General features: G+C 68.3%; 57 protein-coding genes and 1 pseudogene (1 of these 58 running past the window's edge). 25 read left to right on the forward strand and 33 right to left on the reverse strand.

Going from position 1 to position 55,583, the window contains the following annotated elements:
- Positions 1-126 precede the first annotated feature (126 nt).
- Complete coding sequence (locus AB0B91_RS49220) at positions 127-528, forward strand: Imm7 family immunity protein (RefSeq protein ID WP_358336633.1); 402 nt, start codon at positions 127-129, stop codon at positions 526-528.
- 11 nt (positions 529-539) lie between these two features.
- On the opposite strand, the gene AB0B91_RS49225 is transcribed toward AB0B91_RS49220, so the two are convergent.
- A complete protein-coding gene (locus AB0B91_RS49225; RefSeq protein WP_358336636.1) occupies positions 540-1,217 on the reverse strand; it encodes an Lrp/AsnC family transcriptional regulator in 678 nt (225 codons plus the stop codon).
- Between the two features lie 183 nt (positions 1,218-1,400).
- Between AB0B91_RS49225 and AB0B91_RS49230 the strand changes: the two genes are divergently transcribed.
- Positions 1,401-2,393, forward strand: coding sequence for a serine hydrolase (locus AB0B91_RS49230; RefSeq protein ID WP_358336639.1), 993 nt, complete (start codon positions 1,401-1,403; stop codon positions 2,391-2,393).
- Positions 2,394-2,402: 9 nt separating this feature from the next.
- Here the strand turns inward: AB0B91_RS49230 and AB0B91_RS49235 are convergent, their stop codons facing one another.
- From AB0B91_RS49235 to pstS, 5 genes are read right to left on the reverse strand one after another with little or no spacing between them, the layout of a single operon-like run.
- Positions 2,403-3,125, reverse strand: coding sequence for a response regulator transcription factor (locus AB0B91_RS49235; protein ID WP_358336642.1), 723 nt, complete (start codon positions 3,123-3,125; stop codon positions 2,403-2,405).
- The gene (pstB, locus tag AB0B91_RS49240; protein WP_358336645.1) at positions 3,125-3,901 is read right to left on the reverse strand and encodes a phosphate ABC transporter ATP-binding protein PstB; all 777 of its coding nucleotides are present in this window, start codon (positions 3,899-3,901) and stop codon (positions 3,125-3,127) included. Before pstB ends, AB0B91_RS49235 begins: the two co-directional genes overlap by 1 nt.
- Before the next feature lie 14 nt (positions 3,902-3,915).
- A complete protein-coding gene (gene pstA / locus AB0B91_RS49245; RefSeq protein WP_358336648.1) occupies positions 3,916-4,791 on the reverse strand; it encodes a phosphate ABC transporter permease PstA in 876 nt (291 codons plus the stop codon).
- Positions 4,788-5,768: a phosphate ABC transporter permease subunit PstC gene (pstC, locus tag AB0B91_RS49250; protein ID WP_358336651.1), complete on the reverse strand. Its 981-nt coding sequence runs from the start codon at positions 5,766-5,768 to the stop codon at positions 4,788-4,790. Before pstC ends, pstA begins: the two co-directional genes overlap by 4 nt.
- A gap of 6 nt (positions 5,769-5,774) precedes the next feature.
- Positions 5,775-6,890, reverse strand: a complete 1,116-nt coding sequence (gene pstS / locus AB0B91_RS49255; protein ID WP_358336654.1) for a phosphate ABC transporter substrate-binding protein PstS — start codon at positions 6,888-6,890, stop codon at positions 5,775-5,777.
- Positions 6,891-7,010: 120 nt separating this feature from the next.
- Between pstS and AB0B91_RS49260 the strand changes: the two genes are divergently transcribed.
- On the forward strand, positions 7,011-7,484 hold the full coding sequence (locus tag AB0B91_RS49260) for a low molecular weight protein-tyrosine-phosphatase (RefSeq protein ID WP_358336657.1): 474 nt from the start codon (positions 7,011-7,013) through the stop codon (positions 7,482-7,484).
- A complete protein-coding gene (locus AB0B91_RS49265) occupies positions 7,471-8,256 on the forward strand; it encodes a fructosamine kinase family protein (RefSeq protein ID WP_358336660.1) in 786 nt (261 codons plus the stop codon). Before AB0B91_RS49260 ends, AB0B91_RS49265 begins: the two co-directional genes overlap by 14 nt.
- Positions 8,257-8,272: 16 nt before the next feature.
- Here AB0B91_RS49265 and hisN read toward each other — a convergent pair whose 3' ends face one another.
- The 3 genes from hisN to aroA form a co-directional block, all read right to left on the reverse strand.
- Positions 8,273-9,058, reverse strand: a complete 786-nt coding sequence (hisN, locus tag AB0B91_RS49270; RefSeq protein WP_358336662.1) for a histidinol-phosphatase — start codon at positions 9,056-9,058, stop codon at positions 8,273-8,275.
- Between the two features lie 249 nt (positions 9,059-9,307).
- Positions 9,308-10,306 (reverse strand): ribosome small subunit-dependent GTPase A, encoded by a 999-nt coding sequence (gene rsgA, locus AB0B91_RS49275; RefSeq protein WP_358337179.1) that lies wholly within the window; start codon positions 10,304-10,306, stop codon positions 9,308-9,310.
- A 262-nt stretch (positions 10,307-10,568) separates the two neighbouring features.
- Positions 10,569-11,870 (reverse strand): 3-phosphoshikimate 1-carboxyvinyltransferase, encoded by a 1,302-nt coding sequence (gene aroA / locus AB0B91_RS49280; RefSeq protein ID WP_358336664.1) that lies wholly within the window; start codon positions 11,868-11,870, stop codon positions 10,569-10,571.
- Between the two features lie 82 nt (positions 11,871-11,952).
- Here aroA and AB0B91_RS49285 point away from each other — a divergent pair, with 82 nt between their 5' ends.
- Entirely contained in the window at positions 11,953-12,699 is a 747-nt protein-coding gene (locus AB0B91_RS49285; protein WP_358337182.1) for an SOS response-associated peptidase, read from the forward strand.
- A gap of 153 nt (positions 12,700-12,852) precedes the next feature.
- The gene (locus tag AB0B91_RS49290; protein WP_358336666.1) at positions 12,853-13,185 is read left to right on the forward strand and encodes a TraR/DksA C4-type zinc finger protein; all 333 of its coding nucleotides are present in this window, start codon (positions 12,853-12,855) and stop codon (positions 13,183-13,185) included.
- 11 nt (positions 13,186-13,196) lie between these two features.
- On the opposite strand, the gene AB0B91_RS49295 is transcribed toward AB0B91_RS49290, so the two are convergent.
- Complete coding sequence (locus AB0B91_RS49295) at positions 13,197-13,973, reverse strand: methyltransferase domain-containing protein (protein WP_358336669.1); 777 nt, start codon at positions 13,971-13,973, stop codon at positions 13,197-13,199.
- 243 nt (positions 13,974-14,216) lie between these two features.
- On the opposite strand from AB0B91_RS49295, the gene AB0B91_RS49300 reads away from it, so the two are divergent.
- The 7 genes from AB0B91_RS49300 (at position 14,217) to AB0B91_RS49330 (ending at position 20,765) form a co-directional block, all read left to right on the forward strand.
- The gene (locus AB0B91_RS49300) at positions 14,217-14,813 is read left to right on the forward strand and encodes a sigma-70 family RNA polymerase sigma factor (protein ID WP_225301832.1); all 597 of its coding nucleotides are present in this window, start codon (positions 14,217-14,219) and stop codon (positions 14,811-14,813) included.
- The gene (gene rsrA, locus AB0B91_RS49305) at positions 14,810-15,076 is read left to right on the forward strand and encodes a mycothiol system anti-sigma-R factor (protein WP_214640169.1); all 267 of its coding nucleotides are present in this window, start codon (positions 14,810-14,812) and stop codon (positions 15,074-15,076) included. Before AB0B91_RS49300 ends, rsrA begins: the two co-directional genes overlap by 4 nt.
- A 9-nt stretch (positions 15,077-15,085) precedes the next feature.
- Positions 15,086-16,024, forward strand: coding sequence for an NAD-dependent epimerase/dehydratase family protein (locus tag AB0B91_RS49310; RefSeq protein WP_358336672.1), 939 nt, complete (start codon positions 15,086-15,088; stop codon positions 16,022-16,024).
- A gap of 243 nt (positions 16,025-16,267) precedes the next feature.
- Entirely contained in the window at positions 16,268-17,623 is a 1,356-nt protein-coding gene (locus tag AB0B91_RS49315) for an HD-GYP domain-containing protein (RefSeq protein ID WP_358336675.1), read from the forward strand.
- Positions 17,620-18,882 (forward strand): HD domain-containing phosphohydrolase, encoded by a 1,263-nt coding sequence (locus AB0B91_RS49320; RefSeq protein ID WP_214640166.1) that lies wholly within the window; start codon positions 17,620-17,622, stop codon positions 18,880-18,882. The genes AB0B91_RS49315 and AB0B91_RS49320 overlap by 4 nt, the downstream gene beginning before the upstream one ends.
- 269 nt (positions 18,883-19,151) lie before the next feature.
- On the forward strand, positions 19,152-20,510 hold the full coding sequence (locus AB0B91_RS49325) for a biotin carboxylase N-terminal domain-containing protein (RefSeq protein WP_358336678.1): 1,359 nt from the start codon (positions 19,152-19,154) through the stop codon (positions 20,508-20,510).
- A 42-nt stretch (positions 20,511-20,552) separates the two neighbouring features.
- On the forward strand, positions 20,553-20,765 hold the full coding sequence (locus AB0B91_RS49330) for a biotin/lipoyl-binding carrier protein (RefSeq protein WP_214640164.1): 213 nt from the start codon (positions 20,553-20,555) through the stop codon (positions 20,763-20,765).
- Between the two features lie 8 nt (positions 20,766-20,773).
- On the opposite strand, the gene AB0B91_RS49335 is transcribed toward AB0B91_RS49330, so the two are convergent.
- Complete coding sequence (locus tag AB0B91_RS49335) at positions 20,774-21,154, reverse strand: thioesterase family protein (RefSeq protein ID WP_358336681.1); 381 nt, start codon at positions 21,152-21,154, stop codon at positions 20,774-20,776.
- 254 nt (positions 21,155-21,408) lie between these two features.
- Between AB0B91_RS49335 and AB0B91_RS49340 the strand changes: the two genes are divergently transcribed.
- A complete protein-coding gene (locus tag AB0B91_RS49340) occupies positions 21,409-23,121 on the forward strand; it encodes a protein kinase (RefSeq protein ID WP_358336684.1) in 1,713 nt (570 codons plus the stop codon).
- Here AB0B91_RS49340 and AB0B91_RS49345 read toward each other — a convergent pair whose 3' ends face one another.
- From AB0B91_RS49345 to AB0B91_RS49365, 5 genes are all read right to left on the reverse strand, one after another.
- Complete coding sequence (locus tag AB0B91_RS49345) at positions 23,122-24,768, reverse strand: acetolactate synthase (protein WP_358336687.1); 1,647 nt, start codon at positions 24,766-24,768, stop codon at positions 23,122-23,124. It lies immediately after the preceding gene.
- A gap of 63 nt (positions 24,769-24,831) precedes the next feature.
- Positions 24,832-25,605, reverse strand: coding sequence for a hypothetical protein (locus AB0B91_RS49350; protein WP_358336690.1), 774 nt, complete (start codon positions 25,603-25,605; stop codon positions 24,832-24,834).
- On the reverse strand, positions 25,602-26,255 hold the full coding sequence (locus AB0B91_RS49355) for a response regulator transcription factor (RefSeq protein WP_358336693.1): 654 nt from the start codon (positions 26,253-26,255) through the stop codon (positions 25,602-25,604). Before AB0B91_RS49355 ends, AB0B91_RS49350 begins: the two co-directional genes overlap by 4 nt.
- Positions 26,246-27,406 (reverse strand): sensor histidine kinase, encoded by a 1,161-nt coding sequence (locus AB0B91_RS49360; RefSeq protein WP_358336696.1) that lies wholly within the window; start codon positions 27,404-27,406, stop codon positions 26,246-26,248. Before AB0B91_RS49360 ends, AB0B91_RS49355 begins: the two co-directional genes overlap by 10 nt.
- 79 nt (positions 27,407-27,485) lie before the next feature.
- Positions 27,486-28,454: a hypothetical protein gene (locus AB0B91_RS49365; RefSeq protein WP_358336699.1), complete on the reverse strand. Its 969-nt coding sequence runs from the start codon at positions 28,452-28,454 to the stop codon at positions 27,486-27,488.
- Positions 28,455-28,553: 99 nt separating this feature from the next.
- Here AB0B91_RS49365 and AB0B91_RS49370 point away from each other — a divergent pair, with 99 nt between their 5' ends.
- Positions 28,554-29,135, forward strand: a complete 582-nt coding sequence (locus AB0B91_RS49370; protein ID WP_358336702.1) for a hypothetical protein — start codon at positions 28,554-28,556, stop codon at positions 29,133-29,135.
- Here the strand turns inward: AB0B91_RS49370 and AB0B91_RS49375 are convergent.
- Together AB0B91_RS49375 and AB0B91_RS49380 are read right to left on the reverse strand one after the other, a co-directional pair.
- Positions 29,132-29,851 (reverse strand): GntR family transcriptional regulator, encoded by a 720-nt coding sequence (locus tag AB0B91_RS49375; protein WP_219533873.1) that lies wholly within the window; start codon positions 29,849-29,851, stop codon positions 29,132-29,134. The genes AB0B91_RS49370 and AB0B91_RS49375 overlap by 4 nt on opposite strands.
- Positions 29,848-30,117, reverse strand: a complete 270-nt coding sequence (locus tag AB0B91_RS49380) for a hypothetical protein (protein WP_358336708.1) — start codon at positions 30,115-30,117, stop codon at positions 29,848-29,850. Before AB0B91_RS49380 ends, AB0B91_RS49375 begins: the two co-directional genes overlap by 4 nt.
- Positions 30,118-30,299: 182 nt before the next feature.
- Between AB0B91_RS49380 and AB0B91_RS49385 the strand changes: the two genes are divergently transcribed.
- On the forward strand, positions 30,300-31,772 hold the full coding sequence (locus tag AB0B91_RS49385) for a histidine kinase N-terminal domain-containing protein (RefSeq protein ID WP_358336711.1): 1,473 nt from the start codon (positions 30,300-30,302) through the stop codon (positions 31,770-31,772).
- Positions 31,773-31,915: 143 nt separating this feature from the next.
- Here AB0B91_RS49385 and AB0B91_RS49390 read toward each other — a convergent pair whose 3' ends face one another.
- Positions 31,916-32,170, reverse strand: a complete 255-nt coding sequence (locus tag AB0B91_RS49390) for a WhiB family transcriptional regulator (RefSeq protein ID WP_214640152.1) — start codon at positions 32,168-32,170, stop codon at positions 31,916-31,918.
- Between the two features lie 277 nt (positions 32,171-32,447).
- Complete coding sequence (locus AB0B91_RS49395; protein ID WP_358336714.1) at positions 32,448-33,413, reverse strand: diacylglycerol kinase family protein; 966 nt, start codon at positions 33,411-33,413, stop codon at positions 32,448-32,450.
- 90 nt (positions 33,414-33,503) lie between these two features.
- Between AB0B91_RS49395 and AB0B91_RS49400 the strand changes: the two genes are divergently transcribed.
- A complete protein-coding gene (locus tag AB0B91_RS49400) occupies positions 33,504-33,896 on the forward strand; it encodes a hypothetical protein (protein ID WP_358336717.1) in 393 nt (130 codons plus the stop codon).
- On the opposite strand, the gene AB0B91_RS49405 is transcribed toward AB0B91_RS49400, so the two are convergent.
- From AB0B91_RS49405 to sodN, 3 genes are all read right to left on the reverse strand, one after another.
- Positions 33,893-34,672, reverse strand: coding sequence for an RNA polymerase sigma factor SigF (locus tag AB0B91_RS49405; protein WP_214640149.1), 780 nt, complete (start codon positions 34,670-34,672; stop codon positions 33,893-33,895). The genes AB0B91_RS49400 and AB0B91_RS49405 overlap by 4 nt on opposite strands.
- Positions 34,673-34,689: 17 nt before the next feature.
- Positions 34,690-35,115: an anti-sigma factor gene (locus tag AB0B91_RS49410; RefSeq protein ID WP_214640148.1), complete on the reverse strand. Its 426-nt coding sequence runs from the start codon at positions 35,113-35,115 to the stop codon at positions 34,690-34,692.
- Between the two features lie 126 nt (positions 35,116-35,241).
- Positions 35,242-35,643 carry a superoxide dismutase, Ni gene (gene sodN, locus AB0B91_RS49415; RefSeq protein ID WP_219533868.1) on the reverse strand — a complete coding sequence of 134 codons (402 nt, stop codon included), beginning with the start codon at positions 35,641-35,643 and terminating at the stop codon, positions 35,242-35,244.
- 30 nt (positions 35,644-35,673) lie between these two features.
- Between sodN and AB0B91_RS49420 the strand changes: the two genes are divergently transcribed.
- On the forward strand, positions 35,674-36,030 hold the full coding sequence (locus AB0B91_RS49420; RefSeq protein ID WP_358336721.1) for a S24 family peptidase: 357 nt from the start codon (positions 35,674-35,676) through the stop codon (positions 36,028-36,030).
- On the opposite strand, the gene AB0B91_RS49425 is transcribed toward AB0B91_RS49420, so the two are convergent.
- The 4 genes from AB0B91_RS49425 to AB0B91_RS49440 form a co-directional block, all read right to left on the reverse strand.
- On the reverse strand, positions 36,000-36,443 hold the full coding sequence (locus tag AB0B91_RS49425; protein WP_358336724.1) for a CGNR zinc finger domain-containing protein: 444 nt from the start codon (positions 36,441-36,443) through the stop codon (positions 36,000-36,002). The genes AB0B91_RS49420 and AB0B91_RS49425 overlap by 31 nt on opposite strands.
- 147 nt (positions 36,444-36,590) lie before the next feature.
- Positions 36,591-37,334, reverse strand: a complete 744-nt coding sequence (locus AB0B91_RS49430; RefSeq protein ID WP_358336727.1) for an amino acid ABC transporter ATP-binding protein — start codon at positions 37,332-37,334, stop codon at positions 36,591-36,593.
- Entirely contained in the window at positions 37,331-38,209 is an 879-nt protein-coding gene (locus tag AB0B91_RS49435; protein WP_358336730.1) for an amino acid ABC transporter permease, read from the reverse strand. Before AB0B91_RS49435 ends, AB0B91_RS49430 begins: the two co-directional genes overlap by 4 nt.
- Positions 38,164-39,033, reverse strand: a complete 870-nt coding sequence (locus AB0B91_RS49440; protein ID WP_358336733.1) for an ABC transporter substrate-binding protein — start codon at positions 39,031-39,033, stop codon at positions 38,164-38,166. Before AB0B91_RS49440 ends, AB0B91_RS49435 begins: the two co-directional genes overlap by 46 nt.
- A gap of 261 nt (positions 39,034-39,294) precedes the next feature.
- Here AB0B91_RS49440 and AB0B91_RS49445 point away from each other — a divergent pair, with 261 nt between their 5' ends.
- Positions 39,295-40,497: an NADP-dependent malic enzyme gene (locus tag AB0B91_RS49445; RefSeq protein WP_358336735.1), complete on the forward strand. Its 1,203-nt coding sequence runs from the start codon at positions 39,295-39,297 to the stop codon at positions 40,495-40,497.
- A gap of 102 nt (positions 40,498-40,599) precedes the next feature.
- On the forward strand, positions 40,600-41,946 hold the full coding sequence (locus tag AB0B91_RS49450) for a hypothetical protein (protein WP_358336738.1): 1,347 nt from the start codon (positions 40,600-40,602) through the stop codon (positions 41,944-41,946).
- A gap of 64 nt (positions 41,947-42,010) precedes the next feature.
- Here the strand turns inward: AB0B91_RS49450 and AB0B91_RS49455 are convergent, their stop codons facing one another.
- The 5 genes from AB0B91_RS49455 to AB0B91_RS49475 all read right to left on the reverse strand — a co-directional run bounded on the left by AB0B91_RS49455 (position 42,011) and on the right by AB0B91_RS49475 (position 50,002).
- A complete protein-coding gene (locus tag AB0B91_RS49455) occupies positions 42,011-43,498 on the reverse strand; it encodes a hypothetical protein (protein WP_358336741.1) in 1,488 nt (495 codons plus the stop codon).
- Between the two features lie 214 nt (positions 43,499-43,712).
- Complete coding sequence (locus tag AB0B91_RS49460) at positions 43,713-45,218, reverse strand: hypothetical protein (protein ID WP_358336744.1); 1,506 nt, start codon at positions 45,216-45,218, stop codon at positions 43,713-43,715.
- 449 nt (positions 45,219-45,667) lie between these two features.
- Positions 45,668-47,176, reverse strand: coding sequence for a hypothetical protein (locus AB0B91_RS49465; RefSeq protein ID WP_358336747.1), 1,509 nt, complete (start codon positions 47,174-47,176; stop codon positions 45,668-45,670).
- 393 nt (positions 47,177-47,569) lie between these two features.
- The gene (locus AB0B91_RS49470; RefSeq protein WP_358336750.1) at positions 47,570-48,736 is read right to left on the reverse strand and encodes a hypothetical protein; all 1,167 of its coding nucleotides are present in this window, start codon (positions 48,734-48,736) and stop codon (positions 47,570-47,572) included.
- A gap of 189 nt (positions 48,737-48,925) precedes the next feature.
- Complete coding sequence (locus AB0B91_RS49475; protein WP_358336753.1) at positions 48,926-50,002, reverse strand: trypsin-like serine protease; 1,077 nt, start codon at positions 50,000-50,002, stop codon at positions 48,926-48,928.
- A gap of 914 nt (positions 50,003-50,916) precedes the next feature.
- On the opposite strand from AB0B91_RS49475, the gene AB0B91_RS49480 reads away from it, so the two are divergent.
- From AB0B91_RS49480 to AB0B91_RS49495, 4 genes are all read left to right on the forward strand, one after another.
- Positions 50,917-52,365 (forward strand): acetyl-CoA synthetase, encoded by a 1,449-nt coding sequence (locus tag AB0B91_RS49480; RefSeq protein WP_358336756.1) that lies wholly within the window; start codon positions 50,917-50,919, stop codon positions 52,363-52,365.
- A 97-nt stretch (positions 52,366-52,462) separates the two neighbouring features.
- Positions 52,463-52,732 (forward strand): hypothetical protein, encoded by a 270-nt coding sequence (locus AB0B91_RS49485; RefSeq protein ID WP_358336758.1) that lies wholly within the window; start codon positions 52,463-52,465, stop codon positions 52,730-52,732.
- Positions 52,719-53,147 (forward strand): type II toxin-antitoxin system VapC family toxin, encoded by a 429-nt coding sequence (locus AB0B91_RS49490; RefSeq protein ID WP_358336761.1) that lies wholly within the window; start codon positions 52,719-52,721, stop codon positions 53,145-53,147. The genes AB0B91_RS49485 and AB0B91_RS49490 overlap by 14 nt, the downstream gene beginning before the upstream one ends.
- A gap of 45 nt (positions 53,148-53,192) precedes the next feature.
- The gene (locus AB0B91_RS49495) at positions 53,193-54,086 is read left to right on the forward strand and encodes a hypothetical protein (protein WP_358336764.1); all 894 of its coding nucleotides are present in this window, start codon (positions 53,193-53,195) and stop codon (positions 54,084-54,086) included.
- Positions 54,087-54,152: 66 nt separating this feature from the next.
- Here the strand turns inward: AB0B91_RS49495 and AB0B91_RS49500 are convergent, their stop codons facing one another.
- A complete protein-coding gene (locus AB0B91_RS49500; protein WP_358336767.1) occupies positions 54,153-55,394 on the reverse strand; it encodes an RNA-guided endonuclease TnpB family protein in 1,242 nt (413 codons plus the stop codon).
- Between the two features lie 109 nt (positions 55,395-55,503).
- Here AB0B91_RS49500 and AB0B91_RS49505 point away from each other — a divergent pair.
- Positions 55,504-55,583: pseudogene (locus AB0B91_RS49505) on the forward strand (transposase); its annotated part runs 67 nt beyond the window's last position; the annotation flags it as partial.

The following is a 55,583-nucleotide window of genomic DNA, read 5'->3' on the forward strand; positions in this document are numbered from 1 at the left end:
TACTGCACTCGGGAGGGTGTGGGAGAGTAGGTCACCGCCGGACAATTTTTGTTCGGGAAGGGCTCCATGCTTATGCGTGGGGCCCTTTCTGCGTTTCAGGACCTCTGGACGAGAGGGACGGCGACGATGGAGTACCACGGGTGGGTGACCATCCGCGAGACGGCCGGCGTCGAGGACGACTACGACAGCCTGCTGGAACGGCAAGTGGAGGAGATCCGCGCTTACCTGGCCCAGATCCCCGACTACGGCCTGATCGATCTGCGCTGGCTGAACGGCATCCCATCCCTGCACGTCGCCGGCCATCCCAACCACGACAGCGGCTGGGCCGACACCCTCCTCGACCTGTTCCAGCGGATCGGCCGGCTCGCGCCCGGCTCCTACGGACTGCTGCACCTCTGGGACGACGAAGGCACCCACCCGAACGAGTTCCGCGTCTACCGGCTTGTACGCGGCCAACTGAGCGAGCACACCGATTCACTGCTCTCCCCGGCGATCCCGACCCTCGAAGACCCCGATCCGGATTCCTGACCCCCAGCCAGTCACAGCGGCTTGGTCACGCTGACTCGAAGGGCTGCTATCCGTCCGTCAACAGCGGTTCGATGCGTTACGGGATCTGCGCCGACACCGAGATCGTGGCGTCCGTACGTTGGACCGTCGAAGAGGCCAGGATGCGCGCGATGATCTCCTGCGAATGGTTCGGTGCCCTTGCCGACGACTTGGCGCAGGAGGTTGTGCTGGCCGCCCGGATCCTGCACCGCCCGCCGCGGGCAGTCGCGTGCTGCAGCGGTGGACGGCAACCTGGGCAATGCGCTGCCGCATGCCCTGCGGTCGGCGGTAGGCCGGTACAGGGTGGTCGACGGCGCCTGGGCGGTGAGCTGCCGCACGCTCCGCAGCAGGCCGGTCCAGGGCGGTAGGCAGCACCTGGACGGCTTGCTTCCACATGTCCCGCAGCCAGCAGTGAGCCGGGCCAGGGCTGCCACGGCCTCCATCAGGCGACCTTGGGCGATCCGCAGCCAGGCGAAGGCCGGGATCACGTAGCCAGCGCGATTCGGTGAGATCGTCGGCCCGAAGTCCTCGATCACGCCGCGGGCGGTCAGTTTCTCCGCTCGTGCCTGTACTGTCCCCTGGCTACGCCCAGCAGAAGGGGCGAGCTCGGTCAGGCCGATCCGTGCGTGTGCGTGCATCGTGAGCAGCGGTCTGGCGTCCAGGTCGGCCACGAGAGTCCCTCCGGCGGAAGCCGTTTGAGGGGCGTGCGCCGAGGCTGAGCCCACCTCTGGCTGGGGCACTCTCTATGTCGCCCTGGGTGTGGCTACTGGGACACCTGTGACGACGGCGCGATCGCCGAACTGGTCACCACTGGCCACTAGCGTCATATCACCATCATTCGTGATAATTCACGGATGGTCGCGGGGCGAGGCGTCGGGGGATACTCCCGCGTGGTTCTGGCGGGTCTCCTCCTGGTGCCTTTGGCGCTCTGGCCGCTTCCCGAGCGAGAGCCGGCCCCGCGCCCCGTCGCGCTCCACCAGCGAGCTGCGATCCTGCCCCAGCAGCAGGCTTTGGTCGAAGTTCCGGCGCTGGCGAAGCCTCCGAAGAAGTCCAAGGTCGAAGTCCAGGCATCGAGGGAGCCTCCGAAGAAGTCGAAGCCGGACCCGCCGATCGAGGCCAAGAAGATCACCAAGCGGCTCGATCGCTACCTGGCCGGTCGTCCGGGTCCCGTTACGGCCATGGTCAAAGATCTCACCACCGGCCGCCTCTACCGCTATCACCGCAACGAACGCCTGATCACCGCGAGCACCGCCAAAGTGCAGATCCTCATGGCGCTCCTCCTCAAGACCCCCTGGCACAAGCTCTCGAAGGCCACCAAGCGCGACGCCGACCTCATGATCCGCTACAGCGACAACCACGCCGCCGACCGGCTCTGGCTGCGCATCGGCGGGGCCGCCGGGTTCACGAAGGCGGGTAGGAAGTACGGCCTCCGGCACACTCAGGGCGTTCCGGGTAACTGCGTCGATCTCTACTGCTGGGGCATCACCAGGACCTCGGCCGAGGATCAGGTACGCCTGATGAAGGCGCTCGTGTCGGCCAAGAGCCCGCTCCGGGCCAAAGACCGTGCGCAGGTGCTCAGGCTGATGGGCAAGGTGATCGACGGCCAGGACTGGGGAGTGGGCGCCGCCAGGTGCAAGGGTGACCGGGTAGCGCTGAAGAACGGCTGGCTGAAGCACGTGTCCAACAAGCGCTGGGCCATCATCAGTGTCGGCCTCATCCGCGGCCACGGCCACGACTACGCGGTGGCCGTACTGACCGAGAACAACGCCGACACCGGCCAGGGCATCGCGACCGTCGAGGGCGTGACCGAGCGGATCATGAAGTCGTTCCGCTCGTGCCGTACTTGAACGAACGGATCACGCCGGGCCGGAGGTGCCGGGTGTGACCAGTCGGTAGCCCACGCCGCGCACCGTCTGGATCAGCGTGTCCTCGTCGTCGCCCAGCCGGGCGCGCAGCCGTTTGACGTGCACCGCGATCGTGTTCGTCGAGGTGCTGGACCCCGTGTGCCACACGTGCCGCATGATCTGCTCGCGTGTGACCGTACGGTTCGCGTTGTTCATCAGGTACTGCAGCAGCTCGAACTCGCGCAGCGGCAGGTGCACGATCCGCCCGTCCACCCGTACCTGGTAGGCCTGCGCGTCGAGTTCGACGCCGCCCACGACCAGCACTTTGTGCCCGTCCGGAGAGGCCGCGTGGATGAACGGCAATAACTCCGGCACCCGGTACGGCCTGGCCACGCAGGCCACGGCGCCGGCGGCGAGTGCCTGTACGGCTTGCTCGGCGTGCCCCTCGCCGACGCCGAGCAAGACGGGCACGGTCCGCGAGAGCCGTACCGCGCGGACGAAGTCGACGGCGCCGATGACCGGCAGCGTGGCGGACACGAGGACCACGTCAGGCTGCAGCGCCCCGGCCTGGATCAGGCCCTGGGCCCCGTCGGGGACGCCGGTGACCGACACGCCCTCGCGTTCGAGGGCGGTGGCCACGTCCTCCACGACTCCGTCGTCGGGATCGGCGATGAGCAGGATGGGCTTCGTCCTGGTGTCCCCGTTCACAGTGGATGCCGCCTGCTGGTGGATCATCAGCCGAAGCGCCCGGTGATGTAGTCCTCGGTCGCCTTCTCGGTGGGATTGGTGAACATGCGGGAGGTCTCGTCCATCTCGACAACCTTGCCGGGCTTACCTTGCGCGGTGAGGTTGAAGAAGGCGGTCCGGTCGCTGACCCGGGCGGCCTGCTGCATGTTGTGGGTGACGATCACGATGGTGTAGTCGTCCTTGAGCTTGGCCATCAGGTCCTCGATGGCCAGCGTGGAGATCGGGTCGAGCGCGGAGCAGGGCTCGTCCATCAGCAGCACCTGCGGCTGGACCGCGATGGCCCTGGCTATGCAGAGCCGCTGCTGCTGGCCGCCCGACAGGCCAGCGCCGGGCTTGTTGAGGCGGTCCTTGACCTCGTTCCAGAGGTTGGCGCCCTTCAGCGACGTCTCGACGACGCCGTCCATCTCCGACTTGGCCACGCGGCCGTTGAGGCGGAGCCCGGCGGCCACGTTCTCGTAGATCGACATCGTGGGGAACGGGTTGGGGCGCTGGAAGACCATGCCGATCATCCGGCGCACGGAGACCGGCTCGACGGTGGAGGCGTACAGGTCCTCGCCGTCGAGCAGGACCTTGCCCTCCACGCGTGCGCCGGGGATGACCTCGTGCATGCGGTTGAGGGTGCGCAGGAACGTCGACTTGCCGCACCCCGAGGGGCCGATGAACGCCGTGATCGAACGCGGCTCGATGGTCATCGAGACGTCCTCGATGGCCTTGTGCCCGCCGTAGTAGGCGTCGAGGCCGGAGACCTGGATCTGCTTGGACATAGTGGCTTTACCCCTTATCGGCCTTTGGCGGGTGAGCGCCACCGGGCGATCAGGCGCGCCACCAGGTTGAGCAGCATGACGATCAGGATGAGCGTGAGGGCTCCGGTCCAGGCCCGATCCACGGCGGTGACGTTGGGGCGGCCCGCCTGGTCGAAGACGAAGAGGGGGAGCCCCATCTGCGGCCCGCTGAACGGGTCGTTGTTGATGGAGTCGGTGAAGAACACGGTGAGCAGCAACGGCGCGGTCTCGCCGGCGACTCTGGCCACGGCCAGCATGACGCCGGTGATGATGCCGGTCAGCGCGGTCGGCAGGACGACCTTCATGATCGTGCGCCACTTGGCCACGCCCAGCGCGTACGAGGCCTCGCGCAGGTCGTTCGGGACCAGGCGGAGCATCTCCTCGGCCGATCTGACCACGGTCGGCATCATCAGGATCGACAGTGACAATGCCCCGGCGAACCCGGAGAACGGCTGGCCCAGGAACAGGACCCAGAACGCCAGGATGAACAGGCCCGCGACAACAGAGGGGACGCCGGTCATGACGTCCACGAAGAAGCTGATGGCCCGGCTCAACCGGCCGCCGTTGCCGTACTCGACCAGGTAGATCGCGGTCAGCAGACCGATGGGGACGGAGATGAGAGAGGCGATCAGGACCTGTTCCAGCGTGCCGATGATCGCGTGGTAAGCGCCGCCGCCCACGTCGCGGGCGCCGATGTTGCGCATCGAGTGGGTGAGGAAGTCCAGGTCGAAGCGCGCCAGGCCGTTCTTGACCACCAGCCAGAGCACGGACACGAGCGGTACCACGGCAAGCGCGAACGCCAGGTAGACCAGCCCCTGGACCACACGGTCCTTGATGCGGCGGCTGGTCGAGATGTGTTGGATCGTGGTCATGCGCCGGCCCTCGCGTACTCCTTGCGGCGGTTGATGATCATGCGGGCGGCTATGTTGACGAGCAGGGTGATGACGAACAGCACCAGTCCGGACGCGATCAGCGCGCCCCTGCCGATCGGGGTGGCCTCACCGAAGCCGTTGGCGATGTTCGCCGCGATGCTGTTGGCGTGCGGGGTGAGGATCTCGAAGGTGATGTCGAAGGTGGCGGGGAAGATCAGCGCGACCGCGATGGTCTCGCCCATCGCCCGGCCGAGGCCGAGCATCGCGGCGCTGATGACGCCGGGGCGACCGAACGGCAGCACGGCCATCCTGATCATCTCCCAGCGGGTGGCGCCGAGCGCGAGCGCCGCCTCCTCATTCATCTTCGGAGCCTGGAGGAACACCTCGCGGGAGATGGCCGCGATGATCGGCAGGATCATGATCGCCAGGACGATGGACCCGGCGATCATGGTCTTGCCGCCGATCGCGCCCTCGCCGGCGAACAGCGGGAACCAGCCCAGGTTCTCGTTCAGCCACTGCGATGGCGTCTTGAGCAGCGGCACCAGGAAGGCCACGCCCCACAGGCCGTACACCACGCTGGGTACGGCGGCGAGCAGGTCGATCAGGTAGCCGAGCGGCCCGGCCAGACGGCGGGGCGCGTAGTGGGAGATGAAGAGCGCCACGCCGACCGCGATGGGAGTCGCGATGACGAGCGCGAGGGCCGAGCTGAGCACGGTGCCGAAGGCCAGAGCGGCGATGCCGAAGACCTGGCTGCCGTTCGGGTCCCAGGTCAGCTCGGAGAAGAAGTGACCCTTGTTCGCCTGCAGGGCGGGGATCGCCTCGCTGATGAGAAAGACGGCGATGGCCGCCATGATCCCCAGCAAGATGATGCCCGCGCCGGTGGCGGCGTATCGGAAGGGCCCTTCACCATGGCTGCGCCGCGAGGCGGGCCGGCCAGTGGCCGGTCCGCCATCACGGGTACGAACGTTGGTCGTCATCGGCAGTTAGGAGATCGCCTCGACGGCGGTGCGGACCTTGGTGAGCAGATCGCCCGAGAGCGGGGCGTAGCCCAGGTCCTTCAGCGCGGCCTGGCCCTCGTCGCTGGCGGTGTAGGTGAGGAAGGCCTTGACCAGCTTCGACTGGTCGGCGGGCAGGCCCTTCTCGCACGTGATCTCGTACGTCACCAGGACGATCGGGTAGGCGCCCGCGGTCTTGGTGGCGTAGTCGATGCCGAGCTTGAGGTCGTTGCCGGTGCCCTTGACCTCGGCGGTCTCGATCGTCTTGGCCGCGCTGTCGCTGTTCAGCTCGACGAACTCGCCCGCGCCGTTGGCGACCTTGGCCTTCTGGAGCTGGGAGTTGTCGGCGAACGACATCTCGACGTAGCTGATTGAGCCCTCGGCGCCCTTCACCGAGGAGGCGATGCCGTCGGAGCCCTTCGCGCCCTGGCCCTTGGCCTCGGCGGGCCACGCCTTGGCCGGCTCGTACGGCCATTCGGCCGTCGCCTTGAGGAACTTGGTGAAGTTGTCGCTGGTGCCGGACTCGTCAGCCCGGTGGAACGCCTGGATCGGCGTCGAAGGCAGCTTGGCCTGCGGGTTGTCGGCCTTGATGGCCGCGTCGTCCCACTTGGTGATCTTGCTGCTGAAGATGCCGCCGAGCGTCTTGGGCGAGAGCTGCAGACCGTCCACGCCGGGCAGGTTGTAGACGACCGCGATCGGGCCGGTCACCATCGGGATGTTGATGGCCTTGCCGGTCTTGCACCGGGCGTCGGCCTGGGCGGGCTCGCCCTTGTCGTCCTTGAGAGCCGAGTCGGAACCCGCGAAGGCGACCGTGCCCTGGATGAACGCCTGGACACCGGCGCCGGAACCGCTGGGCTGGTAGTTCAGGCTTGCCCCGGGGTTCTTGCTCTGGAAGTCCTTCTTCCACTGGTCGATCGCGTTGGCCTGGGCCGAGGATCCGGCGGCGTTGATCGTGCCGCTCAGACCATTGTCGTTACCCGCAGCGCTGCTGGCACCGGCGGACGCTGTGGCGTCACCACCGGCACTGTTGTTGTCTGTGCCGCACGCAGCGAGCGAGAGCGCGCCGACTACGGCGACGGCGGCGAGCCGGCCTGCATACTTCACGGTTGGGTTCCTCCCACTTGGTCCTTAGTCGCCACGAAGGTATGCAGCCAAAGTGACTCAATCCCCCTACCAAGGGTGAACGGACGGTGAACGGGCCTGGTCACCCTCATGATGGGAGCTATGACCTATCGCGTATGCCTGGTGTGCATGGGGAACATCTGCCGCTCGCCGATGGCCGAGACGGTGCTCAGACGGACCCTGGCCGAGCACGGACTCGGTGAACGAGTGGCCGTCGACAGCGCGGGCACCGGCGGCTGGCACGTCGGGGATCCCATGGACGAACGGGCTCTGCGGACGCTGGCCGAGCACGGTTACGACGGCTCCGCCCACCGGGCCAGACAGTTCACCTCCGGCTGGTTCGACCGCTACGACCTGGTGCTGGCCATGGACCGGGACAACCTGTCGTTCCTGCGGCGGATCGCGCCCGACGGTGTGGAGGTGCGGCTGTTCCGCTCGTTCGACCCCGCCGCGCGGGCCGGGGCCGAGGTGCCCGATCCCTACTACGGCGGGCCCGAGGGCTTCGAAGAGGTGCTGCGCCTGGTCGAGGCCGCTTCCGAAGGCGTCGCGAAGCACATCGCCGATGAGATCGACTGAGGACCTCGGGGCGTCCCACGGCTGGCGGCTGCAGCGGGGCGTGCTCGACGACGGGCGGGTGGTGTTCGCGAAGACCGGAACCGTTTCTCCGGTGTTCACTTCCGAGGCGGAAGGCCTGCGCTGGCTGGGCGAGGTCATCGCGGTGCCGGAGGTGATCGAGGTCTCGCGGGATCGGCTCGTACTGTCGTGGGTGGACACCTCGTCGCCGACCGCGGCGGCGGCCGAGCGGTTCGGGCGCGACCTCGCCCGGCTGCACCGCGCCGGCGCGCCCGCTTTCGGCGCCCCCTGGCCGGGCTTCATCGCCGATCTGCCGATGGACAACTCGCCTGCCGACGACTGGCCGGCCTTCTACGCGGCCCGCCGAGTGCTCCCCTTCGTACGGCAGGCGCGGCTGCCCGCGCGGGACGTGGCTCTCATCGAGCGGGCAGTGGCGCGGTTCGGCGAGGTGGCGGGGCCGCCGGAGCCGCCGGCGCGCATTCACGGCGATCTGTGGAACGGGAACGTGCTCTGGTCGGATGGTCGCGGAGTGCTCATCGACCCGGCCGCGCACGGCGGGCATCGGGAGACGGACCTGGCGATGCTGGCGTTGTTCGGGGCGCCCTATCTGGATCGGATCCTGGGGGCCTATCAGGAGGAGACGCCGCTCGCGGACGGGTGGCGGGGCCGGGTGCCGCTGCACCAACTGCACCCGCTGCTCGTCCATGTGGTGCTCTTCGGGGGGACATATCGCGACAGCTTGCTGGACGCCGTCGCCCGGGTATTGGCTCTGTAAGCCGTTCAGGCGCTCTCTACGAGGCGTTCAGGCGTCTGAGGACCTCGTCATGCAGGATGCCGTTGGTGCAGACCAGGCTGCCACCCTCAAGGCCGGGCACGCCCGCGAGGTCCGTCCACTTGCCGCCCGCCTCCTCGACGATCACGGTGAGCGCCGCCATGTCCCACGGCGACAACTCCGGCTCGGCCGACACCTCCACCGAACCCTCCGCGACCATCATGTGCGACCAGAAATCGCCATAGGCCCTGGTGCGCCAGCAGGCCCGCCCCAGATCGAGGAAGTTGTCGAGCCGGCCCAGCTTCTCCCAGCCGCCGAAGCTGGAGTAGGAGAACGACGCGTCCTCCAGATCGGCCACCGACGAGACGCGCATCCGGGTCGCCTTGGTCAGGCTCTTGCCGGTCCAGGCGCCGCCCTCGGTGGCCGCCCACCAGCGCTTGCCCAGGGCCGGGGCGGACACCAGGCCCACCTTGACCTGGCCGTACTCCATCAGCGCGATCAGCGTCGCCCATACGGGGACGCCGCGTACGTAGTTCTTGGTGCCGTCGATCGGGTCGATGATCCACGACCTGGCACCCCAGCCCGTCTTGCCGAACTCCTCGCCCACGACCGCGTCCCGCGGCCGGGCTCGCCGGAGGGTGCCGCGAATGGCCTCCTCGACGGCACGGTCGGCATCGCTGACCGGCGTGAGGTCCGGCTTGGTGTCGACCTTGAGATCGACCGCCTTGAACCTCCGCATGGTCAGATCGTCGGCGTGGTCCGCCATGACGTGCGCCAGACGTAGATCATCGTTATAACCCTGCACGAAGAGCCACGCTACCGTGACTTACCTCCCGAACATCAGTCAAGCGGGCTCGCATTTCTGGTAAGTCCTGTCCAGTGCTGGATGGCTGTTTTTTCTGATAAGTCCTGCCGGCCGCAGGGTTGACCACGGAGATGGTCAAGAGGACGCACGTCACGGTGCCCAGCCCCGCATCACCGGAGGAGCGTGCCCCTGGACAGGGCCCAGCCACGTACGGCGGGTGGGGCCCACCGGGCCGGCCGTAACAGAAAATTAAAGGTCTGGCGGAGACTCGCGGCTGGAGAGCAGGCGGCGGAGGGATTCCAGGCGGGCGGGCTCGGCGTGGCCGGCCGCCACCCACGCGTCCAGCGCGCAGTCGGCGTCCAGGTGTGTGCACCCCTTCGGGCAGGTGACCGTGCCTTCGATGAGGTCGGGGAAGGAGGCCAGGACCGTCTCGACCGACACGTGGGCCAGTCCGAAGCTGCGTACGCCGGGCGTGTCGATGATCCAGCCGCCCTCCGGGAGTTCGAGGGCCACGGCTGAGGTCGAGGTGTGGCGGCCGCGGCCGGTGACGGCGTTGACCTGGGAGACCGCGCGGTTGGCGGCCGGCACGAGGGCGTTGACCAGAGTTGACTTGCCGACGCCCGAGTGGCCGACCATGACGCTGAGGCGGCCGGTGAGGTGGTCGCGGAGTTCGTCCAGCGAGCCGCCCTTGTGCACGACGACGTGCGACACCCCGAGCGGTTCGTACATCGCCACCAGGTCGTCGGGCGGCCCGAGGTCCGACTTGGTGAGGCAGAGGAGCGTGTCGATCTCGGCGTCGAAGGCGGCCACCAGGATCCGGTCGATCATGCGCGGCCGGGGTGGCGGGTCGGCGAGCGCGGTCACGATGACCAGTTGGTCGGCGTTGGCCACCACGGGGCGTTCGATGCCGTCGGTGTCCTCGACGTCGTCGGCCGAACGGCGCAGCATCGACGTCCGCGGCTCGACGCGTACGACCCTGGCCAGGGCGTCGGGGCGGCCCGAGACGTCGCCCACCAGGGCCACTCGGTCGCCGACGACGATGCCCTTGCGGCCGAGCTCGCGCGCCTTCATCGCGGTGACCATGCGGCGCTCGGGCTGCTTGCGCTTCTGGGCCGATCCCTTGGCGCGCTCCGGCTCGACCAGCGCGGTGTAGCGGCCCCGGTCCACGGCGACCACGAACCCCTCTACGGCGTCCTCATGCGCAGGCCGAATACGGGTCCGCGGCCGTGAGCCCTTGCTCGGCCTGATCCGTACGTCGTCCTCGTCGTACTCCCGCTTTCTCAGCGGTCTACCCCCAAGCGATCGTTCCTGCTGGGCGCGGCCCACCCACCATGGCGGTCGGTGGCGCCGTCCTGTCCGTACGCTGCCCCACCGCGCGGGCCGCCAAGCGGATCGCGCCTGCCCGCCGCTCCACCGCGTCGGCCTACGGGGCGGTTGTGCCCGCACAACCGCCCCACCATGCCGACCGCCGGGCCACCTGCTTGTGCACCCGGCAGGATCGCGGGGGTGGTCATTGCTCGCCCAGCATGTTCGTCCACATCTGGACGAACTCCGGGAGCGTCTTGGCCGTCGTCGCGATGTTCTCCACCTCGACGTCCGGGACCGCCAGCCCGATGACGGCCCCGGCCGTGGCCATGCGGTGGTCGTCGTAGCTGTGGAAGACGCCGCCGTGCAGGGGGCGGGGGCGGATGATCAGGCCGTCGTCGGTCTCCTCCGCGTCGCCGCCCAGCCGGGTGATCTCGGTGACCAGGGCGGCCAGGCGATCGGTCTCGTGGCCGCGCAGGTGCGCGACGCCCCGGATCCGGGACGGCGAGCTCGCCAGCACGGCCAGCGCGGCGATCGTCGGCGTCAGCTCGCCCACCTCGCGCAGGTCGGCGTCGATGCCCTCGATCCGGTCGGTGCCCGTCACGGTCAGGGAACCGGCGGCACCGGTCGCCTCGTGCGGCGCGGGGGTCAGCCGGACCGTGGCGCCCATCGAGGTGAGCAGGTCGCGGAGGGCGTCGCCCGGTTGCGTGGTCTCGTACGGCCAGCCGGGGATGGTGACCGTGCCACCCGTGACCAGAGCCGCGCCCAGGAACGGCGCCGCGTTGGACAGGTCGGGCTCGACGGCCAGGTCCCTGGCCGCGATCGGTCCCGGCTCGACCCGCCAGATGTCGCGCTCGCCGGCGTCGACCGTGACCCCGGCCGCCCTGAGCATCTGGATCGTCATCTCGATGTGCGGCTGCGACGGCACGGGCGGGCCGACGTGGCGGATCGTGACGCCCTTCTCGAAGCGCGCCGCCGTGAGCAGCAGCCCCGAGACGAACTGCGACGACCCCGACGCGTCGAGCGTGACCTCGCCGCCCGCGAGGGGACCGTGGACGGTGAACGGCAGGGCGTCGTTGTCCACGCGGGCGCCCAGGGCGCGCAGGGCGTCGAGGATGGGACCCATGGGACGCTTGCGGGCGTGCGGGTCGCCGTCGAAGGAGACCGGGCCGTCGGCCAGGGCGGCCATCGGCGGCACGAAGCGCATGACGGTGCCCGCCAGGCCCGCGTCGATGCTCGCGCCGCCACGGATCGGGCCGGGGGTCACCTGCCAGTCGACGGCGGCCGTGGTCTCGTTCGCCGGCGTCAGGGTGGCGCCCAGCACGCGCAGCGCCGCCACCATCAGGTCGGCGTCGCGGCTGCGGAGTGCCTGGCGCACCACGCCGGGACCGTCGGCCAGAGCGGCGAGGAGCAGCGCGCGGTTGGTCACGGACTTGGAGCCGGGCAGGCGGATCGACGCGACCACGGGTGCGGTCGCGGTGGGTGCGGGCCAGTGCGGTGCGGGCATGGGTCAAAGCCTACTGGCGGTGGTGAACTTTACGGAGAAGGGCGTGCATGCGGTCGTAGGCCGTACGTGGCAGTGTGGGGACATGTGCGGGAGATACGCGTCGGCGCGCAAGAAGCACGAGCTGCTGGAGGAGTTCCAGGTCGAGCTCGACGGTGACCCCGACAAGGAGCTCGGGCCCGACTACAACGTCGCGCCCACCAAGAACGTCTACGCCGTCCTCAGCCGGGTGCCCAAGGAGGCCGAGCGGGCCGTGCGGCAGCTGCGGATCGTCAAGTGGGGGCTGGTGCCGGCCTGGGCGAAGGACCCGTCGGTCGGGTCGCGGATGATCAACGCCAGGGTCGAGACGGTGGCCGAGAAGCCGTCCTTCCGCCAGGCGTTCGCCAAGCGCAGGTGCCTGCTGCCCGCCGACGGCTACTTCGAGTGGATGCCGGTCGAGGGCGACAAGAAGAAGAAACAGCCGTACTTCATCCACCCGGAGGACGGTGGTGTGCTGGCGATGGCGGGTCTGTACGAGTTCTGGAAGGACAAGTCGCGCGACGACGACGATCCGCTCAAGTGGCTGGTGACCTGCACGGTCATCACCACCGACGCTGAGGACGAGCTGGGCCGCATCCACGACCGGATGCCGATGATGATCGAGCGGGAGCGCTGGGCGGAGTGGCTCGACCCCAAGCTCACCGACCCCGAGCAGGCCTCGGGGCTGCTGGTGCCCGCCGACACCGGGCAGCTGACGGCGGTGGCCGTTTCCACCGATGTCAACAATGTCCGGAACAACGGTCCGGATCTCATCAAACCCCTACCACCAGGGGAGGAAACCGCTCTCCGCTAAAGGTGTAAGAGTCACGCTAAGTGGGCATCTGGTGAGGAAAGCGATGCATCCGTTTACCCGGAGTCACCGCCACACATGCCCTCTTCGCGCCGGGTTGGACTTCCGGGGAGTCCCGCTGCGGCTTGCCCCCCTGTCACCCGGAGGTGCGGATTCGTGGACGACACGACCGCTCGTGAGCGGCTGGAGAAGATTCTCGCGGACCTGGACCGATCGATCGGGGTGCTGCAGGGCGACCCCGTCGGGATCCGCGAGTATTCCGCGGCCGACGCGGGGTCCGACCTGACCGACGCCGACCGCGCCCAGGCCATGCTGACCGTGGCCACGACGCAGCGCAGGGCGGTGATCGACGCGCTCAAACGCCTGGACGAAGGCACGTACGGGAGGTGCGTCGACTGCGAGAAGCCGGTGCCCGACGGCCGGCTGGAGGCCCGCCCGGAGGCCGCGCGGTGCGTGGAGTGCCAGGGCAAGCGGGAGCGCCGCCGATAGCTGCCCCCGGGTCACACCTTGCGGACGCTGGCCACGAGGTGGATGCCGACCGTGTCGTCGTCGTCGGGGTGCGCGTCGAGCTCGGTGCGCACCAGCCAGGCCAGTGCCCTGGCGTCGGAGCCCAGTACGTGGTCGACGGTGGAGGGCGACAGCACGGTCCGCGGTCGTACCCACTCCACCTCCAGCCCGGCGCCGGTCAGCAGCTCGCGTAGCTGCCCACTGCTGAAGCAGCGGGTGATGCTGCCGTCGGGCCACGGCACCAGCATGACCTCGCCCGTCTGCCGCAGGTGCTGCCACTGCTCCTGCTCGGCCAGGATCGCCATGCCCAGCACCAGGGAGTCGACGCAGACCAGCGCCCGGCCGCCGGGCCGCAGCACCCGGGCCACGTCGTCCATCGCCGATTCGGCCATGAGCTCGATCGACATGGCGCGTTCCTCGGCGACCACCGCGTCCACGCTCTCGTCGGGCAGGAACGTCAGGTCGTCGGCGCGTACGTGGCGCACGCGCCCGGCGTCGCGCAGCCGCGCCTGCGGGTCGGTCGTCAGCGGAGCGGCCAGGGAAGAGGCCAGTGAGGCGGTGCGGCGGAAGTCGACCAGCTCGATCACCCGATGCCCGGCTCTGGCGGCCTGGCCGGACCAGCGCCCCCGGCCGCCGGACAGGTCGAGTACGACGGAGGGTTGGTCGGGGAGCCACCGGGTCAGCTGCTCGGCGACGACGGCGCGGTAGAAGGTCCAGTACGGCCCGAGCGTCCCTGAGCCGTTCAGTTCCTCGGCCGGAATGGGCAGCACACGCGACTCCTGGGTTCCGGGAAAATGGCTACCAGCCGGTACGTATCGTTATCCCCGCACCGGGTTGTTCGTCACCTTCTATCTTGCGGGAACAGACGCGGGCGCGGGCGTGTTGCGACGTGCATGCTCACATTGCTCGAACCCCTCCCCAGTGACGGACCAGTCCGTGACGAGCGGGTATTCTCCCCTGAATACGGTGTACCGCCACAGTCGGCCACCGGTGATCTTAGGGGGGTGGGTCCGGTGCCCGCGACAGGCGCGGAGACTCTGGAACAGCGAAGTGAGCGGTTCGAGCGCGAAGCGATGCCTTACCTCGAGCAGCTCTACTCCGCGGCGCTCCGGATGACCCGGAACCCCGCGGACGCGGAGGACCTGCTACAGGAGACCTTCGCGAAGGCGTTCGCGTCGTTCCACCAGTTCCAGGAAGGTACGAACCTCAAGGCGTGGCTCTACCGGATCCTGACGAACACCTTCATCAACAGCTACCGCAAGAAGCAGCGCGAGCCCAAGCAGTCGGGCACCGAGGAGATCGAGGACTGGCAGCTCGCCCGCGCTGAGTCGCACACGTCGAGCGGCCTGAAGTCGGCCGAGGTCGAGGCGCTCGAACACCTCCCCGACGGTGATATCAAGCAGGCCCTCGCGGTGCTGCCCGAGGAGTTCAGGATCGCGGTCTACCTGGCCGACGTCGAGGGCTTCCCGTATAAAGAGATCGCCGACATCATGGGGACCCCGATCGGCACCGTGATGTCCAGGCTGCACCGCGGTCGCAGGCAGCTCCGTGGACTTCTCGAAGACTATGCTCGCGAGCGTGGCCTGGTCCCGGCGGAGGGATCGAAATGAGCTGTGGCAACCCGCACGACACTGACTGTCGCGAAGTGCTGGACAAGGTCTACTCCTACCTCGACGGGGAGCTGACCGAGGGCGACGTGGTGGAGATCCGCGTGCACCTCGAGGAGTGCAGCCCCTGTCTGAAGGAATATGACCTCGACAAGGCGATCAAGGCGCTCGTGGCCAAGCACTGCGGCTGTGACCCGGTCCCCGGCGACCTGCGCTCCAAGGTGCTGGCCCGCATCGCGCAGGTGAGGTCGGAGCTGTCCGACTAGGATTCCCCCATGCGCGTGCTTGTCACCGGGGGTGCCGGATTCATCGGGTCGAATCTCGTCGACCGTCTGCTGGCGGAGGGGCACGACGTCGCGGTCGTGGACGACTTCTCGTCCGGCCGCAGGGACAACCTGGCCGAGGCGGCCACACACGACCGCTTCCGCCTGCATGAGCTCGACGTCCGCGATCCGGCCGTGATCGCGCTGGCCGCCGAGCTGCGGCCCGAGGTCATCTGCCATCTCGCCGCGCAGATCAGCGTGCGCGGGAGCGTCGCCGACCCGGTCCACGACGCCAGTGTGAACGTCCAGGGCACCGCGTCGATCCTGACCGCCGCCCGTGAGGGCAACACCCGCAAGGTGGTGTTCGCCTCCTCCGTCGCGGTCTACGGCCGGCCCGCCACGATCCCGGTGCCCGGCGACGCCGCCACCGACCCGCGCTCGCCGTACGCGGCCTCCAAGCTGAGCGGTGAGACCTATCTCGCCACGTTCCGCGCGCTCTACGGCATCGAATACACCACCCTCGTGCTGTCCAACGTCTACGGCCCGCGCCAGTCGCCGGAAGGCGAGGCCGGAGTGGTGGCCATCTTCACCGACGGCCTGCTCAGCGGCACGCCCACGGTGCTCTACGGCGACGGCACGCAGACCCGCGACTACGTCTACGTCGATGACGTGGTCGACGGCTTCGTCAGGGCCTGCGGGGCCGACGGCAACGGGCGCAGGTTCAACCTCGGCACCGGCATCCAGACCACCGACCGCAAGCTGCACTCGCTGATCGCCGACGCGGCCGACGCGCAGGACAAGCCCGGGTTCGCGCCACCGCGCGTGGGTGACCTGCCGGCCATGGCGGTCGACCCGGTGCCGGCCTGCGAGGGGCTCGGCTGGCAGCCGCGCACCGACCTGGCGACCGGGTTGAAGAGCACCGTCGAATGGGCCGTTAGTCGCCCCAGGTAGTGGATTGATTACGCTTTGCTTGCGATTCTCAACTCCGGCCCTGCGCTGACCGCGCCTTCTGTAGCGTGACCCACAGGAGTCGACGTAGAGAGTCGGCGTGGAGGCGAGTAGATGCTGAAGGCTATGATCGCCCGGCTGATCGCGGCCGCGGTGCTGATCACTCCCGTGATGACACTGTTGATGAGCGGGGGCGGGGCCCTGCCAACCGGGGTGTCCTGGACCTGAGCACCCTAGGGGGCCGCAATGCGTGATCTGCCGTGGCCTGCGAAGGTCTACCTCATCGCCGTCATCGGCGCGGCGACCGTCCTCATCGGACGTAGCGTGATCACTTCCGGGCGGCTGGTGGCGCCCGGCGATCTGGGCATCCTGCTGGTGCTCGCGCTGCTGTTCCTGGTCTGCGAGTCGATGCCGACGTTGCTGAACGTGGAGCAGTTCGCGGTGTCCGTGAGCTTCTCTGCAGCTCTGGCCGCTGTCGTCCTGATCGGTCCAGAAGGGGCCGCTCTGGTGGGGTTCACGGCGGTCTTCAGCGTGCGTCCTGGCCTGCCGTTGATCAAGCGGCTGTTCAACGGGGCGCAGTTCGCGATCTGCGGCTACGCGGCCGGCTGGGTCTACCAGGGGCTGGGCGGTGTCTCGGGGGTGCCGGGGGTCAACGTCTTCGACGACCTCATCGGCCCCTACGCGGCGGCCACGGGCGTGTTCGTGCCGCTCAACATCATGCTCACGCTGACCATGATCCGGCTGGCGACCCGGGTGCGGGCCATGGAGGTGCCGCTGCGGGGCATGGTCCAGTTCCTGCTGTCCTACCTGGGTTACGGCACGTTCGGGCTGCTGGTGGCGGGGCTCTGGGCGACCGTGCAGTCGATCTCGGCGGTGCTGGTGCTGCTGCCGCTGTTCGTCGCCCGCTGGGCGTTCGGCCAGTATCACGCGCAGCAGCGCTCCTACGACGCCACGATCGCCGCGCTCTGCCAGGCGGTCGAGACGAAGGACTACTACACCCGGGGCCACTGCACCCGCGTCTCGCTCGCCTCCTCCATGATCGCCCAGGAGATCGGCATGGGCTTGGAGCGGCTGCGCGCCATCCGCTACGCGGGCATGCTGCACGACGTGGGCAAGCTCGGCGTGCCGACCAAGGTGCTGCAGAAGGAGGGACCGCTGACCGAGGAGGAGTTCGCCGCCATCCAGCTCCATCCGATGCGCGGGCTGGAGATCGTCCGCGGCATCGACTTCCTCGACGAGGCGTACGCCGGGATCATGCACCACCACGAGCGCCACGACGGCAAGGGCTACCCGATGGGGCTCGCGGCCGACGAGATCCCGGAGTTCGCCCGGATCATCGCGGTGGCCGACGCGTTCGACTCGATGACGTCCGACCGCTCCTACCGCCACGCCCGCTCGGTCGAGGTGGCCGTCGAAGAGCTGCGCAAGAACGCCGGCCGCCAGTTCGACCCGGTCATGGTGGCGGCCTTCGCCAGGGCGCTCGAACGCGACCCGTGGCAGCCGCCGCGCCGCGTCGAGCCGCCGCCACCCGAGGCGACCGAGAACCCGATCAAGGACCATGACGACCCGACCAGGCCGATCGAAGTGGTGAGCGGGCCTTGACGCGTGCCTTGCAGAGCCTCGACTCCGGGCAGTTGCTGCTCATCTGCGGGGCGGGACTCGTGGCCGTGGCCGGCGTCGCGCACACCTCGGCCGTGGGGCTCGACCGGCCCGAGATCGCGATCGGGTTCGGCGCGCTGATCGCGGTCGGCGAGCTGGCCCGGCTCACCATGCCGGGCAACAGGGAGGTCGCGCCCATCGGCGCCGCCGCCGCGCTCGGCTACACGCTGCTGCTCGACCTCAGCGACAACCCGCTGCGCCACACCGCGCTCCAGGTGGTGGCCGTGATCGCGGTCGGCATGATCGCGGGCGCGCTGCCGCACCTGGCGGTCGGCCGTCCGCCGCGCCTCGACGCCATGGCACGCCGCCTGCTGACCGGGGCGCTGCTCGCCTTCGCCTTCCGGCCGCTCGCCGACCCTCTTTACCAGCTCACCCGGCAGGACCCGCCCACGTGGTGGCCCGCGCTCGGCGTCATGGTCACGCTCATCACGCTCACCCTGCTGATCGACGTGCTGATCGCGGCCCTGCTCAGGGCCGAGCAGGTGCGCACCGCCTTCAGGGTGGCCGTGCGCGACGAGATCAACATGGCCTTCCCGCTCGGCGCGGCCGTGGCCGCCTCCGGGGTGCTGCTCGCGCTGGCCACCCACAGCATGGACCTGGTGGCGCTGCTGGTCTTCGCCGCGCCGCTGCTGGTCACGCAGGTGGCCTTCCGCAAGTACGCCGGGATCCGCGCCACCTACCTGCAGACCGTACGGGCCCTGTCACGGGTCACGGAGGTCGGCGGCTACGTCGAGCCGGGCCACTCGCGCCGGGTGAGCCGGCTGGCCGTGGCGGTCGGCAGGGAGCTGGGCATGGCGGAGCCGGAGCTGCTGGAGCTCGAATACGCCGCGCTCATGCACGACATCGGTCAGCTGTCCCTGAGCGATCCCATTCCGGGTGGCGCGACCGTGCTCGCCGATCCCGCCCAAGCGCGCCGCATCGCCGAGCTGGGGGCCGAGGTGATCAAGCAGACGGGCGTGCTCGACCGGGTGGCCGAGCTGGTGCGCCGTCAGTGCGACCAGATCGCCGAGGACCCGCCGCTGTCCAGCCGGATCATCAAGGCGGCCAACGCCTACGACGACCTGGTCGGCGGCTCCGCCGATCGCGATCGTGGGGGCGCGGCACTGGAGCGGCTGCGGCTGGCCGCCGGCACCGCGTACGATCCCGACGCGATCGAGGCGATGACGCGCGTCGTCGATCGGCTCGGCGTCCACAAACTCTGAAAGGCCGCCCAGCTGGTACGGCAAGCCCGGCAAGACCCACCCGCCGACCATGGCCGGGCGCCTCCAGGAATACGCCCGCTGACCCCGCACGTGGCCGGCCGCCGTGACGAGACGGTGAGACCGGTGCCGTGGGCAATCGCCCCTGTAGGTCCTACGCAGCTGGAGCCGGGCCTGGCGCGTTGCGATTGTAGGGTTCCTACAGAAGCGGCTCGCCGGATCCGTTGTTTAGCGGGAAAAGGCGCAGAGCCTCGCGGTCGTAGGGTGGGCGGGTGCTTATCGACACACTGGGTCCTGTCCTGGTCGCCAATCGAGGGGAGATCGCCCGGCGGATCATCCGGACGGTCAAGCGGCTGGGGCTGCGGGCCATCGCCGTCCACTCCGAGGCCGATGCGGATCTCCCGTTCGTGCGCGAGGCCGACGAGGCCGTGTTGATCGGGCCGGCCAACCCCCAGTTGAGCTACCTGGACGCCGGGAAGGTGCTGGAGGCGGCTCGGGCCACCGGCGCGCGGGCGATTCATCCGGGTTATGGGTTTCTCGCGGAGAATGCGGCGTTCGCCAGAGCGGTGATCGACGCCGGGATGGTGTGGATCGGCCCGGCTCCCGAGGCCATCGATCAGATGGGCGACAAGATCAACGCCCGGAATCTGATGGAGGACGCGGGTGTGCCCGTGGCGACCGGCACCCGGGAGCCCGTCACCGATCTGGAGCTGGCGCTGCGGGCGGCGGCCCGGATCGGCTATCCGGTCATGGTCAAGACCGCCGGCGGTGGCGGTGGCATCGGGATGAGCGTCGCCCACGACGACGAGGGACTGGCGAAGGCGTTCGAGCAGGCAGCCAGGGCGGCGGCGAGGTTCGCCACGGGCGACATTCTCGCCGGGCCCGCCATCCTGCTGGAGCGCTACATCGAGCGGGCCCGCCACGTCGAGGTGCAGATCCTCGGCCGGCCCGACGGCACCGTCGTGGCCCTGGGCGAGCGCGACTGCTCTGTGCAGCGCCGCCACCAGAAGGTCGTCGAGGAGTCGCCGTCGCCCGGCATCACGTCCGAGCTGCGCGAGCGCATGCTGGCCGCGGCCGTGCGGGCCGGCGAGGCCGTCGGCTACCTGGGCGCGGGCACCGTGGAGTGCCTGGTCGACGCCGACAAGCAGGACTTCGTGTTCCTGGAGATGAACACCAGGCTCCAGGTGGAGCACCCGGTCACCGAGCTGGTCACCGGGCTGGACCTGGTCGAGCTGCAGCTGCGGGTGGCGGCGGGCGAGAATCCCGAGGTGAAGCCGGAGACCAGCGGCCACGCCATCGAGTTCCGTGTCTACGCCGAGGACCCGAAGAGGTTCTTCCCGGGGCCCGGCAAGATCTCCGCATGGCGAGAGCCGGTTGGCGAGGGCGTCCGGGTGGACTCAGGTTATGAGGAGGGCAACACGGTCACGCCGTTCTACGATCCCCTCATGGCCAAGCTCTGCGTCTTCGGCGCGAGCCGGGCCGAGGCGCTGCGGGCCGGTCGTGAGGCCGTGGCGGGCTTCGTCGTCGAAGGACCCAAGAACAACCTGCCGTTCTGTGCCGAGCTGCTGGACGACGCGGAGTTCGTCAGCGGCGACTATGACACGGGCTTGGTCGGGCGGATGCGCGCCTAGGCGCACATGGCATTGTTAGCTCATTGGAAGAGGGGAGTCGCGGTGGCCGAGGTACGCGCGGAGATGGTGGCGAACGTCTGGAAGGTCGTCGCCTCGGAGGGTCAGACGGTCGCCGAGGGCGACACGCTGGTCATCCTCGAGTCGATGAAGATGGAGATCCCGGTCCTGGCCGAGGACGACGGCGTGCTCGTGCAGCTCAAGGTCAGCGAGGGTGACGTGATCCAGGAAGGCGACCTGATCGCCGTCATCGAGTAGCCGCTGGTTCAGCGGGTGGCGCGGTCGATGAACTTGGCGCGATCGACCAGCACCCGCTCGATCGTGCCCCGGCCGATGACCGTCCGCTTGTCGCGGGCCTCGAAGTCGAAGACCAGCCGCCTGCCGTCGACCTCGGTGAGCTCGGTGGTGATCTCCACATGCGTGCCCACCGGGCTGGCGGCCAGATGCGCCAGCTCGGCGCGGGTGCCGACGGTCGTCTCGCCGGGAGCGAGATGCGGACGCACCGCCTTGAGCGTCGCCATCTCGGCGATCGCGAGGAGCCGTGGAGTGGCGAGCACCGGGACGTCACCACTGCCGATCTTCTGCGCTGTGTCCGACTCCTCGACCACGATGAGCAGCTGGGCGCGGAGCCCTGGAGCGAGCGTCATGCCGCCAGCCTACTGCGATCATCACAATGGGCCCCTGTCAAGAGCCCAGATCTCCCGGAAACGCGGACAAGTGAGGTCAGAAGGCCGCAGGATAGAGTTTGTAGGGCTTACAGCATTCAAGTGGCACGTGGGACTCGTGAGTCGTACACTCTCGAAGTTCCGTGACCTCTGTGTTACCTCACCGCGACACAACTTCGCTTTGTTGAACCTTGGGGTGGGAGAGGTTATAGAGGTAGGGGGGTAACGGGGGAGTCATGGTAGCCCAAGGGACGACGCTGGCGGGGCGGTATCGCCTGGACACCCGCATTGGCGCCGGTGGCATGGGCGAAGTGTGGCGGGGCGAGGACATCGTGCTGGCGCGCACTGTCGCCGTCAAGGTGCTGCTGCCCGGCCGCATGGACGATCCCGGTTTCGTCGCGCGCTTCCAGGCCGAGGCCAGGGCGATGGCGACGATCAACCATTCGGGTGTCGTCGATGTCTACGACTACGGTGTGAGCGGCGACACCGTCTATCTGGTGATGAAGTTCGTCGACGGCGAGCCGCTCGACAGGCTGCTGATGCGGCTGGGCCGGATCCCGCCGCAGCCGGCGATGGAGCTGATCGCGCAGGCGGCCTCGGCGCTGCAGGCGGTGCACGAACAGGGGATCGTGCACCGTGATGTGAAGCCGGGCAACCTGCTGGTCCAGCGTGACGGCACGCTCGTGCTGACCGACTTCGGCATCGCCCGCTCGGACGTGGCCAACCGGCTCACCGACGCGGGCATGGTGCTCGGCACCGCCGCCTACTGCGCGCCGGAGCAGGCCGAGGGCGCGCCGGTGACGCCCGCGGTCGACATCTACGCGCTGGGCGTGGTGGCGTACGAGTGCCTGGTGGGGCAGCGGCCGTTCGACGGCGAGAGCGCGGTCACGATCGCGCTCAAGCACATCCGTGAGGCGCCCCCGCCGCTGCCCACCGACATCCCCCGGTCCGTGCGCGCGCTTGTCGAGCGGGCCCTGTCGAAGGATCCGCTCGCCCGTTACCCGACGGCCAGAGCGATGAGCGAGACGGCACGCAAGATCGCGGCCGGCGAGACGCCCGCTCCCGAGCCGGCGCCGCTGGCGACGGGTGCCACCATGGCCGCGCCGATGGAGGCGTACCAGACGGGATCTCGCCAGTCCGGGCCCCATCAGACGGGATCCCACCAGGCGGGTCCCCAGACGGGGTCCTACCAGGCCGGTCCCCAGACGGGGTCCTACCAGGCCGGTCCGCACCAGACAGGAGCCCGTCAGGCGGGTCCGCATCAGACGGGGTCCTACCAGGCTGCGCGGCAGGAGGCGCAGACGATGGCCGGGCCGCGGCAGGGCGGCCGTCGCAGCGCCGCCAAGGCGCCCCGCAGGGGCGGTCTGATCGCCGGGATCGCGGCCGCGGTCGTTCTCGGGGCGGGCGCCGGTGCCGTCGCGCTGACGGGCATCAATGCCGAGCCCGAGGCCGGGCCGACCGCCACTACGACTGGCATGGCCAACTCCGTTCCCACCACCGACAAGAGCACCCCCACGACGCCGCGCCCTGGACGCACCAAGCTCAAGCCCAAGCCGACCACGCAGGTACCGATCCCCACCAGGACGACCGCGGAGCCGACGGAGAAAGAGACGACGCCGACTCCGGACCCGACGGAGGAGAAGACGCCGACCAAGACCCCCAGCAGCACGCCGACGACCCCGAAGGTCGTGAAGAAGCAGGTCCCCAGCGTGGTCGAGATGCCGTACGCGGTGGCCACCCAGCGGATCCGGGCCGCAGGCTTCCAGACCATCAAGATTGACAACCAGACCACCACTGAGCAGGGCATCGCCTGCGGGAGGATCGGCGAGACCTTCCCCAACGGCGGCACGTGGCTAGATGTGACCAAACCGGTCAAGATCGTCGTCATCGACGGCGGTCCCTGCCCGTCGGGCACCCCGACGCCGACGCCCTCGCTCAGCGTCAGGTAGTCAGATCCCCGTCGTGGTCCTGGGGTAGGCGACCTGGGGGTCGGTGGCGATGTTCACCATGTACGGCACGCCGGAGTCGAACGCCCGACGCAGCGCGGGCCCGATCTCCGACGGCCGGGTGACCAGCTCGCCGCCGCCGCCCAGCGCTGTCACCACCTGGTCGTAACGGCACTGCGGCTGCAGCTCGGCGGCCACGTCGTAGCCGTAGAGCAGCTGCATGGGGTGCTTCTCCAGGCCCCAGATGCCGTTGTTGCCGCAGATCATGACCACCGGCAGGCCGTGCCGGACCAGCGAGTCGACGTCCATGAGCGAGAACCCGGCCGCGCCGTCGCCCAGCAGCAGCACCACCTGCGAGGACGGCCGGGCCAGGCGGGCCGCGATGGAGTAGCCGAGGCCGGTGCCCAGGCAGCCGTAGGGGCCCGGGTCCAGCCAGTTGCCGGGCTGCTTGGGCTCGACGTACTTGCCCGCGTAGGAGACGAAGTCGCCGCCGTCTCCGATCACCACGGCGTCGTCGGCGAGCACCTTGCCGAGCTCGCCGTAGATGCGCATGGGGTGGATCGGGTCGGAGTCGGCCCCGAGCAGGCCGGCGTCGCCGGCGATCGCCGCGGCGGCGGCCTCCGACAGCTTCGACACCCAGCCGGAGTAGGCCGTGGGCTTCAGGCCGGCGTCGCCGCAGGCCGTACCGAGGCTCCAGAAGACCACGGAGAGGTCGCCGGCGGCGGACGCGGCCGGTTGCGTGTGGGTGGCGAGCTGGGACGGCGCGTCGGCGATGTGCACGACCTTGGCCGGCGACCGGCCCTCCTTGCCGCCGAACCAGCCGTAGCCGAGCCGGAAGTCGAGCGGGGTGCCGATCACGACGACCAGGTCGGCCTCGGCGAAGGCGAGGCCGCGGGCCCGGGTGACGAGCAGTTCGTGGCCGGCGGGCAGGATGCCGCGGCCCTGGCCGTTGGGGATGACCGGCAGCCGCCAGTTCTCGGCGAAGTCGCGCGCGGCCTCCTCGGCCCGGTCCATCCACACGTCGGACCCGTAGACCAGCACCGGGCGCTCGGCCTCGGTGAGCAGCCTGGCGATGGTGGCCAGGGACTCGGGGTCGGGTTCGAGGGGGGACGGGCTCTGCGTCTCGACCGGGTGCACAGGCGATGGCGCGAACAGGTCGTCCATGTAGAAGTCGAGGAAGACCGGCCCGCGATGCGGCGCGATGGCCGTGCGGAAGGCCGACTCGACATCCTGGCCGACCGAGTCGGCTCCGCTCGCGGTGAACGACAGCTTGGTGATCGGCCCGAGCAGGGGCGGGTGGTCCATCTCCTGCAGCGCGCCGCTGCCCCAGCGCGAGCGCGGCGCTCGCCCGCCCATGACCACCACTGGAGAGCCGTTGAAGTGCGCGGTCGCGACGCCGCTGATCCCGTTGGTGATGCCGGGCCCCGCCGTCAGAGCGGCCAGCCCGGGTGTCCTGGTCAGCCGGGCTGTGGCCTCCGCGGCGAACACGGCGCTCTGCTCGTGGCGTACGTCGAGGATCCGCATGCCCTCGTGCACGGCGCCGTCGTAGAGCGGGAAGACGTGCCCTCCCGACAGAGTGAACATGGTCTCGACACCGTAGGCCTTGGACACGGCGACGGCGGCGTCACCGGCGTGCTTCGCAGACTCCATGCCCGGGAACCTACCAACGAGTCACCCGAGTAAACAGATGTCAACGCTCGGGTCCCCGGAGAGTCACTCGCAGCAGGGCATCACAAGAGCATTCTGCGACTGTATGGTGATCTTCCTTGGTGAGGTGGGGTCCTTCTTGACGTTGACGTCGGCCCGCTTGGCGCTCGCCGTCACGTCGTAGCCCAGGTCGGGGACCACCACGACGACATCCCCTCTGGTCCTGACGACCGCGCGGACCTTCGTCGGAGCGGCGTCGAAGGACAGGTCGACGCGACCCGCGCCGGTCTCCATGTCCGCCTCGCCGCCGGTGAGCCCGACTCCCGTGACATCGCCGGAACCACTCCTGGCCCAGACCGTGCCCGAGGTCCGGTAGGCCCGCAGCTCACCCGACTCGGAGGTCATCCGGATGTCGCCGAAGATGTCGTGGACATCGAGGCCGCCATTGGCCGACTCCGTCTCGATGTCGGTCTCCTCCGGCACGAACAGCGTGTAGTGAGCCTGACAGAGCGGCGCGTCCGGCTGGTCCATGCCAGGGCAGGAAACGTCGAGCCGCAGCGTCCGCTGCTCGTCCCAGTCCTCCTTGACGCCCGGCTTCTGCTTGGACCAGCGCAGCGACCGTTCGAGAAACAGCTCGCCGGCCTCGCCGGGATGGATGCTGACATTCACGTTTCCGCGCGCCACGATCACCTTCAACCGAGACAGCTTGAACGGGATGCTCCTGCTGGTGGTCTCTATCGGTGGACGGGCGTAGGCGAATGCGCCCCAGAGCACGCTGCTGGTGCCCAGCAGAGCCAACACGGTCACCATGGCGCCCGCGCTCAGCCACAAGGCCCTCATGACAGACTCCTGATCTTGAGAAACTGCAGGACGGCGAGGACCCGCCGGTGGTCGCCCTCGGCAGGGGACAGGTCGAGCTTGGCGAAGATGTTGCCGATGTGCTTGCCGACCGCCCCCTCACTGAGCACGAGCTCCTGGCCGATGCCCGCGTTGGAGCGGCCTTCCGCCATCAGCTTGAGCACCTCGCCCTCTCTGGGCGTCAGCCGGTCCAGCGGGTCGCTGTGGCCGCGCAGCAGCAACTGGGCGACGACCTCCGGGTCCAGCGCGGTGCCGCCCGCCGCCACCCTGCGCAGCGCGTCGATGAAGTCGGTCACGTCGGCCACCCTGTCCTTGAGCAGGTAACCGACGCCACCGCTCGCCGAGGCGAGCAGCCGGGCCGCGTAGCGCTCCTCCACGTACTGGGAGAGGACCAGCACGGACATGCCGGGGTGCTCGCGGCGCAGCACGAGGGCCGCCCGCAGGCCCTCATCCGTGTGGGTGGGCGGCATACGCACGTCCGTGACCACCAGGTCGGGCAGGTGCTCCTCGGCGGCGCGCAGCAGGCTCTCAGCGTCGTCCACGGCCGCCACCACCCGCATGCCGGCCGCGTCGAGCAGCCGGACGAGCCCCTCGCGCAGGAGTACGGAGTCTTCCGCCAGCACTACTCGCACGGCAGGTCCACCTCGATCGTGGTCGGCCCGCCGAGCGGGCTGGACAGGCGGAGCGTCCCGTCGACCGAGTCGATCCGCTGGACCAGGCCGCGCAGCCCGGTGCCGCCGTCGAGCGTGGCGCCGCCGCAGCCGTCGTCGAAGATGAGCAGGGACAGCCGGTCGCGCTCGCGCACCACGCTCACCTGGGCTCTGGTGGCCGCCGCGTGCTTGGCGATGTTGGTGAGTGCCTCGGACACGATGAAGAACGCCACCGCCTCGATGGTAGGAGAAGTGCGTAGGCCGATGTCGACGCGGAGCCGCACCGGGATGGGGGTGCGCGCGGCGATGCCGGAGAGCGCCGCGTCGAGCCCTTGGTCGTTGAGCACGGCCGGGTGCAGGCCGCGGACGAAGTCGCGCAGCTCCTTGAGCGCCTGTTTGGACTCCTCGTGCGCCCGCTCGATCGCCTCGCGGGCGGGCTCGGGCAGGTCGGTCAGCGTGGCGCGGGCCAGCCCGAGGTTCATGGCCAGGGAGACCAGCCGCTGCTGGGCGCCGTCATGCAGGTCTCGCTCGATGCGCCGCCGTTCGGCGTCGGCCGCGTCGATCACCCCGGCACGGCTCTCGGTCAGCGTCTCGATCCGCTGTCCCAGCTCGTGGCGGCTGGGGCCGAGCAGCGTGCGCGCCACCGACAGATCGAGGTGCGCCATCGCCCGTGCCAGGGCCGGGGCCACCAGCAGCAGCACGAACCCGACGGCCATGTAGGCGGAGACCACGCCCGGATTGCGCAGGTTGAAGCGGAACACCAGCGGCGGGTCCTGCAGCATCGGCTGCAGGAACGCCGTCAGCCCCACCACGGCCGCCCCCCACGCGAACGCGACCAGGACGGCCCCGGCCAGCCCCACCAGCGGTGAGAGCACGTGGTAGCCGATCTGCCGCCAGGTGATGTGGCTGCGGTAGCTGATCGGTGAGCGCACCGGCGGGATGCGCACCCCGAGGAACGCCTCGAACCGGGAGCGCTGCACCCGGGTGAAGTGCGGCAGGCCGCGGCGCATCAGGGGCGGCGCCGCGGCGCACGCGATGGTCAGCCCGGCGAGGACCATGCCGACGGGCAGCCCGATCACGACGTGCGCCGTGTCGAGCCAGGCGCGTGCCGACCACGGGCGGGGGACTTTCATGCGACCAACCGTATTGACCTACGGGGATGCGCGACATGGGCTTGGTGTGCGCCTGTGGGGTGGGGCTAACCCCACCCCCTCACAGCGGCGGGACGGACCAGCCCTTCTCGCTGAACAACGGGGCGTGCTCGGCGTTGATGAACAGCCGGTCCTCGGGGTTGGGGATACGGAAGTAGCTCTGCGGATGCAGCAACTCCCTGGCGTTGTCCGACAGGTCGAGCACGTAGCGGTCAGGCGCCCGGCGCTGGGCCAGGAAGCGCAGCTCGAACGGCAGCACGGCGAGCGGGTTCGCGTGGTCCCAGAGGCCCAGCCCCGCCTCGCGGGCCCGTCGTACGGCCTGCCTGGCCCGGCCCAGCGCGCCTGCTTCGGCGACCGTCCTGGCGCTGCCCGGGGACGGCACGGCGTCGGCCAGGCGGCCCTCCTGGCGTACGAAGGGGTCGACGTTGGGCCAGATGAAGTACGGGATCACATGCCCGGCCGCGAGCAGCCGCTCGTTGTAGGGGTCGGGACGGGGCTTCTCGCGCTGGTCGCGGTTGACGTAGCAGAGGAGCCTGCCGTACCTGTCGAGGATCTCGTGCGCGAAGGCCAGCCTGATCTTGAACGTCTCGTCGGTGAGGGCCTGCTCGGTGATGTCGAGCTGGATCATGGTCTTGAGCGCCTGGGTGGCCGGGGCCGCGTGGGCGGCGTGGTTGGGCGCGGCCGCCGGGCCCAGCCTGGCCAGCAGGTTGTTGTGCAGGGCCGTGCGGAGCGTGAGCTCCTGGTAGCCCTTCTCGAACGGGTCGGTGAGGAAGGTCGTCCAGGCGGGCTTGTCGATGGAGACGAAGCCCTTGGGGAAGTCGGGGAAGTTCGGGTTGCGCGGTAACTCGAAGCTGACCTCGGGAGCGTCGACACCGAGCAGGCGCACGCCGAAGTTGCCGTCGGCCGCGATGTTGATCGTGTCGCCGTCATGCACGATCTTGTCCACCGGCTGGGCCGTGCCCTTGGAGCGGGCGAGGAGAGCGTGGCCGACCGTGATGCCGGGAACGGGTTGTTCGATCGCCTTTGCCATGCCGCCATAATCACCCCGCTATGGCAAGAAGTCCCGTAATAGCCGAACGATTCGCTATTAATGGACATCTCATGGGATGAGACATGACATGGAGGCCAGATGTTACACATGGGGATGGCTGTGGCCGCCGCCGCGGTGATGTCGATGGGAGCGGGCTCCCTGCCCGCCGGGACGCTCTTCCTGGAGACCCACCCACCGGCCAAGAAATGGGAGACCTACACGATCACCGAGTCGAAAGGACTCCCGCTGCGGCTGAACCCGTGCGAGCGCCGCACGGCCTCGACCGCCGATCGCCTGGCGACCCGGGCTGTCCACTACCGATCGGAAGACACGGTCAAGTACGAGCAGCTCGTCGTCTACAAGAGCGTCTCCGCCGCCCGCGAGGCGATGCGAGGATTGCGCGCGGACCTGTCCCGCTGCGCGAACTTCGGCAAGGGCCCCGATCGCCACCACTACTACAGCAAGCCACTCAAGGTGGGCGACGACGCTCTGCGGGCCGGCGGCCGGTTCTTCGAGAACGGCGAACAAGCGGTCGTCGTACGCAACGGCGCGACCGTCTATGTCGTAGGCGGATCGGCCTGGCCCACGAAGAGCCTGCCGCTCAAGCGCTTCAAGGGTCTCATCTCCCAGGCGGAGCGGATGACGGACAAGGTCTGCGACCTGCCGAAGGCCGCCTGCTAGGGGCGGCGCAGGCGGGTGACGAACTTGTACCGGTCGCCGCGGTAGAGCGACTGCGCCCACTCGACCGGGTTCCCGTCGGCGTCGAAGGCGTGCCGGGTCAGGAGCAGCATCGGCAGGCCCACGTCCACGCCCAGGGCCTTGGCGTCGTACGGGGTGGCCAGGACGGTCTCGATGATCTCCTCGGCGTCGGTGAGCCGTACGTTGTAGGCGTTGTGCAGCGTCTCGTACAGCGACGCGTGCACCTCCAGCTCGCGCCGCAGCCGGGGGAAGCGGCGGGCCGACAGGTGGGTGGTGTCTATCGAGACCGGCTCTCCGTTGGCCAGGCGCAGGCGGTGGATCCGCAGGACGCGCCCGCCGGGGTTGATGGCCAGCCGCCGGGCGAGCGGCTCGTCGGCGGTGATGTAGCCGATCTCCAGGATCTTGGTGTCGGGCTCCAGGCCGGCCGTGCGCAGATCGCCGATGTACGACGTGAGCTGCAGCACCTGCGCCACCTTCGGCTGGGCGACGAACGTGCCCTTGCCCTGGATGCGCAGCAGCCGCCCCTCGACGACCAGCTCGGTCAGCGCCTGACGGACCGTGGTGCGCGAGGTCTCGAAGCGTACGGCCAGCGCCCGCTCGGGGGGCAGCGCCGTACCGGCGGACAGGCTCTTGGTGAGCTCGAGCAGGCTCCGCTTCACGTCGTAGTACTTCGGTACGCGAGGGCCGTCGTCCGTCACGCTCTCACCTTCACTTCTGCCACGGCGGTGAGGGCGTGTCTGATCACCGCGAGATCATCGGAACTCAGAATGGCCCGAGCGGTCAACCACCGGCACGACACGGGCACGGGCTCGCTCGTCGTCAGACCGGGCTTGCCCGCCGTGATACATGCCGGTTCGGGCAGCTCAGGTTGATTGTGAAGGATATACACAGGGGCAGGCGTGGCCGCAACCGAGGCCGCGCCGAAGAGGATCAACGTGTCGATCACCTCCGCAGCGCTCAGCACGGTCCCGCCTCGCGGGACGGTGTGACGGTTATCACCATGTGAGATTCCCGAAAATCGACGGTTGACCGCACGATGACACGCCCGTGTTCACCGGCGTTCGAGGCCCGATGGGTGAGCCGGCGGGCGGCGCGGGCCGGGACGCCGGTTTGGTTGTTCCGCGGGAAAGCACGCATGATGCACTCGTGCCGACTCTCAGCGACCTCGTCGTCCGCCACACCGCTCTCGACGCGGCGGACCTCGACTGGCTGCACTCGCTGGTCTCCGACTGGCAGTTGCTGGCCGACCTGTCGTTCGCCGACCTCATCCTGTGGGCGCCGCTCCAGGGCGAGGGCGGCGGCTGGATCGCGATCGCGCAGATGCGCCCGACCACCGGACCCACCGTCTACCACGACGACATCGTCGGCACCGTCGCGGCCAAGGGCGAGCGCTACCTGATCGACACGGCGTGGAACGAACGGCGCATCTGCCGCGAGGGCGACCCCGACTGGTCGACGGGCGTGCCCGTCCGCGAGGAGACCATCCCCGTACGCCGGGCGGTCCCGGTCGGCGAGGCCCGCTTCCTCGCGGTGATCCAGCGCTCCACGAACCTGTCCTCGGCACGCACCCCCTCGCGCCTGGAGCTCACCTACCTGCAGAGCGCCTCCGACCTGGCTCAGATGGTGGCGGAGGGGCGCTTCCCGTTCTCCGGCGAGGAGCCGATCCTGGTCCGTTCCCCGCGGGTCGGTGACGGCCTGCTGCGGCTCGACCGGGCGGGCCGCGTCACGTACGCGTCGCCGAACGCCCTGTCGGCCTACCGGCGGCTCGGCCTGCACGCGGATCTGGTCGGAGCCGAGCTGGGCCGGGTGACCGCCACGCTCTGCTACTCCGACGAGCCCATCAACGAGGACCTGATGATCGTGGCCAGCGGGCGGGCGGCCAAGGAGACCGAGGTCGAGTCCGGCGGGACGATCGTGCAGCTCCGGGCGATCCCGCTGATCGTCGGCGGCGGCCGCATCGGGGCGCTGGTGCTCATCCGCGACGTCACCGAGCTGCGCCGCCGCGAACGCGAGCTGATGACCAAGGACGCGACGATCCGCGAGATCCACCACCGGGTCAAGAACAACCTGCAGACGGTGGCGGCCCTGCTCCGGCTCCAGGCGCGGCGCCTGCGCGTGCCCGAAGGGCGGGAGGCGCTGGAGGAGGCGGTTCGGCGGGTCGGCTCGATCGCGATCGTGCACGAGACGCTCTCTCACGCGCCGGAGGAGTTCGTCGACTTCGACGACATCGCCGACCGCGTGATCGCGATGGCGGGCGAGGTGTCGGCGGCGGAGGCGGAGGTCACCCCACGGCGGATAGGCAGTTTCGGAACCCTCCCGTCGCTCATCGCCACCCCTCTGGCGATGGCCCTCACCGAGCTCCTGCAGAACGCCTTGCAACACGGCCGCCCCAAACACCTGCAAGTGGTCGTGGAACCGACTCCGGACAGGCTGCGCGTGACCGTCTGGGATGACGGCCAGGGCCTGCCCGACAGCTTCGACCTGGACAACTCCACGAGCCTGGGCCTGCAGATCGTCCGCACACTCGTGGTGGGCGAACTCTCGGGCAAGCTCGCGATCGCCCCTCGTCTGGAGGGCGGCACAGAAGTGACGCTCTCCATCCCGCTTCCGGCCGCCTGACGGCGTGCCCTTGTCACGGGGCGCGCGTGTCGGCGGCCCGTCACGTGCGGGTTCCGCGGGCATATTCCGGCAGGCCCCAGCCGCCCAAGGCGTGTGGGTCCGCCCATGCCCGCCGTACGAGATCGGGTCGTCAGGCGGTTTCGTCAGGCGGAGGCGCGAGCGCGGGCACGGGCGCTGCGGCGCTTCAGGGCCCTGCGCTCGTCCTCGCTCAGGCCACCCCAGACGCCGGCGTCCTGGCCGGACTCCAGAGCCCACTTCAGGCACAGGTCGACCGCCGAACACGAGCGGCACACCTGCTTGGCCTCGTCGATCTGCGAGAGTGCCGGACCGGTGTTGCCGATCGGGAAGAACAGCTCGGGGTCGACGTCACGGCAGGCAGCTCTGTGGCGCCAGTCCATGCGTTCACTCCTTAGTAGATGGAACCTCAGGTTGGCTCCGTGCGGCTACTACTTTGTGAAGAGTTTCACTAACTCGCGCGAGCAATGACCCGGATCCTGGAGGGGACCGGGATTGCTCACCGTACGCCGGAGCGGACCGGTAAGGCTTGTTAAAGGTCCTACGTTCCGACGTCAAAGTTGAGCCTGTCAGCCACGGAGAGTGCACGCAAGGGGGTTGGTGGGAAGTTTTGGCTGGGATGGATGTCGGATGCGTCACACAATGACCGAATGTAACCAGCTAGACCAGAACTTGTAATGCGTTCGGGATAGATCGGAATGTTACCGATTCCCGTTCTCCCAGGTAGTCGCCGTCCAGTTGGAAGGCCACTGGGCGGGCCGCCGTGAGCGTGAACTCGGGCTCGTCGTGCAGCTGAACGAGGTGCCGGCCCGACGGAAGGCTGTCACGCTCCGTGAGGATCTGCCGGATGACGGGGAGCATCGAGATCAGGCCCATCCGCTGGAGCCCCAGCAGGTCGAGCCCGGTTTCGAAGCCGGCCCAGGGCGTGGGGCTGACCGGCCGGTTGCCGACGTAGGTCCATGGCGAGGTGTTGGAGATGATCGCCATGTAGACGCCCTTGGCGGCGGGGATGCCGGGGCCCGTCAGCGTCATCGCCGGGTGGTGCTTGTCGGTGGCGAGATAGTGGCGCAACGCGGTGTTCACATAACGCGTCGGCGTCGCCTTCCTGCCCGAGCCGCGGAGCCCTTCGACCGCCCGGACGACTTCGGCGTCGTACCCCATCCCCGAGCAGAAGGTGAAATATCGGCTCTCGCCCTCCCACAGGGCCTGCCCCAACCCCACGGTCCTGCGGCGGCCGTCGCGCAGCGCCTCCAGCACCGCGCCCGTGGCCTCGACCGGGTCGTTCGGCAGGCCCAGGGCGCGGGCGAACACGTTCGCGCTGCCCCCCGGGATGACGAGCAGCGCGGGCCGTCCGGAGCTGGGATCGTCCAGGTGCGCGGCGTCGTCGCCGTTGACGGCGTTGAGCAGGCCGTTCACCGCCTCGTTGATCGTCCCGTCGCCGCCGAGCACCGCCACCACGTCGTAGCCCTTGGCGCGGGCGGTGCCGGCCAGCGTCGCCGCGTGCCCCCGGTATCGGGTCTGCTCCACGGTCAGCTCGACGGTGGCGCCGAGCGCGCGGATCAGCACGTCGCGCCGGCGGGCATTCGTGGTCGTGGCCTTGGGGTTGACCAGGAGCATCGCGCGCATGTCGTTCAGCGTAGCCGGTGTCCGATATCTGGCTTATCGGCCATTAGTCGGAATCTGGGGGCGGCAAGGGGCACCGATAGGGTTTGGGGCGTGAACCGACCTTGGACGCTTCTCGTCGCCGCGCTCGTCGTCGCCCTGGAGGGCCTGGTGGCGCTCGGCCTCGGCCTCTATGTCGGCGTGGAGACGCTGACCGGCGCCGCGGAGGACGTCACCAGCGCGCTGGCCGAGGCGGCGTTCGGGATGCTGATCGGCGCCGGACTGCTCTGGGTGGCCTGGGGCGGCCTGTTCAAGATGGAGCGATGGGGGAGATCGCCCAGCGTGCTGGCCCAGATCTTCGTGCTCCCTGTCGCGGTCACGCTCATCCAGTCGGACGAGCCGCTCCTTGGGATCCCGTTGATCCTGGTGGCCGTCACCGGCCTCGGCACGTTGCTCGCGCCCCCCACCACCCACGCACTGTATGGCGAGGACTCTCAGAAGGATTAGTCGTCCGCCGTCAGGCCCTCGCGTAGTTGGGCCAGCGTGCGGGCCAGCAGCCGGGACACGTGCATCTGCGAGATGCCCAGCTCGGTGGCGATCTGCGACTGGGTCATGTTGCCGAAGAACCGCAGCAGCAGGATGCGCTTCTCGCGGGGCGGCAGCCGTTCGAGCAGCGGCTTGAGCGACTCGCGGTATTCGACACCCTCGAGCGACTCGTCCACGATGCCCAGCGAGTCGGACACGGCGGGCGCGTCGTCGTCGCCGGAGTCGGGCGCGTCGAGGGACACGGTGGAGTAGGCGTTGGCCGACTCCAGGCCCTCGAGCACCTCCTCCTCGGTCATCTTCAAGTAGGCGGCCAGCTCCGCGACGGTCGGTGCCCGGCCCTCGCGCTGCGACAGCTCGCTGATCGCCTTGGTCAGCGACAGCTTGAGCTCCTGCAGGCGGCGCGGCACGCGCACCGCCCAGCCCTTGTCACGGAAGTGGCGCTTGATCTCGCCGACGATCGTGGGCGTGGCGTAGGTGGAGAACTCCACGCCGCGGTTGAGGTCGAAGCGGTCGATCGACTTGATCAGGCCGATGGTGGCGACCTGAGTGAGGTCGTCGAGCCACTCGCCGCGGTTGCGGAAGCGGCGGGCCAGGTATTCGACCAGAGGAAGGTGAAGCTCGACCAGCTCGTCCCTGATGCGCTGCCTACGCGGCTCATCGGGACCCAGCTCGGCCAGCTCGGCGAAGAGGATGCGGGCACGCACCCTGTCGGGGACGGCGTGGTCGCTGGTGGCCATGGCTCCAGTCCTTTCCGTCACGCCGGCCTCGCCGTGCCTCGGCGCTTACGCAGGACGATCGCCATGCGATCGGGAGAGTCGATCACCGCTTCCACATCGTCTGCCAGGGCGGTCAGTACCATCCAGGCGAAGTCGTCCCTCTTGGGCGCGGAGCTGCCGACCGTCGCCACTTCGACTCTGACCTGCATCTCCTGCCCGGTCAGCTCGAATTCGGCGGTCAAGTCGGTCCCGGGCACGGCCTCGCTCAGCAGCATCGCGCACGCTTCGTCGACCGCGATCCGCAGATCCTCGATCTCGTCCAGCGTGAAGTCGAGCCGTGCGGCCAGCCCGGCGGTGGCCGTACGCAGCACAGACAGGTAGGCACTCGCGGCGGGGAGCCTGATGCTCACCACGTCACGGATGCCGGCCACGCCCTCAGCCCGCGTCTCGGTTTCCTCGGTCACGTTCCTCCTCGCGTTATGACGCTGACTGCAACTTACCGCCCCTGGGAGGTGGTTGGCGGATTCAGACTCGCCATCGACGGAAAAGGCTCTGCGCGGAAGGTCGCCGCACAGAGCCTTTGTGCCGATTTAGGCGGCCTTGGTCTCCCAGAAGATCTTCGAGATCTCGTCAATCTTGCCGAGCAGGTCCTCGGCCTTGGCCACCTCGACCGTGCCCTTGCCGCCCGCCGCGCCGGCCAGCTTCGTGGCCTCCCAGAAGAGCTGGTGGAGCTGCGGGTACTGCTCCAGGTGCGGGGGCTTGAAGTAGTCGGTCCAGAGCACCCAGAGGTGGTGCTTCACGAGCTCGGCCCGCTCCTCCTTGATGGAGAGCGCGCGGGCGCGGAAGATCGGGTCCTCGTTGGCCGCGTACTTCTCCATGATGGCCTTGACCGACTCCGCCTCGATCCGGGCCTGCGCGGGGTCGTACACCCCACAGGGCAGGTCGCAGTGTGCGGAAGCGACATGCTTGGGTCGTAGCAGTCGTGCGAGCATCAGAAAGTCCTTCCTTGATGCTGAATCAGCTTGGTCCACCTACCGACCTTACTCGGGTCCAAACACCCGTGGAGGAGAGGGTCACAGCCCATGAGAGTGCGTGTCGAGGGGGATTCGATGCGTCCCGCTCTGGTCGATGGCGACTGGCTTCTCGTACGCCGAGGCGCCGCGGTCCATCCCGGAGACCTCGTCGTGGCGCGGCTCCCCGGCGAGCCCGATCGGCTGATCGTCAAGCGGGCCCAATGGCATGGCGATGACGGCTGGTGGCTGGAGAGCGACAACCAGCGGGCCAGTGGGCGCCGCGACAGCTGGGACTTCGGCCCGGTGAACGACATCGTGGGCCGGGTGGTGCTGCGCTACTGGCCGCTTCTGCGGCGAGCGCGGTAGGCGGCCACGTTGGCCCTGCTGGCGCACCGGGCGGAGCAGTAGCGGCGCGAGTGGTTGGAGGAGGTGTCGAGGAAGGCCCGCAGGCAGTGCGGCTCCTGGCACCGGCCGAGCCGGTCGGCGCCCAGCTCGGCGACGACCGCGGCCAGGCCCATCGCGGCACCGGCGGCGGCGTCATCGGTGCCGTCGGCGCTCACAGCCAGGTGGAGGTGCCAGCGCTGCCCGTCGTGGCCTGAGAGCTGCGGGCGCACCGGATGGCGGACGAGCAGCGCGTTCAGGCGCGCCACGACGGCTTCCTCGCCACCGGTCCCGTCGAAGACGGCCGCCAGTTCGTCGCGCAGCCCTGTGAGCTCGGGTGGCGGGTGCGGATCGTTGACCAACCGGACCGCCCACTCGGCGTAAGAGGTGAGGTCCATGCCGGAGTATTACACGAGCGGCGGGGCGCCCGGAGACCGGACACCCCGCCGTGCTCGGCGCTAACGCGCCGGGCGACCCGCCCGCGTCGGACGGCCTTGGACGCCTTGAACGCCTTTTGAACGCACGCGTCGGCCGCCTCGTGGCGGTCAGCCCTCTGGGTGCAGGACGCGCCTGAGGAAGGAGCGGGTGCGTTCATGCTGCGGGTCGCCGACCACCTGGGCGGGTGTCCCGTCCTCGACGATCACCCCGCCGTCCATGAACACCACACGGTCGGCCACCTCGCGGGCGAAGCCCATCTCGTGGGTGACCACCAGCATGGTCATGCCCTCCTCCGCCAGCTTGCGCATGACGGCGAGCACGTCGCCGACCAGCTCGGGGTCGAGCGCCGAGGTGGGCTCGTCGAAGAGCATCAGGGCCGGGTTCATGGCCAGGGCCCTGGCGATGGCCACCCGCTGCTGCTGACCGCCGGAGAGCTTGCCGGGATATTCGTGGCACTTGTCGGCGACGCCGACCTTGTCCAGGTTCTCCCTGGCGACGATCTCGGCCTCGGCCTTGCTCCGGTTCAGCACCCGCTGCTGGGCGATCATCACGTTCTGCAGCGCGGTCAGGTGCGGGAAGAGGTTGAACTGCTGGAACACCATGCCGACCTGCCGCCGGGTGGCGTCGATGTCGGCGTCGGGATGGGTCAGCTCGCGGCCGTTGACGAACACCTTGCCCTTGGTGGGCGTCTCCAGCAGGTTCACGCAGCGCAGCAGCGTCGACTTGCCCGACCCCGACGGGCCGATGACGCAGACCACCTGGCCGGGTTCGACGGTGAAGTCGATGCCCTTGAGCACCTCGTTGGTGCCGAAGTGCTTGTGCAGGTCCCTGATCTCTACGGCGTGGGTCACCGTTTCCTCCCCTGACGCGCTTCGAGGCGGCGTACGACGAACCCGAGCGGGATCGTGATCAGCAGGTAGGTGGCCCCCGCCACGATCAGCGGCGTGCTGTTGGCCTGGTCGATCGTGGTGTCGGAGCCGAACTTGGTCAGCTCGGTGGTCGCCGCGGTCACGCCCAGCGTGAAGACCAGCGAGGAGTCCTTGAACAGCAGGATCAGCTCGTTGGTGAGCGGCGGGATCACGATCCTGATGGCCTGCGGCAGGATGATCGAGAGCATCGCCCGGCCCGGCTTCATGCCGAGCGACCTGGCCGCCTCCATCTGCCCCTTGGGCACCGCCTGGATGCCCGCGCGGAACGACTCGGCCATGTAGGCGGCGGCCACCAGGCCCAGCGCGAGCGCCACCGTGCCGTAGACGTCGCCGGGGAGCTTGAACCCGGGGAACGCGATCGGCAGGCCGAACCCGAGCAGCAGGAAGATGATCAGTGCGGGCAGGCCGCGGAAGATCTCGATGTAGACGAGGGCGACCACCCGGTACGGCGTTACGGAGGACAACCGCATCAGCGCCAGCACGAGACCGAGCACGAAGCCGATCACATAGCCGGCCACGGTGAAGATCAGCGTGTTCTTCAGCGCGACCGTGAACAGCGTGGGGAACATCCCCGCCGCGACTTTTCCGTTCAGGAAGTTCTCGAAGATCTTCGGCCAGTCCGCGAGCAGGATCACCGCGAGGAGGACGAGGGCGAAGACGGCGTACTGGATGGCGAGGCTGATCCGGCGGCGCTGGCGGGGGCTGAGCCCGCTGCGGGCGGGCTCAGCGGTGGTCGGCGTGGTCGTCATGATCAGGAGGTGGGCGTCGGGGTCGTGACGGGCGCCGCGCCCATCCACTGCTGGTACTCCTTGGACCAGGTGCCGTCCTTGATGGCCTCGGACAGCGAGTCGTTGATGACCTTGAGCAGCGCGGTGTTGCCCTTCTTGACGGCGAAGCCGTACTGCGCGTGGGTCGGCACCTGGCCGGACAGCTCATAGGCCGAGGAGACGTTCGGCTTCTTCATCCAGTCGACGACGACCGGAAGGTCCTGGATGACCATGTCGACCTGGCCGGACTGCAGCGCGAGCAGCAGCTTGCCGGAGTCCTTGAACTCCTTGGCCTCGATGCCCGCGTTCTTGGCCAGCGTGAGGCTGGTCGTACCGGCCTGCACGCCGACGCTCAGGTTCTTGGCCTTGGCGGCCTCGAGCGTGGGCACGCCCGCGCCCTTCTTGGTCACCAGGCCGAGCACCTCGTCGAAGTAGGGACTGGAGAAGTCGAGATGCTGCTTGCGGTCTTCGGTGATCGTCATACCGGCCGCGGCGACGTCGCACTTGCCGGCGCTGAGCGCGGCACCACCCTTGATCGAGTCGAAGTCGATGTCCACGATGTCCTGCGTGACGCCCAGCTTCTTGGCGACCAGGTCGATCATGTCCACGTCGAACCCGACGACCTTGCCGCTGGCGTCCTTGGCCTGGAACGGCGGGTACGGCAGGTTGGTGCAGGTGGTCAGCTTGCCGGGGGAGACCAGCGTGACTCCGCCCGCCGCCGTGGCGGGTGCGGAGGACGAGGCACCGGTGGTGCCCGTCTCAGTGGAGCTGCCGCAGGCGGACAGTGCCAAAGCGGCGGTCAGAGCGAGCGCGCCGGTGGTGTAACCACGGCGCGTTCTGGGCCAGAGGGCCATTGGCGGGCCTCCTCAAGTGATATGTAAGGAAAGTTGTTTTTTGTGTAGTTTAAGTGGGTTTTTGCGGCAGACCGTCATCCGACAATTAACAATGCGTCAACAGAACGGAGTCAGTCCCGAGACGGACCTGATCTCAGCATGTGGCACTATGGAGCCACGGGTGACCCCCGTAACCCCTCGCACGAGACGATCGAAGAGGGGATCCTGGCGGCTACCGAAGCCAGGCCTCTCGCGCCGTCTGCCGAAGGTCTCATCCGTCCGATGACTACTGGGGTCGCTGTGACTACCACACCCACTTCCCTCGAATCCCTCGATCTCGATCCCGCCTTCGCATTGCACCGCGGCGGCAAACTCGAGGTCCGATCCACCATTCCGGTCCGTAACGCCGACGACCTTTCCCTTGCCTACACCCCCGGGGTCGCCCGCGTCTGCACCGCGATCGCCGACACGCCGTCACTGGTCAATGACTACACCTGGGTGTCCAACGTGGTCGCCGTCGTCTCCGACGGCACGGCCGTGCTCGGCCTCGGTGACATCGGCCCGGCCGCGGCCATGCCCGTGATGGAGGGCAAGGCGCTGCTGTTCAAGGAGTTCGGGGGCGTCGACGCGGTCCCGATCTGCCTCGACTGCACCGACGTCGACGCTCTGGTCGAGACCGTCGTGCGGCTGGCGCCCTCGTTCGGCGGCATCAATCTGGAGGACATCAGCGCGCCCCGCTGCTTCGAGGTCGAAGACCGGCTGCGGGACCTGCTCGACATTCCCGTCTTCCACGACGACCAGCACGGCACCGCCATCGTGGCCCTCGCCGCGCTGACCAACGCGGCCCGGCTGACCGGCCGCTCCCTGGGCGACCTGCGTGCCGTGGTGGCCGGCGCCGGCGCCTCCGGGGTCGCGGTCACCAGGATCCTCCTGGAGGCCGGCATCGGTGACATCGCGGTCGCGGACTCCAAGGGCATGCTCTACAGCGGCAGGGAAGGGCTCAACCCGGTCAAGGAGGCCCTTGCCCGCGACACCAACAAGGCGGGTCACAAGGGCTCGACCGAGGAGGCCCTGGCGGGCGCCGACGTCTTCCTCGGCCTGTCCGGCTCGACCGTGCCGGAGGCGGCCATCGCCTCGATGGCCGCGGACTCGATCGTGTTCGCCCTGTCCAACCCCACCCCCGAAGTGCATCCCGAGGTGGCCGCGAAGCACGCCAGGGTGGTCGCGACCGGCCGCTCCGACTTCCCCAACCAGATCAACAACGTGCTGGCCTTCCCCGGCGTCTTCCGCGGCGCGCTCGACGTCCGGGCCACCACGATCACCGAGAACATGAAGGTGGCCGCGGCCACCGCGCTCGCCGGCGTGGTGGGCGACGACGTCACCGCCGAGTACATCATCCCCAGCCCGTTCGACAAGCGCGTGGCGCCCGCGGTGACCGCCGCCGTGGCCGCCCAGGCCCGCGCCGACGGGGTCGCCCGCCTGTAGTCCCTCGGCCCCCTTGGGAAATCGCCAATCTTTCTTTACTCTCCGTGCTATAAAGAGGGCTCTCTGTAAGGAAGCGGGCTTCCGGTTGCCGCGAGGAGAGCGATGGAACGCGAGCCCAATCGACTGCTACAGCAGCTGATCGCGGAGGCGGGCTTCTCCCACAAGGGGCTGGCCAGGTGCCTCAACGACCTGGGCGCCGCGCGCGGCGCCCCCGGCCTGAAGTACGACCACAGCTCCGTGCTGCGCTGGATAGGCGGTCAGCGGCCTCGGGACCCTGTGCCGTGCCTCCTTACCGAGATTTTCGCGCTACGGCTCGGCAGACCCTTCTCCCCGGTGGAGGTGGGCATGCCGGCCATCGTCTCGCCCCTTGATCTCGGGCAGGAGTTCACGCACACGTGGAAGGAAGGGGTCGCGACCGTGACGGCGCTGTGGCGGGCCGATATGGAGAGACGGCGATTCCTGATCGATTCGACTTTCGCGATAGGCGCGGGCTCGGTAGGGGCCGTCCGCTGGCTGACGTCCCCGCCGGAGGAACACCCCGGCGGCGCCGGCTCGCGCCGGGTCGGCCGGGCCGACATCACCGCGATCCACGAGGTCACCCGCTCCTTCGGTGAGCTCGACAACCGGTTCGGCAGCGGACGCGTCCGCGCGTCCGTCATCAAGTACCTCGACACCGCGGTCTCGCCGCTGCTCAAAGAGGGCACGTACGGGGAGGCCACCGGCAGGCAGCTGGCCGCGGCCGCCGCGGAGCTGACCCGCCTGGCCGGGTGGATGGCCTACGACCTGGAGCAGCACGGCCTGGCCCAGCGTTACCTGATCCAGGCGCTGCGCCTGGCCAGAGGGGCCGACGACCACGCGCTGGGCGGCGAGATACTGGCCGGCATGGCGCACCAGGCCATCTACATGGGCCAGCACGCCCACGCGCTCGACCTGGCCAGGGCCGCCCAGCTCTCGGCCCGCCGAGCGGGCGTCCACACCCTCCTGTGCTCGAGCCTGGTACAGGAGGCGCACGCCCACGCGGGCCTCGGCGACGCCCGCTCCTGCGGCAACGCGCTGCACGCCGCCGAGGTCGCCTTCGACTCGCGGGCGCCCGGCGACGAGCCCTCCTGGCTGAGCTACTTCGACGAGGCGTATCTGTCGGCCAAGTTCGCCCACTGCTTCCGCGACCTGGGAGAGGGGGAGCGGGTCGTCCGGCAGGCGCGGCGCTCGCTCGACATGGACGGTCGCTTCGTGCGGGGGCGGATGTTCAACCTGTCGCTCCTGGCGGCCGGGCTGCTGCAGTGCGGTGAGCTCGAGGAGGCGTGCGAGGTGGCGGGGACCGCGCTCAAGCTGGCCGGTGAGCTCCAGTCGGCCCGCTCCCGCTCGTACGCGGCCGATCTGCGCAGGAGGCTGGAGCCGTACAAGAGCGAGCCTGCGGTGCGGGCGCTGCGCGAGCTGTCGGCGGTCTAGGTCTTACAGAACGAGCCCGTCTCCGGATCGATCCGGAGACGGGCTCGCGAGGTTGTCCCTATTACTACTGCATCATCTCGCCGTTGGGGCCGACGATCGACTTGGTCGCCGCGTACTGGGCCTTGTTGTAGACGTCAGCGGTCTCGCCGTCGAAGTAGGCGGAGCTGATGAAGTCGATCCGGCCGTTGCCGTCCTGGTCGTGGAACATGCTCGTCACGCCGTTGACGTAGCCGGTGCGCTTGTTGTTGTCGTACTTCATCAGCCAGGGGCCGCCGTCGGCGCCGGGGGTCATCGAGCACTTCAGCACCTGGTGCGTCTCGACCTTGAACGTGTTGACCTGGTACCTCTTCGTTCCGGTCTTGCCGCTGCACCACTTGGGCGTCACACCGGTGAAGGCCTTGTCACCGTCGGGGTGCGGGGCGCTGGGGTAGCCGAAGGCGGTGACGTTCTGGCCCATGGGCTGGTTCCAGGCGACGCCCTGGCCGCCGACGGCGTCACCGAGCCGGCCCAGGTCCTTGGCGATGCCGATGACGTACTCGGCCATGTAGTACTTGCGCGACAACCCGGGCTTGACCCACTTTTGTGTGTAGTAGTGGGTGATGAGGTAGTTGCCGGACTTGTCGATGGTCTTCTTGCCGGGGCCCTTGTAGGCGGTGTACTCCGGCAGGGTGACGGGCACGGTCTCGGGCTCGCCGAGCTTGAAGCCGTTGCCCTTGCCGGTCTTGGCGTCCGTGTACTCCTTCTCGCCCGCCTCGACCTTCTCCAGAACAGCGCCGGGGAAGTCGGGGCCCACCTTGTCGGCCGGGGTGTCGGCGCCCTGGGACCAGCAGTGGCCGAGGGTGAGCACGCACTTGGCGTACTCGGCCGGGCTGATCTCAACCGGCTTGACCCACTTGTCGCCCCGCCACGCCTGGAACTCCTTGAACGACACCTTCTTGTCGTTGGGGAGCGCGAAGCCGTTGTGCACGGCCACGAACGCGAAGTCGCCGTCGTAGTCGTCGTAGGTGTCGAGGTCGTAGCTGGTGAACGCGTAGGCGCCCGCGTACACGCCGAACGGCGCCTTGCCCTGGTAGTAGCCGGGGACGAACACCCACTTGGCGAAGACGTCCTTGCCGCGCTCGTAGACGCAGTGGCCCGCGGTCGCGATCAGGTTGCGGTTCCTGGACTGGACGGACGTCGCCGAGCACCAGCGGTAGTTGCCGGCGCTGTCGAGGAAGAAGACCTTGCCGATGGACTTGGGCAGGTTCACGGCCGTGGACTTGGCCACGGCGGGCGTCGTGCCGGTGGGGGAGGCCGAGCCCGGCTTGCCGTCGGGCGCCTTGGCCTGGGTGGAGACCAGCTTCTGGACGTCCTTGGCATCGACGTTGTACTGCGTGGCCTTCTTGAGCGCGGCACCGTTGGCGTCGAGCCAGAAGTAGGCGTTGCTGTAGGCCTCGGCGGCCTTGGGGGCGAGCGGATCCTGGACCCAGTCGGGGGCGGCGGCGTTGGCGGGGAGGGTGAGGGCGGCGGCGCTCAGGCTGGCAGCGGTCAGGGGGACGAGCAGGCGCTTCACTGAAGATCTCCACAACGTTAACAAGCGAGTTGTAAAGACCCTATCGACCCTCTGGTCACTCTGGTAACAGATTGTGCTGGAATGTTACGGAAAATGCTGGAGGTCCAGGTCAGAGGAGCTATATCCGGAAAAGGCCGAAGGGCCCGGCAGGATGCCGGGCCCTTCGGTGAAGCTGGTGAACGATGACCTAAGCCCTCGTTCGGTCCGCAGTGAACTACGGGACGAGCTTGCCGGACCACGAGGCCGCAGCGGCCTTGTAGATCGCGGCGGTCTCGCCATCGAAGATCGCCGAGGTGATCGTGTCGTAGCGCTTGTTGCCATCGACGTCCACGATGAGGCTGGTGACGCCGTTGACGTAGCCAAGACGCTTCGAGTTGCTGTAGTTCGCCAGCCACGGGCCACCGTCGTAACCGGCGGTGACGGCGCACTTCAGCGACTGGTGCTCCTCGACCTTGCGGGCCGGGACCTTGATGACCTTGCTGGCGGTCTTGCCGTAGCACCACTTCGGCGTAACACCGGTGTAGGGCTTGCTACCGTCAGGGTTGGGGCCGTAGGGGTACCCGAAGGTACGAACGACCTTGCCCGCAGCCTGGTTCCACGCCACGCCCTGGCCACCGACGACGTCACCGAGGCGACCGCCGTCCTTGAAGCTCTGGCCGTAGACGTAGAACTCGGTGCGGAAGTACTCGACCTTGGCGGTCTTCTTCACCCAGTACCGAAGGTAGTAGTGGGTGATGGTGAAGCCACCCTTGGAGTCGATCTTCCGGTAGCCGGGGCCGGTGTAGGCCTTGTACTCCGACTCCGTGACCTTCTGGGTCCACACGAACGGCGACTTGCCACCGTTCACGTTGCCCGTGGGGGCAGCGTTGTACTGCTCGACGCTGACTTCCTTGAGCGTCTTGATGGCGCCAGGGTAGTCCGGGCCGACCAGGTCCTCGATCGTGGAAGGCTTGGCCCAAGCGTCCGGGGTCTCGCCGCCGTTGAGGTCCTTGATCTTGGTGTACTCGGCCTCGGTGATCGAGACGTCCTTGGCTTCCTTGTTGCCCTGGTAGGCATCGTACTCAGCCTTGGAGACCTTCTTCTCCGTGTTGGTCAGGCCAGCGAGGCCGTTGTACACGGTGACGAACGCGTAGTCGCGGTCGAAGTCCTCGTACACGTCGAAGTCGTAGTGGGTGAAGGCCTGCTTGCCCACGAAGACACCGTAAGGCGTCTTGCCCTGGTAGTAACCCGGGACGAAGACCCAGCGCGAGACGACCTCGTCGTTGCCGGCGATGTCGTAGACGCAGTGACCGGCCGTGGCGACCAGGTTGCGGTACTGCGACTGGACCGAGGTGCCCGAGCACCAGTACAGCTTGCCGTCGCGGCCCTCGAAGAACACCTTGCCGATGGTCTTCGGCAGGTTGACGTTCTGGGACTTGACGGCGACCTTCTTCTCCTCGCCGATCGGCACGGAGGAGCCGGGCTTGGTGTCGGCGCTATAGCCGCCACCACGGGAGATCTTCTCAACCTCGAGCGAGTCGGGGTTGAAGGCCACAGCGCCCTTGAGCGCAGCGTTGTTGGACTTGGTCCAGAAGTTCAGGGTCTCCTGAGCCTGGGCCGTCGTCTTCGCCAGCGCGTCGCTCGCGACGTCGCTAGTGGCCTGAGCGGTACCGGCGAGGCCGGCAGCCAGCAGACCGGTGGCCAGAATGGCGCCACCGGCGGGGAGGAGGATGCGCTTCAAGGTAACTCCTTGCGCTGTCGTGGGGAGCTTCTTGCGCCCCATGCGTCAGTAAAGGGATAGCCAGGAACATACAGTGTGGATCTTGAACTCGGGTAGCTGCTTTGACGGGAAAAAGGGCGCTAAGTCGGGCGTGATCGTTCCGTGATGTTTAAACGGCGATAGAGGATGACTTGCCGGAAGTGCCGGATGACATCGTTTCCGCAGATCAACATAAGGAAGTTGTCAGTGTTGCTGCGGTGGCGAGAGTGCCGCCGTCCCGACGGTCATACGCCTGATGTGACGCAGATCACATCGACTTGATGGCACCGTCTGGGCCCGCCATGCGTCAAAACGCCCTTCAGATTTGCCCCGAGAACGCCGAAGGGCCCGGCAATGCCGGGCCCTTCGCGAGTTACCGCTGTGCGCACCGTCCTGAAACGGTCGCGGTGCGTTACTTAGAGGATCTCAACTCAAAGGATCTTGCCGGACCACACGTTCGCCGCGGACTTGTACACCGCAGCGGTCTCACCGTCGAAGTACGGCGAGGAGATGTAGTCGACACGCTTGTTGCCGTCCTGGTCGTTGAAGGTGCTGGTGACACCGTTCACGTAGCCGAGACGCTTGCTGTTGCTGTAGTTGAGCAGCCAAGGGCCACCGTCGGCGCCCTCGGTCATCGCGCACTTGAGCGCGACGTGCTCTTCGATCTTCTTGGCGGCCGAGCCGACGACCTTCTTGCTGGTCTTGCCGTAGCACCACTTGGGCGTGATGCCCGTGTAGTTCTTGTGGCCGTCGGGGTGCGGCGCGGCCGGGTAGCCGAACACGCGGACGTACTTGCCCGTGGGCTGGTTCCAGGACACGCCCTGGCCGCCGACGACGTCACCGAGGCGACCGACGTCCTTGGCGGAGCCTTCGACGATGTAGAAGACAGTCTTGAAGTAACCCTTGATGTCTGTCTTCTTCACCCAGTTCTTGACGAAGTAGTGGGTGATCGTGAAGTTGCCCTTTTCGTCAATCTTCCGGTAGCCCGGGCCCTTGTAGGCCTCGTACTCCGTCTTGGTGACGTTCTCCGTCTTGGTGGCGGCGGGCGCCTTGGTGCCATTGGCCTTGCCAGTGGCAGCAGCGTCGTACGTCTCCTTGCTGACCTCGGTCAGGGCCTTGATGGCGCCGGGGTAGTCCGGGCCCACGACGTCGATCTTGCTGTCCGTCTTGGCCCAGCAGTCAGGCGTCTCGCCGCCGTTGAGGTCCTTGCACTTCTGGTACTCGGCCTGAGTGATCGGCACGTCCTTGGCATCCTTGATGCCCTGGTACTTGTCGAAGTCGGCCTTGGAGACCTGCTTGGCGGTACCGCCACCGAGCTGGATGCCGTTGTACACGGTCACGAACGCGTAGTCGCGGTCGTAGTCCTCGTACACGTCGAAGTCGTAGTGGGTGAAGGCCTGCTTGCCCACGTAGATGCCGAACGGCGTCTTGCCCTGGTAGTAGCCGGGGACGAAGACCCACTTGGACATGACGTCCGAGTTGGTGGCGGTGTCGTAGACGCAGTGACCGGCCGTGGCGACCAGGTTGCGGTACTTCGACTGGACCGAAGAAGCGGAGCACCACTTCTTCTCGCCCTTGCTGTTGACGAAGAACACCTTGCCGATGGTCTTCGGCAGGTTCACGTTCTGAACCTTGACGGTGGTCTTCTTCTCCTGGCCGATCGGCACGGAGGAGCCGGGCTTGCTGTCGGCGCTGTAGCCACCCTTGCTCTGCAGCTTGGTGACGTCGCCGGCGTCCCAGACGTTGGACTCCTTCGCCGCCTTGAGGGCGGCGTTGTTCGTGGCCGACCAGAAGTCCGCGATGGCCTTCGCGTCAGCGGCGCTCTTCGCCATCGGGTCGGAGGCTACGTCGCTGGCGGCCGTGGCCGTACCGGCGAGGCCGGCGGCCAGAAGGCCGGTAGCCAGGATGGCACCACCGGCGGGGATGAGGATGCGCTTCAAGGGAACTGCTCCTTGCTCTGTCGTGGGACACAACATGCGTCCCATGCGTCAGTAAAGGGATAGCAAGGAACATAGCGTGGTGATCTCCGCAGGTAAAAGCCGTTCTGCCCCATCTGGAAGGCACCCTTACCCTCGTGACCTTTCCGTTACCAGTCAGAGACCTTAGCGGAGGGTGATCGAATTGCCACGTTTTCGCTGGGTATGAAGGGGGCATGGCGGAAGGGCTGTGAGGGGTGCGACACGCTTCGTGGGTGCGCCAATGTGACTCAGATCACAGGAACCAGATTGGCGCGAGCTCCGTCTAATACTCCCGAATCCACCGAGATGATCTTGAAAAAGCACGAAAAAGGGGCCCAGCCGAACCCGGCGGGGCCCCTTTTCGGGTGAGGGGTGTTACTTGTACAGCTCGCCGTTCGGGCCGACGATCTTGCCGGACCAGGCGTTCTTGGCCGAGTTGTACACCGCGGCCGTCTCACCGTCGAAGTACGGCGAGGTGATGTAGTCGATGCGGTCGTTGCCGTCCTGGTCAGCGAACGTGCTGGTCACGCCGTTGACGTAGCCCAGACGCTTGCCGTTGCTGTAGTTGGACAGCCAGGGGCCGCCGTCGAAGCCGGGCGTCACGGCGCACTTGAGGCCGATGTGCTCCTCGATCTTGAGCCACGGAGCGCCCACGGCCTTGGCGGTGGTCTTGTTGTAGCACCACTTCGGCGTCACGCCGCTGTAGGGCTTGTTGCCGTCGGGGTGCGGGCCCGCGGGGTAGCCGAAGGCGCGGACGGGCTTGCCGGTGGGCTGGTTCCAGGACACGCCCTGGCCGCCGACGACGTCACCGAGCCGGCCGGCGTCCTTGGACAGCAGGATGTAGTAGCGCCCGCCCCAGTTCCGCTTGGGGCCGACGAAGCGGTCGTAGTCCTTGCGGTCCACCTGCTTCACACCGTTGAAGGAGATGCCGTTGTAAACGGTCACGAACGCGTAGTCGCGGTCGTAGTCCTCGTAGGTGTCGAAGTCGTAGTGGGTGAAGGCCTGCTTGCCCACGAAGATGCCGAACGGCGCCTTGCCCTCGTAGTAGGCGGGCACGAAGACCCAGTTGTTCAGCAGGTCCTTGTTGCTGTCGGTGTCGTAGACGCAGTGGCCGGCGGTGGCGACCAGGTTGCGGTAGTTCGACTGGATGGACGTGGCCGAGCAGTAGCGGAACTTGCCCTGGCCGTCGACGAAGAAGACCTTGCCGAGCGTCTTGGGCATGTTCACGTTCTGAACCTTGCCCGGGGCCTTCTTCTCCTCTCCGATGGGAGTGGCGCTTCCCGGATTGCCGTCAGGGCTGTAGCCGCCCTTCGAGACGACCTTCCTGACCTCTTTGGCGTCCCAGGTGTAGGCGGTGGCGGAGCGGAGGGCGGCGAAGTTGGACGCGGCCCAGAAGGACGCGACCGAGGAGGCCTGCTGTGTCGTACGGGCCATGGGGTCGGTGGCGATGTCGCCCTGTGCCTGAGCGGTGCCTGCCAGGCCGGCGGCCAGGAGGCCGGTCGCCAGAACGGCGCCACCGGCCGGGAGAAGGATGCGCTTCAAGGTAAAACTCCAGACGCGGGGCGCCTCGTGCGCCCCAGAATGCAGCAAACGGACAGGCGGGAACCTATCGGTCTGACTCTGGTCCTGTGAATTACCTGTTAGCGCAGTCAAGCGCGACGATCATGCCCGTGACCATCCCGAGATCTGAAACCGGCTGATCACTCGGGGTGGCGATACGGAACGTGTAACTTACGTCACATTTTGCGGTGTAGTGAGCGCTGCGGCGCGTCGGTAGACGTCGCCGGTCGTGGCGTTGAAGGTCGGCGAGGACACCGCGTCGTAGCCGCCCTTGGCGTCTCTGTTCCAGGTCAGACTGTTGATCCCGTTGAGGAATCCGACCCTCTGGACCGCCTGGTAGTTGATCAGCCAGGGGCCGCCGCTTGCGCCGGCGCTGAAGTCGCACGGCTGGAGCTGCACGCCGTACTGCAGGTCGAGGCTGGGGGCCACGGTGCGTCTCGTGGTGCCCGAGCACGCCTTCAGCGTCTTGCCGTTGAACGGGTGGCTGCCGTCGGGCTGCGGGCCCGCCGGGTAGCCGAAGGCGGAGATCGAGAGGGCCAGGCCCTTGCCGATCGTCAGACCCTGCCCGCCGATGTTGTCCTGCAGACGGCCGACGTCCTGCATCGCGAGCTGGCCGTTCTTCTCCACCCACTTGAAGCCGCGGTGCACGGTGACGAAGGCGTAGTCGAAGTCGTAGTCGCCCTTGCCCGGCCAGTCCTCGTGCATGCTGATCGCGGCGCCCACGTAGATGCCGTCGGGCGTCTCCCCCTCGGGGCCCGGGTTGGGAACGAAGATCCAGTAATCGGCGGGCTTGGCCTGGCGCGAGTCGTACGCGCAGTGCCCGGCGGTGGCCACCACGCTGCGGTTCTTGGCCGCGACCGCGCTGGCCGAGCACCAGTACTCCTTGTCGCCGAAGCGGAAGAAGACCTTGCCCATGGTCTTGGCGGCCGTGCTGTTGCGCGGGAGGACGGGTGCGACGCTCAGCAGGCCCTTCGGGCGCTTCAGCGTGACGATCTGACTCGCCCCGGCTGCGGCCGTAGCGGTGGGCGAGGACTGCGAGGCCGGCGTGGCGGGGCTGTAGTTGTCAGCCTTCTTGAGCCGGTCGGGCTGCCAGTACGCGGCGACCTTCTTCATGTCCGCCACCGTCTTGGCCAGCGTGACCGAGTAGACGCGGCTGCCGGTCGCGGCGGAGGCGGTCCCCACGAGGGCAGGCAACAGCAGCAGCGCGCTGAGGGCAGCCGCTACCAGGTGCCGGACCCGGGGGATCATGGAAATGCCTTGCCTTTGGGGGTTAGTAGTTCTGGGGGTGTAACGATGGATTTTTCCAGATCACTCACTGTATTGCAGCTCGGATGGCGATTCGTTATCAGATCAAGCGTGACTTGTACCTCATAAGGAGTGCGTCAAGGGCGCCATCCGGATAGCGGACCCGATCTCATGTGAAGGTCGTTTCCGCACGTCACAGGCATAGTACATGATGCGACTTCGATGTCTACCAGGCTTTTCCCGGGTGCCTTTCTTGATCGCTGTAGGAGTGCGAGAAGGCCCCGGCCGGGGGAACGGCCGGGGCGGGTGCTTACGGCATGTCGCCGGTCGATCAGTTCGCGGCGGCATGTAGCTGTACAGGAGCGGTCCGCCGTTGGCGCCGGCGGTGAAGGCGCACTTGAGGCCGATGTGCTCCTGCAGGTTGTACTTCGGCGCGGCGGGCATCGGAGCCGTCCTGCCGTAGCGCCGGCCGGTGAACGGCTTGTCGCCGTCGGGGTGCTCGCCGGCGGAGTAGCCGCGAAGGAGAACGCGTGCGCTTTCGGGCTGCGGGGCGGGCCGTCGGGGGTGGAGTTGTTGCCCTTGACGCCGCTGGAACGGGTGTCGTGGTCGGCCGCCAGCTTGATGCGGTCGGGCGTCCAGGACTGGACCGCCTGCTCCGCGGGAGCGGCCGCGTTCGGGGGACAGCACCCCGGTGGGCCAGGAAAACGCTCGGCGCGTTAATGAATGGCGCAATCCCGCGGCCAGAAAAGGGCGCGAAAAAGTCTGGACCGGTTCCGTTCCGTCATGGAAATAACCAGATCGCACGTATTACAGGAAAGCATTTCCGCAGGTGGATAGGCATGTTGATCTCCTCTAGCATCGCCGGTAACGGTTATTATAAACGCCACTACTTATCAACCGAATGTTATTCTGGTTAGATGAGAGACATGGATCCACGCACCCCCTGTCTCATAGGTACGGCCCAGCGCACCGTTCGCGAGCAGCCGGGCCCGGAACCACTCGACCTGTGGGAGCACGTCGCGCGCGAGGCGGCTCGCGAGGCGCGGCTGCCGGTTGGGCGGATCGACTCGATCCAGCTCGTCTACACCGACTCCTGGCAGTACGACTCCCCGGTCGGCCGGCTCGCCGACCGCTTGGGCGCCGCGCCCCGGCACCGGGCGTACTCCAGGGTCAGCGGCACGGCGCCACAGCTGCTCATCGGCGAGGCCGCGGGCAGGATCGCGGCGGGGGAGCTCGACTCGGCCCTGGTCGCCGGCGCCGAGGCGCTGGCCACGCGCCGGGCCTACCGGCAGGCGGGCGAGCATGTGCCATGGAGCCATCCGGCCGATCCCAAGCCGCCCTACGGCTGGGACCGCCCGCCGCACCCGGCGGAGCTGGCCCACGAGCTGTTCCTGCCGGTCCACACCTACGCGATCATGGAGACCGCCCGCCGCGCGTCCCTCGGTATGTCGATAAATGAGGAAATGGTGGACCGGGCGCGGATGATGGCGCCGATGACCGAGGTCGCCGCCGCGAACCCACACGCCTGGCGGCGTACCGCCCGAACCCCGGAGGAACTGGTCACCGGCCACCGCTTCATCGGCTGGCCGTACACCCGCGACACCGTGGCCGTGGGGGAGGTCGACCAGGCCGCGGCCGTCATCCTGGTGTCCACCGGACTCGCCGACCGGCTCGGCGTACCGGACGACCAGCGGGTCTACCTGCGCGGCTGGGCATACGGCGAGGACACGTGGGAGGTGGCGGCCCGGCCCGCGCTCGGCGCCTCGCGGGCCATCGCGCGCACCGCCGAGGCCGCGTTCGCGCGCGCCGGGCTGGGCTTGGAGGACATCCACGCGCTCGACCTCTACAGCTGCTTCGCGATCGCGCTGCGGCAGGCGTGCGACGCGATCAAGCTGGACCCGCTCGACCGGCGCGGCCTGACGGTCACCGGCGGCCTGCCGTACGCCGGCGGTCCCTCCAGCGACTACGTCCTGCACTCGACGGCCACGATGGCGGGGCTGCTGCGCGCCCAGCAGGGCCACGGGCTGGTGACGGGCGTCGGCATGCACCTGACCAAGCACACGTACGCGATCTGGTCCACGGACCCGGGCGGCGCGCTGGGCGATGCCACGCCGGTCTTCACCGCCGACCCGGTGGAGATCGTCGCCCTGTACGACGGCCCCGCCACGGTGGCCGGCTACACGGTGGCGCATGGGCGCGACGGTGTCGCGGAGAAGGGCATCCTCGTGGTCGACCTGCCCGGTGGGGGCCGGGCCCATGCTCACGTGCTGGAGGAGAAACTCCTGGCGGACGCGATGTCCAGGGAACTGGTCGGCCGGCGGGTGCGGCTGGTGTCCGACGGAAAGGTCAATGTGGCGCGGTGGTGAGATTAAAAACTGTGCAAGAATTGTGAGCGCATGATTACTATCTGCTGTTGACATTTTTATGTCAGCGGCGGACGCTGGTGTCATGCGGAGGACCACGGTGCGGATCGACGACGCACTCCTCAACGAGGCCAAGGCGTACGCGGCACGAAACGGACGCAGTCTCACCTCGGTGATGGAGGATGCCTTGCGACAACTACTCAACCGCTCCACGGAGGCGGCCGAGCGGCCCCGCGTGGAGCTGATCACCTCTCGCGAGCAGCCGGGTTACCAGCCGGATGTCCAGCGGCGGCTCGATGCGGGCGAGAAGCTCGAGCACATCATGTACGACCTCGACTTCGAATTGAGGACGCACGATGTTCCTCGCTGACACCAACGTCCTCGTCAACGCGTTCCGGCTCGAGGTCCCCGACCAGAAGCGCTACCTGGCTTTCGTCAAGGAGATGATCAACGGCGAGTCGAGCTACGCCGTCAGCGACTTTGTCGTCAACGGCTTCATCCGGATAGTGACCAACCGCAGGATCTACCTCAACCCTGACCCGCTCGACCGGGCGGTGGAGTTCGCGGAGGCCTACCGCAACCAGCCACATGCCGTCCCAGTCGACGGCAAGGACAGGCACTGGGAGATCTTCACCCGGCTGGGCCGCCAAAGGGGGGCGAAGGGAAACCTGGTGCCTGACACGTACCTGGCCGCACTGGCCATCGAGCACGGTTGTGAATTCGTAACCTGCGACACCGATTTCGCCAAGTTCCAGGGCTTGCGCTGGCGGCACCCGCTCAACTGAACTGAGGACGGATACGCCAGCCGCACTACTCGGCAGGGGATCACCGTGGCCGATCAGTTCGACGTCATCGAGGCAGGCGAGCGTGGCCGGCGTCGGTGGATCGCGATCGGGGTGGTGCTGGCGTTGCCGGCGATCTGCATCGTCAGCCTGCTCGCGAGCCGCGACCCCGAGCCGGGGCAGGTGCCGCCGCCGAGCGCCGCGCCGGTGCCCGTGCCCATCCGGTCGTTGACCAGGATCGAGGGCGCGCCCAACGTCGTACGCGCGCCGGCCAAGGTCAAGGGCGGCGACGAGGTCATCCCGGTGGTCTTCCCCGACGGGCGGCACGCGGACGTCCGCTACCCCGCCGCACTACGGCTCAACGAGCTGGGCGCGCGCCCGTTCATGGGCGCCTGGGTGGCGGGCCACTATCGCGGGCTCTACGCCCCCTACGGCGGCGAGATGGAGATCTCCAGGGGTGCACAGCCGATCAGGAACTTCACCCCGAACGTCACCCTCTGGCCGCGCCAGCCCGGGGGTGGCCCGAACGGGCAGGTGCTGATGTTCGCGTTCGGCAAGTGGCGGCTGGCGATGAATGACACGCCCGAGGGGCTGGCCTTCGAGGAGCGGCTGGCGGCGGCCAAGAGCCTGCGCGGGAAGGTCGGCAAGGACGGCTACCTCGTCCTGAGCGGCAGCGGCGAGGCGATCCGCCTGGCGGAGCCCGGCGAGACGGCCCGGGGCGACCCGGTCGGGCCGCAGCTCTGGTTCGGTGGTGGCGTCGGCGACATGCTCGCGCTCATTCCCACCCCCGACTGCCAGAAGAACGCCAGGACGCCGTCGGCGGTCAACGGCCGCGGCCGGCCCGTCCGGGTCGTGTGCCGGGGCGACGTGCAGATCGCCGCCTCGGGCTCGCGCTCGTTCGTCGAGCATGCCATTGACGGGATCCGGATCACGCTGAATTGACTTCTCCCCGCCATAAATAAATGACGGGGATTGTCCCGCCTCGCGGCGGGGTATTTACTGCTGCTTCTACGCCGCTTGCGTGGTGTAGGTTTCGGGCGGTGCCAGGGTCGGGATTGCCTCGCCTGGTCTTACCTGTCCTTCACAGTCGTTTTGGGTGTCCGCCAGCCCGGCGGCCACGTCGTTCGCAGACCTCAGGCGGATGCCTTCGGCGAGGATGTTGAGCGCGGCGGCGATGTCGCGGTCGTGGTGTTCGCCGCATTGCTGGCAGTCCCATTCACGGACGTCCAGGGCGAGTTTCCCGATCTTCCAGCCGCAGCAGGGGCACAACTGGGAGGAGGGATACCAGTGGTCGATAGTGATGAACTCACGGCCGTAGCGGGTCGCTTTGCCTTCCAGCAGTCGCAGGAACGACCCCCAGGAGGCGTCGTTGACGGACTTGGCGAGCATGCCTCGCGCGAGGCCCCGCACGGCCAGACCTTCGACCGCTACCGCTTGGTTCTCGCGCAGGATCGAGGTACTGGCCTTGTGGAGGAAGTCCCGGCGGGCGTCGGCGACTTTGGCGTGCTGGCGGGCGACTTTGATGCGGACCTTGGTGCGACTGGCGCTCCCTTTCTGCTTGCGCGACAGGGCACGCTGGAGTTTCGCAAGTTTTCGCTCCCGGCGGCGCAGCCACTTCGGGTTGGCGATCTTCTCTCCGTCCGAGGTGACCGCGTAGTGAGTCAGCCCCAAATCGATCGCCGTCTGCGCATCGCTCTCGGGCAAGGTCTGGCTGTCGTCCGGCATGTCAATGACGAACGAGGCGAAGTATCTGCCTGCGGCGTCCTTGATGACCGTCACGCTAGAAGGTGGAGCGGGTAGCTCGCGCGACCACCGCACCTCGATCTCGCCGATCTTCGCAAGATAGAGAATGCCGCCGGCGCGGAGCGTGAAGCCATTGGTGGTGAACCGGGCCGACTGGCGGTGATCATGGCGGGATTTGAACGCGGGCAGACCCATCTTCGGGCCTTTGCGCTTGCCCGACACCGAGTCGAAGAAGCTCTTGTACGCCACATCCAGGTCTCGCAGTGACTGCTGCAACGGCACCGGGGACACCTGCCCGAGCCATTCCCGCTCAGGGGTCCGCTTCGCGGCGGTGATGCAGATCTTCTGCAACTGCGGGCCGCTGATCCGCGTCCGGTCGGCCTTCCACGCGGCTTTGCGCCGAGCCAGCGCGTCGTTCCACACCGCCCGGACACACCCGAACGTCCGGGCCAGCATCTCCCGTTGGGGCGCGTCCGGATACAGCCGGTAGTTGTAGCGCAGCTTCACCGAACACCACCCCCTGACAGCACACGCGTCCCACTGACTCGAACACATTATCGCCTGACCTACGCCTGCGTCAGACGAATACCGACGCGGGAGACACAAGGTTTCTGGGATGCACGCCCATCTGGTCTTCGTGACCAAGCACTGGCGAAATGTGTTCCACGACAAGATGCTGCGCCGCTGTGAAGAGAT

Source organism: Nonomuraea sp. NPDC049141, from assembly GCF_040648415.1.
GTDB lineage: Bacteria > Actinomycetota > Actinomycetes > Streptosporangiales > Streptosporangiaceae > Nonomuraea.

Bases quoted from the DNA above. Each gene is read 5' to 3' on its own strand.
- AB0B91_RS49475 (WP_358336753.1), bottom strand. From the start codon at position 50,002: ATGATCCCCCGGGTCCGGCACCTGGTAGCGGCTGCCCTCAGCGCGCTG.
- AB0B91_RS49405 (WP_214640149.1), bottom strand. From the start codon at position 34,672: ATGGCCACCAGCGACCACGCCGTCCCCGACAGGGTGCGTGCCCGCATC.
- AB0B91_RS49480 (WP_358336756.1), top strand. From the start codon at position 50,917: ATGAGAGACATGGATCCACGCACCCCCTGTCTCATAGGTACGGCCCAG.
- AB0B91_RS49365 (WP_358336699.1), bottom strand. From the start codon at position 28,454: ATGGCAAAGGCGATCGAACAACCCGTTCCCGGCATCACGGTCGGCCAC.
- AB0B91_RS49360 (WP_358336696.1), bottom strand. From the start codon at position 27,406: ATGAAAGTCCCCCGCCCGTGGTCGGCACGCGCCTGGCTCGACACGGCG.
- pstC (WP_358336651.1), bottom strand. From the start codon at position 5,768: ATGACGACCAACGTTCGTACCCGTGATGGCGGACCGGCCACTGGCCGG.
- AB0B91_RS49390 (WP_214640152.1), bottom strand. From the start codon at position 32,170: ATGGACTGGCGCCACAGAGCTGCCTGCCGTGACGTCGACCCCGAGCTG.
- AB0B91_RS49260 (WP_358336657.1), top strand. From the start codon at position 7,011: ATGACCTATCGCGTATGCCTGGTGTGCATGGGGAACATCTGCCGCTCG.
- AB0B91_RS49235 (WP_358336642.1), bottom strand. From the start codon at position 3,125: ATGATCCACCAGCAGGCGGCATCCACTGTGAACGGGGACACCAGGACG.
- AB0B91_RS49445 (WP_358336735.1), top strand. From the start codon at position 39,295: ATGACTACTGGGGTCGCTGTGACTACCACACCCACTTCCCTCGAATCC.
- AB0B91_RS49345 (WP_358336687.1), bottom strand. From the start codon at position 24,768: ATGGAGTCTGCGAAGCACGCCGGTGACGCCGCCGTCGCCGTGTCCAAG.
- AB0B91_RS49350 (WP_358336690.1), bottom strand. From the start codon at position 25,605: ATGAGGGCCTTGTGGCTGAGCGCGGGCGCCATGGTGACCGTGTTGGCT.
- aroA (WP_358336664.1), bottom strand. From the start codon at position 11,870: ATGCCCGCACCGCACTGGCCCGCACCCACCGCGACCGCACCCGTGGTC.
- pstB (WP_358336645.1), bottom strand. From the start codon at position 3,901: ATGTCCAAGCAGATCCAGGTCTCCGGCCTCGACGCCTACTACGGCGGG.
- AB0B91_RS49230 (WP_358336639.1), top strand. From the start codon at position 1,401: ATGGTCGCGGGGCGAGGCGTCGGGGGATACTCCCGCGTGGTTCTGGCG.
- AB0B91_RS49335 (WP_358336681.1), bottom strand. From the start codon at position 21,154: ATGACGCTCGCTCCAGGGCTCCGCGCCCAGCTGCTCATCGTGGTCGAG.
- AB0B91_RS49340 (WP_358336684.1), top strand. From the start codon at position 21,409: ATGGTAGCCCAAGGGACGACGCTGGCGGGGCGGTATCGCCTGGACACC.
- AB0B91_RS49315 (WP_358336675.1), top strand. From the start codon at position 16,268: ATGCGTGATCTGCCGTGGCCTGCGAAGGTCTACCTCATCGCCGTCATC.
- AB0B91_RS49450 (WP_358336738.1), top strand. From the start codon at position 40,600: ATGGAACGCGAGCCCAATCGACTGCTACAGCAGCTGATCGCGGAGGCG.
- AB0B91_RS49220 (WP_358336633.1), top strand. From the start codon at position 127: ATGGAGTACCACGGGTGGGTGACCATCCGCGAGACGGCCGGCGTCGAG.
- AB0B91_RS49440 (WP_358336733.1), bottom strand. From the start codon at position 39,033: ATGGCCCTCTGGCCCAGAACGCGCCGTGGTTACACCACCGGCGCGCTC.
- AB0B91_RS49285 (WP_358337182.1), top strand. From the start codon at position 11,953: ATGTGCGGGAGATACGCGTCGGCGCGCAAGAAGCACGAGCTGCTGGAG.
- AB0B91_RS49370 (WP_358336702.1), top strand. From the start codon at position 28,554: ATGTTACACATGGGGATGGCTGTGGCCGCCGCCGCGGTGATGTCGATG.
- pstA (WP_358336648.1), bottom strand. From the start codon at position 4,791: ATGACCACGATCCAACACATCTCGACCAGCCGCCGCATCAAGGACCGT.
- AB0B91_RS49490 (WP_358336761.1), top strand. From the start codon at position 52,719: ATGTTCCTCGCTGACACCAACGTCCTCGTCAACGCGTTCCGGCTCGAG.
- AB0B91_RS49265 (WP_358336660.1), top strand. From the start codon at position 7,471: ATGAGATCGACTGAGGACCTCGGGGCGTCCCACGGCTGGCGGCTGCAG.
- AB0B91_RS49395 (WP_358336714.1), bottom strand. From the start codon at position 33,413: ATGCGCGCGATGCTCCTGGTCAACCCCAAGGCCACGACCACGAATGCC.
- AB0B91_RS49425 (WP_358336724.1), bottom strand. From the start codon at position 36,443: ATGGACCTCACCTCTTACGCCGAGTGGGCGGTCCGGTTGGTCAACGAT.
- sodN (WP_219533868.1), bottom strand. From the start codon at position 35,643: ATGCTCGCACGACTGCTACGACCCAAGCATGTCGCTTCCGCACACTGC.
- rsrA (WP_214640169.1), top strand. From the start codon at position 14,810: ATGAGCTGTGGCAACCCGCACGACACTGACTGTCGCGAAGTGCTGGAC.
- AB0B91_RS49310 (WP_358336672.1), top strand. From the start codon at position 15,086: ATGCGCGTGCTTGTCACCGGGGGTGCCGGATTCATCGGGTCGAATCTC.